Raw genomic sequence first — 57,671 nt, forward strand, 5'->3', positions numbered from 1 at the left:
AAAGCCCGTAAGGGCTTTTTTTGTTTGTGTAAATCATAAGAGATAACCGTTTGTCCGTAGAGCGTTGATAGCGATAATCACAAACCCCAGTCTTTCTTTACTTTTTGCAAAATCGGCAAATTGCTTTCCATTGCCAAGCTAATAATAATTAAGCTTTTGCTAACGATTAGGCTCAGTAGTATGCCTTGCCAAGAACTGGTCGTAAGGCATGGGTTTATCAAAGTAAAACCCCTGCATGAGTTGAATGTCAGCCTGCTCCATAAAAGGCAAGTAAGACTCTAACTCTACCCCTTCAGCCACCACATCTATCTGCAAGCTCTTTAACATGGCAATCAAACCATTAAAAAGCGCATTGGCTTTGCTGTCTTGGTGAATACCCTGAATTAAGCTTTTATCCACCTTAACCACTTCAAACTGGAAACTTCGCAAGTAGCTAAGGGATGAAAAACCACTGCCAAAATCATCCAGAGACAGTCTAAACCCATGGTCTCTTAACGTGTTTAGTGCTCTCAATGCTGATTTTTCATCTCGAATAAAGACCGACTCGGTGAGCTCTAGCTCAATAAATTCAGGGGACACATTGTTGTCCATACAGATAGACACTGCCTGATCAGGAAACTCTGGGTCAAGCATCTGATTAGCACTGATATTCACCGACAGAGGAATGGCGTCTCCCTGCTGCGACTCCATTATCGAAATATAGTCACATGCTGCCTCCAGCGCTTGTAGGCCAATTGCGCTATCTAACTTTTGCTCTTCTGCTATGGGAATAAACACCGCTGGAGAAACTACGCCGTGCAAGCCAGAAATCCAGCGACACAACACTTCACCGCCTTTCAATTCGCCGTGTAAATCATATTTTCCCTGAATATAGAAATCCAGAAGGTGGTTCTCTACCGTTCTGCGCAAGTCGTTAACCATACTGACTTGCTGCGTCATACTCTCATAAAGGCCTGGCTCATAAATAAATGCCTGCCCTTTGCCAAGCTCTTTTGCGCGATACATTGCGGCGTCGGCACACTGTACCAAGCTCTCTAAGTTGTCACTATGCTCTGGAAATTCAGCTATGCCAATACTGGCAGACAGCCTAAGCTCAGCCGCTTTTACGGCAATTACATCCTCTTCAATTTGACTGATAAGCTGCTGCGATTTATCAGCAACATGTTCAATGTTTTGGTTGGGTAATACAGCAATAAACTCATCACCACCCCACCGGCCAACTTCGCCTATAGGGCCAAACATACCGGTAAGAAGTGCGCCAATTCGCTGAAGCTCGATATCTCCTCTTTCATGGCCCGCATTGTCGTTAACCGCTTTAAAGCCATCGAGGTCAATAAAGACCAGTATAAAGTGCTGCTTTTGTTGAACTAAGTCAGAAATAGACTCGCGCAGTGAATTACGATTGGAAAGACCCGTTAGCTCATCGTGCAGTGCCAGTTGACGTAGCTTGGCTTCATTACGCTTTCTATCGCTGATATCGCGCATTGTGGCAATTAAATAAGAAGACGTTTGCTGATAAGTTTCAAACAGCGCCACAGAGATATCGACAACCTTAATTTCGCCATTTTGCGCTTTAACTTTCGATTCAAAACGAATTTGTTTATCGATGGCTAGTTGAACTTTATCTACTTTCTCGCCAATAAATATTTGATTGAAATCCAGCCCTAGACATTGCTCTTTTACCGAGGCAGAAATTAGCTGAATGAAAGCATCGTTACACTCTGTGATGACGAGGTCAGGCGATAGCACCAACATGGGCTCTCGTGAACTTGCAAAGGCAGATGCCATTAAATGGAATGATTGTTCTGCTTTACGCTGTTGAGTAATGTCTTTTGTGGTACCAACAATTTGAAGCGCTTCAGCACTCGACCGCGCAGCCTTACCCACTGAAAGTCGTTTTCGAGCTTTAAGCGAAAGGAAAATTCTATACGGTCACGATTGCCGTGTAGCGCCATGCTCCAGTGAAACTGCAGACCGTCTAAATCGTCCTCATGTACCCGCTCTAGAAGCTCAATTAAGGTGCCTGACCAGGTAGATACACTTTCAGAATGTAGTGAGAATGAGCGAAATTCCATAATGTCATTCTCTGCCTCCCAATTCCAAAAAGACTCCTGCGACGCCCATAGTGCAAGTTCCAAATCTTTCTGTGCACTTTGGCTTTTTTGAAGCGTAGCATACAAACTTTGTGTCTTTTCTCTCAGCAAAGCTTCGGCTTGCTCTCTCGCATTTCGCTCTCGCTTTAAACGCCTTTCAAGTAACGCAGCGCGGTCGCTACCAGAAGGCGTGCTATGCGTTGTTCCATCTGACATAACATGCCTCCGTTAAACGAGAGATATACTAAATTCGTAGGTATGAGGCGTATCTAGTTGATGGGTTTCCCTTTCCAGGGTGCAGTTGTAGTGAGCTGCGGCTGCGTCCATCAAGCCTTCTGCTAAAGGATATAATTCTCTTTCAGAATAATACTGTAAGCGCATGGTATTATCGGTTCTGGATATCACCGTAAATCGGGGTAGGTCGGCGTCTGGGTAGAGCTTCTTAACCTGAACATGAATGTCGCCGTCCAAGTGCTCCAGCATATCCAACATGCCTTCTGTATTGGCCAGCACGTCGCCATGCACTGCACCTAACTTACCAAATAAGTAATAGCCGAAATCGTAGAGTAGCTCGTTAGCTGACTTACCCGTTTTCTCCACCAGCACACCTAACAGGCGTTGCATTTGTTCAAACGGGTAATAGCCCACTGCGGTATAAGCGCCGTCGTTTTCTAACCCAGCTTCCATGATGACATCGTCAGCAAACTCAGGAGAAACTTTCTCCTCGAGCATATCGATTAACGATGTAAAAACTATGCCTAGCATGTAAATTCCTCATCTAATCCCTTTTTGAGTGTAGTTCACCTAAGCATAAGAACAACTTAAACTTTATGACAAATCTTCAGATGTTTCGTCCTTGCTGGGTAAGACAACTTCAACCGTATCAACCCGCTGTAGTCCTCGCGGTAATTTATTCCCTCTTCGGCCTCTTTCTCCCTGATAGTGGGTAAGGTCGTCAGCCGTCAGTGTCATGTTGCGCTTACCGGCTCCCACTTTAATTGCGGCACCATCAGGTACAACAGCAAGCACCTTCACGTACTCTTCTCGAGATTGCGATTTTGCAGAAGGAATATTGATAAGCTTGTTCCCCTTCCCTTTACCTAAACTTGGTAAGTCGCGTAGTGGGAACATGAGCATGCGACCTTCATTAGAAATACTTAGGCACCAATCGGAGTCTGGATTTGTAACCGGTGTTGGTTTCATCACTTTCGCCGCAGTAGGCAATGATAAGTAGGCTTTACCTGCCTTGTTCTTACTCACCATATCTTTAAATGTGCCGACAAAGCCGTAGCCTGCATCAGAACCTACTAAGAATTTGCTTTCGTCTTGCGCCATAATGACGTGTTGGAATGACTCGCCACCCACTATGCTGAAGCGCCCGGTTAGCGGTTCCCCCTGACTTCGTGCAGACGGCAACCCGTGAGCGTCACAAGAGAAAGTACGACCTGAACTGTCCATAAACACGGCAGGCTGATTGCTCTTGCCTTCGGCGCTGGATAAATAGGCATCACCAGCTTTGTAGCTTAAACCTTCCGCATCGATATCGTGACCTTTCGCACAGCGTGCCCAGCCCTTTTCTGACAGCACAACAGTTACAGACTCAGCAGGTACCAGCTCTTTTTCAGACAGCGCTTTAGCTTCACCACGCTCAACAATAGGTGAACGTCTGTCGTCACCGTACTTTTCAGCGTCTGCAAGGATTTCTTTCTTAATTAGGGTTTTAAGGCGGCGATCTGAGCCTAGAAGCTGCTGGAGCTTGTCGCGCTCTTCTGCAAGTTCATCTTGCTCGCCTTTAATCTTCATTTCTTCTAACTTGGCTAAGTGACGAAGCTTCAATTCCAGAATTGCTTCCGCTTGTGTGTCACTTAAACCGAATCGCGCCATTAATTCTGGTTTTGGTTTGTCGTACGTGCGAATAATTTCGATAACTTCATCGATATTCAAAAACGCAATTAATAAACCTTCTAAAATATGCAAACGCGCTAACACTTTATCTAAACGGTATTGCAAGCGGCGCGTCACGGTATCTTTTCGGTACTGCAGCCATTCAGACAAAATCGTACGTAAGTCTTTCACCTGAGGGCGACCGTCTAGGCCAATCATGTTCAAGTTGACACGGTAGTTTTTCTCTAGGTCGGTAGTTGCAAATAAATGCTGCATCAGCTGAGTTACATCAATGCGATTTGAGCGAGGCGTAATCACCAAACGGGTTGGATTTTCATGATCCGATTCGTCTCGGAGATCGCTTACCATCGGTAACTTTTTCGCCTGCATTTGCGCGGCAATTTGCTCTAGTATCTTGGCACCAGACGCTTGGTGAGGTAGAGCGGTAATAACAACATCACCGTTTTCTTCCATGTACACCGCGCGCATTTTTATAGAACCACGCCCAGTCTCGTACAGCTTTTGAATATCAGACTTTGGCGTAATAATTTCAGCTTCGGTAGGATAGTCAGGTCCATTAACGTGTTCTAGCACATCGCTAAGCTCGGCTTTGCTGTTGTCTAACAACATGGCACACGCGTTGGCCAACTCTCTCACGTTGTGAGGAGGAATATCCGTCGCCATGCCAACGGCAATCCCTGTCACGCCATTTAATAGGATATGTGGCAAGCGAGCTGGAAGCACGCTAGGCTCGTTTAGCGTACCGTCAAAATTAGGTACCCAATCTACCGTACCTTGTCCAAGTTCATTCAGCAGCACCTCAGAGAAGCGCGAGAGCTTAGCTTCCGTATAACGCATGGCAGCAAACGATTTCGGATCATCCGGCGCCCCCCAGTTACCTTGACCATCTACTAAAGGGTAGCGATAAGAGAAAGGCTGAGCCATGAGCACCATCGCCTCATAACAGGCAGAATCGCCGTGAGGGTGAAACTTACCCAGCACATCACCTACGGTTCTCGCCGATTTTTTATATTTGGCGTTTGCATTTAACCCTAGGTCTGACATCGCATAAATGATGCGTCGCTGAACAGGCTTTAAGCCATCCGAAATATGTGGAAGTGCACGGTCCATGATGACGTACATGGAATAGTTTAGATAAGCGTCTTCGGTGAAACGTCGAAGAGGAAGTTGCTCTACCCCATCGCGATTAATGATGATCTCGTCACTCATGATAGTTTTTTCGTTTTGTTATTAATACCAATGCGCTCGTGCTAGTTAGGCTGTCGATTGTGGACAATTTAGCGCACCACTTAGTGAAAGCTCCCGAGCGTTAAAGGCTATTGTGGGGTAAACCGCAATTGTGTGCAATCCTTGAAACCAATTGTCACGACTTTTGGGGTGAACTCACTATAAGCGCTAAGGGTTTGTTTTGTTATTCTTCAAAGAGAGTGGTTAAATAGCATTGGGTGAATTTTGCCGTTCAATTTTCACCCTTACTAGTAAAAATAAAAAATAAAGCCCCTAATCAAACGGTAACTAAGTACAGATAATCATGGCTATCTTTCGCGTATTCTTTTTTCTATTTTTTGTTGTAGGTAGTTACCTGCCTTCGAATGCCAACGCGCAGCATATCGAGCAACTCTTCGATGAAGAAAGTACGCTAGATTTATCGGACTCTTTATATTTTTTATTTGAAACCGACTATCAGCTTACCATTAGCGATGTATCACGAAGGCGCAATGACTTCCTTATGCATCCCCATGACAACCCTAACTTCGGGTTCCGTAATAACGGCATGTGGTTACTGACATCGGTCGCCAACGTTTCAAATGAAAAACACTGGGTATTTTCAATAAATTTCAGCCAACTCGACAGTGTTGATTTTTATTTAGTTCAAGACGGAAAAGTCCTTAAGCAAAGCCATCAAGGAAAAGCACAAAAAGAACAGCGCTTTCGCGTTCCTACCTTCCGCGTAGAGTTGCCTGATAGCGACCCTGTCGACCTTTATATACGCATTGAAAGTCGCTCATCTAGCCTTATTGCGCCACTGAGAATACAGGCAGAACCGCTACACAGCAGCTACTTCCAGATGGACAGTTTACTATGGGGCTTCTTCTATGGCGGACTCCTCATTCTTGCTATCTACAATCTAGCGCTGTTTTTTGGTGTGCGAGAAAAGAGCCTGATTGCCTATGTAGGCTATATCCTTGCAGTTATTTTATGGCAGTTTGTGTGGGGCGGGCATACACACCTGTTATTTAGTCAGGGGATCCCTTCTTGGCTAGTAGGGCATTCCGAGTTGATTTTCGTCATCATTGGTATTAGTTCAGGCTTCTTTACCATGACGTTTTTAGAAACTGAAAAGCATGCCCCCACAGCGCATCCCGTCATTAACTTGTTACTCGTCTGCCAAGCCTTAACCGGGCTGGTGTGTTTTGTCGACCTATTACCCTCAATTTGGAAAAACAACCTGGTATACGGCGTAGGACTTGTGGCGATACTAAGTTATATCTATGCCGGGTTCGAAGCATTTTTCAATAAGTTTAAGCCCGCGCGTTACTTCATATTTGCATGGAGTATGCTCGCCACCGGCGCAGTTATAGGTATGTTAAGCCTTATCGGAATTTTACCTTCCAACGACTTCACCACCTATTGTTTTCAAGTGGGTGTTTTCTTAGAAGCAGGCCTCTTTTCATTTGCGTTAATGGAGAAAAGCAGAGGGCAACTAGAAAGCGAAGTTGAGCAGGCAACTAACGATTTACGCAATAATATGGAGCTGATTGAAGAGCAGAATGCGCGTTTAGATATTGCCCGTAAAGACGCGATAAAGGCAAGTAACGTTAAATCTCAATTCCTGGCCAATATGAGCCATGAAATTCGCACGCCGCTTAATGCTATCTTGGGATTTAGCAGAGAGTTAAACAATGCGTCGCTGCCCACGGATCAGCAAGAGCAGGTAAGAATTGTTAACACAGCCGCCGACAACCTGCTAACAATCGTAAATGACATTCTCGACTTCTCTAAGATTGAGGCAGGTAAACTGCAAATTAATAATCAGCCTTTCTCGCCCAATAAGCTGCTCGAAGAAATGGTCACTATCATGGCTAAATCTTCCCACAGCAAGCGCATCGAATTTGTATTTGATTTGCACCCGCTCCCTGAAAAGCTCATTGGCGATGTGTTTCGTATTAAGCAAGTGCTCAATAACTTGTTAAGTAATGCACTTAAATTCACGTCCAGCGGCACCATTACGTTTTCGGTGAGCGGACGCTCGCTTCCTCATGGTATTCACGAAGTAAATATTACCGTTGAAGACACAGGTATCGGAATAAGCCGACAAGACAGAAAAAAGCTATTTAACGCCTTCTCGCAAGTAGACGACGCCCTTAACCGTAATTACCAAGGCACTGGATTAGGTCTCGTGATAAGTCGAGAGCTGGTTCGCTTAATGAACGGTGATCTAACGCTAAAAAGTGTATTAGGCCAAGGCTCTACGTTTAACGTATCACTACGTATGAACCAGTTAAGCCAGAAATATGCGTTAACTAGTAGTGAAGACTGGAAAGGTAAGAACGTGGTTATTTTCGACCCGGTACCTGCAACACGTCGCTCAAGTGCAAGCATGTTATCGATTTTGGGTGCGCAGGTTACCTCTGTTGAATCACTAGATTATTTGATGTCACTTAAAGGCCAGTACGACTTTTTCATGGCAACTGTGCCGGTAAGTAAGATGGGATTGCGGGATACCTATTTAAGTCGTTTTGTACAATTCCCTGCGCAAAAGCGCATACTTTGGTATTCCGGCCCTGAACCTTTTGCGCAATACCCAAGCCTGTCGCAACATTTCCATTCACAAGCGCGTATGCCGATGACGCTTACCAAGTTAGATAGCCTGGTGCACCACCATACAACGCCAGCTAAAAATGCGATGCAAGAGAAAATAGGCACGCTACCAAAAGCTAAAATTCTTGCCGTTGATGACATGGAAATGAATCTTAAACTGCTGCATACGTGGCTCGATCATTCTCCTGTCGAGCTAACCACAACGATCAGTGGACAAGACGCCGTCAATCAGTGCCAGACTCAAGAGTTTGACTTAATTCTCATGGACGTGCAGATGCCAGGCATGGACGGACTGCAGGCCACCCGAGAAATTCGTAAATCACCGTTGAATATGGGTACCCCAATAGTGGCAGTGACAGCCCACGCGTTTAAAGAAGAGCAAGAAAGATTGCTTGCCTCTGGCATGGACGATTACTTACCTAAGCCTATTGAGGTTGAGCTACTTATTACGCTTATCAATTCGTGGTGCCACAATGTTGAGCCCGGTGAAATCGTCTTTCCCTCTATCGACTGGCAGCTAGCACTTAAACGAGCGAATCAAAATCAAGATACAGCAAAAGAAATGTTAGACAGTTTTATTGCGTTACTGCCCGAAACTATCGAGACACTTTCGGCGCTTTGGGACGAGCAAGATTACAATGGGCTTAAGACCGAAGTTCACAAACTACACGGTGCGTGTTGCTATACAGGTCTGCCGCGCATGCAGCATTTAGCCAACGAAACAGAGAGCTCACTTAAACTTGGTCAGCACAAGTTAGTCGAGGAAAACTTACCAGCCCTTATTGCCGAAGCCAAGAAAGTGCTTAACGAGAGTAAATTGAAGGACAGCCGCAGCTAGGCGAATAAAGTCTAATTGCTACGATGAGCTTAGCTGGCTTCAGAAGACTGCCTAGCTTTCTGGCACTGAGCAATAAGTCCTGCAAACTCGCTGGCATCCCTATCTAGCTCTGAGCTCGCGATAAAAATATCATACCCAAGGCGCTTTCTTAGCTCTACCATACGATGTGCCAGCATAGCTTTAATGCCTTTAATGATGGTCCCGTCTTCCATAACGTACTGCTTATCGTCAAACATAGATTGCTCATAACAGCTTCCAGAGGCGCAATTCTCATCTGTGTTCTGCATTAGCAATGGCCGCTGCTCCATTAACAAGTGCGTTGCAAGCCGTGGTGAAATCGTATTGAGGAAATCCGTGTAACTTTTGATTTTGAAACCGATGGTTTCAAGGGGAATATGCTCCAGCCCATGGCGAACACGGGGGCAATCTGCGCGCAGCAGGTTGTCCCAGTGAATACGCCAACTGCCCAGACGGTGGCGATAAGTAATATAGTCTTTGGCTATTTCCAAACTATAGTCGGGCTCACGAATTTTGAAGTACCCTACGAGCAAGCACACTAACGCGGCACTGGTGATGAAAATCCCCGCTAAGAACAGCCAATCGGGAAGAAAGGCTAACCACAGTGCCGCAACACACAAACCGATACAGCCCAGCACCAGGCTGGTAATACCGTTACTTTTCGAGGCTGCTCGGATATAGATTGGTTCGACACTAGTACCAGACATAAAAATACACCACCAACATGATTACGGCCCAAACGATATAAAGTCTCATGCGTTTACACTTAACGCAGTCGGTTTGCCACCAACGCAAAAGAGGATTTGATTTTCGCATACGCTAAGTAAGCCAAATTTATACGTGGGTTAAAAAGGGATAGTTTAACCGTAAAATTATGCCAATGTGTGATTTCTATAACGGTATCGTTGAAAAGCCGCCACTATAGTTGGCGTAAAGACTAACGACAAGATTACCGAGAACCCTACTCCACCAGCCAGCACCACGGCCAACGGCGGCCAAAAGCTACCTTCACTGAACAATAGCAAAGGAATCAATCCACCTACCGTTGTGAAAGTAGTCGATAAAATATGGCGGCTACAGCTCATGGTTTCTTCAACAATAGCTTTCGTGTCTCCCTGCTTTGCTTTGGGGTTCGCGTTGATAGCGGCAATGACCACTATCGATCCGTTGATTGCTACGCCAATAAGGCCAGCACAACCTAGCAGCGGATTAAACCCAACCGGCAATCCAGATATCCAAAGACTGAACATACCCAGCCCTACAGAAAGTATTGCCACTAATCCGATTACACCCGCCATGCGCAAGCTGGTAAAAGTCAGAATGAGCGTAGTTACCATAAGAACCAACAGCACTGGCGCATAGGTCGCTAATTTACCTAATGCTTGCTGCTGTTCATCAGCGTCTCCCGCTAAATGAATACGATATCCTTCGGGAAGAATTAATCGACTTTCGAGCAGATCTCGCAAATGGTTACTTGCATCAATGGCCGGAACACCAGGAAGCAAAAACGCCTGAATACGGTTGAGTCTTTCACCATCGAGACGCGTGATACTGCTGGTTGCAGGCTGAAGCGTTAAGTTTGTTACAGCAGCAAGTGGCGACCAAGAAATAGCATTGTCTCCTGCAACCGGAATTGGCATGGCGTCTACGCCCGTTACATTTTGTCTATACGCCTCGTCTAGCCTTACGCGTACAGGAATTTCTTCTGTGCTTTCCAAAACAGAACCACCAGTAATACCTGAAAAGTTTATCTGCATTTGATTGGCAAGCTCGGAAAGCGTAAGCCCCAAGTAAGACAGGTTATCGCTGTCCGCGTTTATTTTAAGCTCGGGTTCTCCCATTGAAACGCTGGTTATAGACTGAGAAATGCCGTCGACTTCAGACATTAACATGCGTACTTTGTCGCCTAGGTCGTTCAACACATTCAGATCAGGGCCGAAAATCTCTACCTCAACAGGCGCCGCAATAGGCGGACCCTGCCCAAAGGCTCGCACTACAATTTGTACTTCTGGATACGCGCTATCAAGCTCTTGTTGTAGTTTGCCCACTAGCGCAACAGCGTCATCCACTGTATCTGTCGACACCACAGCATTTGCGAAATAAGGCATGTTGTCACGCGTCATCATCTGGTTGTAGTACACCGACGGCGCAGAGCCCCCGACTAACCAACTAACTTGTTTCACGCCTTGCTCACTGCGAATAGCACTATCTATTTTTTTAACATAGCTCGTTGTGTTGTCGATACTGCTCCCTTCTTTGGTCCACAGGTACACTTCGAACTGGTCTCTATCTGCACTTGGGAAAAACACATTGGCCAAGGTGCCCGACAATACAAAACCCGATAAACAAAGGATGGCAATAACCGGTAATACCAAAATTGGCTGTTTAACCCATCTACCCAATTGCTTTTTAAAAGCGAGACTGAGCTCTGGCGTTTGTAATCCCACTTTCCACCACGCCTTCGATGCTGTTTCATGTTGCGAACTATTGTCGTGCTTTGGCAAAAATCGGGCAGCGAGGGCTGCAATGATAGTAAGAGAAATAAACAGCGAGCCAATAAGCGCCATCACCACGCTAATGGCAATCGGGCCAACAAAGTCTCCAATGTTTCCGTCTAAAAGAAAGATGGGCATAAAGCCTAAAATGGTCGTCAGCGTTGAAGCCAGCAGCGGTACAAATAGATGTGAAACGCTTTTGGCCATAGCACCTACTCGCGTTAAATTGGGATCTTGTAAATTAATGCGAATTTCATCGGTAATAACAATGGCATTATCGATAAGTAAACCAATGGCGATGATCATGCCAAAGATAGACATTTGGTGAATTTGCTCGTCGTAAAAACTTAAAGAGAACAAGGCAAAAGCGGCGCATAAGGGAAGTGCCAGGCCCACAATCCACGCAGCACGAAACCCCATGAAAAGTAGAATAACCATCATGACCACGGCGCACCCCATAAGCAGGTTCATCGATAAGTCAGCAAGGCGAGTAGCGGTATATTCGTTTTGCTCAAATGCAACGGTCGCGGTTAAGGTTCCGCTGAAGTCTTTATTGAACTGTTCCACTACTGCTAATGCATTTTCTGTCCATACATCAGAACGCAGTGAGGGCTGCATACGCGCTGCCACAAAGATAGACTCTTCACCATTTAGAAATGCCACTTCGTTGCGAGGGGTAGTGAAACTGCGCTCCACTGTAGCGACGTCTTCTACCCGTAAGTAGCGGCCTTGCTCGTTAACTAAGGGAATTGAAGCAATCATGTTCACGCCATTTAAGCCCTCTCCCACTGTAAAGCGCAAATTACTTTGCTGGGAGTTAAGCATACCGGCAGGTAATTTGGGGTCGGCGCGGCTTATTAAATTGCTTACTTGCTGTAAGGTAAGACCCGTTGCGGCAAGCTTAATAGGGTCGATATTGACGCTAATTTCTTCCTGCGGTGCGCCGTATACACGCACTAGCTCAGTGCCGTTAACGTTTCGCAGCCTGTCTGTAAGTTCTTGAGCCAAACGCGCGGTGAGTGTAATAGGGGTATTGTCAAAGTGGTCTGCTCGCACAGATAGCAATAAAGTGAACGCTGTCGCGCCGCGCTTTTCATCGAAAACTGGCGCCATTGCACCTTCAGGGAATGACTCTGCGGCAGCGCCAATGGCATCGCGAATTTCGCTGAATAATTGTTCGTTACTTGAATTGTTTATCCAGTCTTGCGTTTCTATAAGGATAATGGAGATACCAGCACGCGACGTGGACTTCACTTCCTTTATTTCAAATATTTCTCTAAGCCTGTCTTCAAGCACATCACTAACCAAAGCCTCTACCCGTTCCGCCGATGCGCCTGGGTATTGAGTAATGATTAATGCGTTTCGCGTATCTATTCGCGGGTCCTCAATACGCGGCAGAGAGCCTAATGCTGACAACCCTGCTGTGACTAGCACCAGAAGACTCAGTATGAGTAAATGCCCTCGTCGGTAAAATAAGGTATACCATGGATAAGATTTATCTGAGCCGAAGTTAAATGACTTCATTAGCGTGCCCCAGCTTGATGTTGACTGGGGATTGATACCATTTGGCCAGGTGCGAGTTTGTGTGTACCTTCGCTTACGTAAACCTCTCCATCTTTAAGCGCTCCGCGCACAAACGCGTTGTTTCCGTCGGTATATACAACTTCCACTACACGGGCTTCAAGGGTGGCGTTTTGCTCGTTTGATAAAACAAATACGCGCCACAAACCGCGCAAGCCGTTGCTTAGCGCGTTAACCGGCAGCCAACTTCCGGTCTCAGAGTGAGAACGAAATCCAGACAAAATAGCCATGTCACCGGGGCGTACCCGCTCATTACTATTTAATGTCACTAAAATATCAATGGTTCGCGTTTGCACATTGCGAACAGGTAAGCGCTGTGTAACAGTACCCGCCACATCAATATCCCCGACGCTAACCAGCACCGGCTCATTAAGGTCAAACTGATCCACAACATCGGCAGGTACCGCGAAACGAGCCTGATAATTCTCTATGCCCGTAATTCCAAACACGGGGGTTCCAGCGCTAACTACACTACCTTCATCAAAAAAGCGTCGATTGACTACGCCATCGAAGGGAGAAATAAGGGTCGTTTTTTCTATTTCTACATTCAGTGATTCAAGGGCGGCCTGCATTTCACTAACTTGTGCCTTAGCGACATTGAGACTTGCCTTGGTTTCGTCTAGTCGCTGTGCTGATTCTAGCTTTTTCTCAACCAACGACGTGGTTCTTTCGCTGTTTACTCTAGCAAGCTCAAGGTCGGCGTTTGCACGCTCAAGTGAGGCTTGAAGCTCTCGTTTTCTGGCATTGAGACGCTGAATATCTTGGCGGGCTAGAACATCTCCCTTGCTTACTACATCGCCCTCTTCAACAAGTAATGTATTGACTTGCCCTGCCATATCGAATGAAAGCGAAGTGGCCCGCGGGGATTCGATTAGCCCAAAAACATTGATTGGAGTTTCAAAGCCCGATTGAATTTTAACTGTTCCAGTGGACACTGCAACGGGAACTCTTGCCTCTGGCGTTTGTGTCGCATTGCCAAGACCTGCTGTCATCAAAAGAATGACCAACGCTGCAGTAAAAACGGCAATAGCGATAATAAGTGAGAGTTTGCCACTTTTAGAAGGCGTCGTTGCAGCAGTCATAACATTTCCTTTAACCAGTTTAGCGTTTGCTCTGGGCTATATTTGCATACTTATTGTGCTATGCTAGTATATAAATACTAGACCGTCCAGTTTGATATTTAAATATTCGTCAATAAAGTGAGAACAAACGTGGCTACCACTCGAAAGCAAGGCCGACCTAAGAGCGAAGAGAAATACCATCTTATATTGCATGCAGCGTCTTGCCTGTTCTTAAAAGAGGGCTTTGCCAACACATCTATGGACACTGTGGCTAAAGCCTCTGGTGTGTCTAAACAAACGGTCTATTCTCATTTCGAAGGAAAAGATGCTCTTTTTAAAGCGGCAATCTCTTCGAAATGCAGATCTTACCAACTCGACACCCAGCAACTTATCGACGCCACTTCAGGTTCACTCTCACTATTAGAATGTTTACGAAAAGTTGGCTGTCAGTTTGTGCGACTATTACAAGATCCTGAAGCCATTGCTATCTTTCGAGTAATTATAGCTGAAGCGGTAAATAGCCCCCATGTGGCAACACTTTTTTATCAGGCTGGGCCCGAAGCTTCCCTATCTACATTGAGTGATGTCATAGAGAAGTTCGGAGAAGGTAGCTTAAGCCGTGATATCGCCCAACAGCTGGCAGTAGATTATTGCGCCCTGCTTAAGGGGGAATATCACACCATGATGCTGTGCGGCATACAGTCTCCGCTTCAAGACGAAGCGATCACAGCCCACGTAAATAGCGCAGCTGAAAAGATCCTTTTACTCTTTACCCACTATACTCAGCAACACAATTAGCCGACATCTGCGCACATGCACACTTGCATTTTGATTTGTGGAAAGCCCTTTTCAATAAAACGCCAAACTGAGAAAAACGTAAGGCAAGATTAACGTTGCGCTAATGACTTAACCCCAGCGGTATTATAAACTAGCGCCGTTTTCGTTGATGATTGAGAAGCGCATGTCTGACTTTACCGGTAACCACATTCTTTCGGTTAATCAATTCGATCGCGAGGCCATTGAGAAAGTGTTCTCAGTTGCCAATTCCATGCAACCCTATGCCAAACGACAAAAGCGCACAACCGTGTTAGATGGCGCCATTCTCGGTAACCTCTTCTTTGAGCCAAGTACCCGTACGCGAGTTAGCTTTGGTACCGCATTCAACCTTTTAGGTGGTGAAGTTAGAGAAACCACCGGCATGTCGAGCTCTGCGCTGGCTAAAGGTGAGTCATTGTACGACACAGCCCGTGTGCTGAGCGGCTATTCCGACATTATTGCAATGCGACATCCTGCGGCGGGTTCAGTGGCAGAATTTGCCGAAGGTAGTCGTGTACCTGTTATCAACGGTGGTGATGGTGCAAACGAACACCCAACCCAAGCACTGTTGGACTTGTTCACGATTAAACGTGAACTGGAATACAATGGTCACGGCATTGACGGCTTACACATCGCCATGATTGGTGATTTGCGTTACGGCCGAACAGTACACTCTTTATCTCGCTTGTTATGTTTGTTTAAAAACATTCGCTTTACGCTCATTTCGCCAAAAGAACTGGCCATGCCTCAGCCCATCATAGACGCCATCGAAAATGCGGGGCACCAGCTTACGATTACCGATACCCTTGAAGGGAATATGGATGCGGACATATGCTATCAAACACGCATTCAGGAAGAGCGCTTTCCTTCTCAAGAAGAAGCCAACAAATACCGAGGTAAGTTCCGCCTTAATCAGTCGATTTACACGAAACACTTTCAGTCGAAGACCGTTATCATGCATCCACTTCCACGAGATTCACGTATGGAAGCCAACGAATTAGATAACGATCTAAACCTTAATCCAAACCTCGCCATTTTTAGACAAACCGACAATGGTGTACTTGTAAGAATGGCATTGTTTGCGCTTACTCTGGGTGTAGAAAACCTTCTCACTAAGTACGAGCGTGACGTTGTTTGGTACAGCAATAAGAGTAAGTAATTACATGCAAAAATCTGAAGCCCTATTTACCCGCGCCCAAAAAACCATTCCTGGTGGCGTAAATTCACCCGTTCGCGCTTTTAAAGCGGTAGGCGGTACACCTCGCTTCATCACGAAAGCTGATGGCGCTTACATGTGGGATGCGGATGGTAAGCAATATATTGACTATATTCAGTCTTGGGGCCCTATGGTTCTAGGTCACAATAACGCCCAAATTCGCGAAGCGGTTATTGAAGCGTCATATAACGGCCTGTCTTTCGGTGCACCTACCGAAGCTGAAGTGATCATGGCTGAGTTGGTTAGCGAACTGGTTCCATCTATGGAAATGGTACGCATGGTGAACTCTGGTACAGAGGCCACCATGTCAGCTATTCGCCTGGCTCGCGGCTACACGAGCAGAAACAAAATTGTTAAGTTTGAAGGCTGCTACCACGGGCACGCCGACTCACTGCTAGTGAAAGCGGGCTCAGGGGCGCTCACCCTTGGTGTACCAAGTTCACCAGGTGTTCCAGCAAATGTTGCTGAGCATACGCTTACCGTTGAATACAATAACCTAGACAGCGTAAAAGAAATCTTCGAAGCCCATGGCGATGATATTGCGTGCATTATCGTTGAACCTGTCGCAGGTAACATGAACTGTATCCCTCCTGTGGAAGGCTTCCTTGAAGGACTTCGCGCTATTTGTGACCAATATGGCAGCGTATTGATTTTTGATGAAGTAATGACAGGCTTCCGCGTATCTCGCGGCGGGGCGCAAGAGCGTTACAACATCAAACCAGACCTGACTTGCTTGGGTAAAGTCATTGGCGGCGGCATGCCAGTGGGCTGTTTTGGTGGCCGTCGTGACATTATTACTCACATAGCACCGACAGGGCCAATTTACCAAGCGGGTACGCTTTCTGGTAACCCAGTAGCAATGGCTGCAGGTCTTGCTGCTTTAACGCAAATAAAGCAGCCTGGACTTTACGATTCAATTTTCGAAAATACGCAAACGCTAGTGGATGGTTTCCAAGCCCTTGCTGACAAACACAATATTAGTCTAACTACTAATATTGCCGGCAGTATGTTTGGGATATTCTTTACTGACGTAGAGAAAGTCACGAACTACAAGCAAGCAATTAACTGTAATACCGAGCAATTCAACAAGTTCTATCACGGTATGCTAGAGCAAGGCGTTTACTTAGCACCTGCATCTTATGAAGCGGGCTTTGTTTCCAAAGCGCATGACGCTGCAGTCATTGAGCAAACCCTTGCTGCAGCAGATAAAGTGTTCTCAACGCTTTAAGTTAATTCCTTTCTGGTAATTTTTGCACTAATACGCCCACCGTGGCGTGTTAGTGCCTCTTCTTCATTGCTTCTCTCATACGTAACGCTTGAATTCCTCGCGGGCTAGATTATTAGCCTTCATTTAAAAGCAGTTTATAGGTGTGGTGTTATCAATGGATTGGCAGTTTGGCGCTATTTGCGCGCTTTTTCTCTACAGTGTCGCTATCACAATTTTGCACGTAAGGCGCAGCCGTCGGTTTGCATACAGAGCTAGCCAATTTAAACGTCGGCGTCATGTCTCCACCACTGTCGCAAAAAACGACGATGAAACGCACTTTCACACAGCTGCCGATGAGGCCCAAAGGCTTACACAAACCTTTCAAAAATTCATTCCAAAGCAGTTTGTGGAGCACATGTCGAATTCTGACGTAGACGCGCTGGGTCTTGGCTATGCGGCTGAAAACGACGTTGCGATTATGTTTTGCGATATCAGAGGCTTTACCGGTTTTTCTGAACGTATTACGCCACAAGAGTTGATGAACTTTCTTAATTCTTATTTCACCAGAATGAACGATCCTATTCATCAAAACCACGGTTTTATTGATAAGTTCATGGGCGACGCCATTATGGCGCTGTTCGATCATCGCGAAGGATCTTCACAACAAAAAGCTATGGATGCGGTTAATGCTGCGCTCGACTTACGCAAAGCGCTGACAATATATAACGGCCATAGAAAGAACAGTAACTACGAACCAATTAATATGGGAATAGGTATCCACTTTGGCCCTGTTATTATGGGTACGGTGGGTTCAGAAGATAGGATGGATACCACCGTCATTGGCGATAGTGTAAACATTGCTTCTCGCTTAGAAGCTTTAACACCCAAATACGAGGCGGATATTATCGTCAGTGCCCAAGTTCTTCAGACCATAGGGTCTGGCTTCCCAATTAAAACCCGCTTGCTTGACTGGGTAAGAGTGAAAGGACGAAAAGCGCCAATTGAAATATACGAGGTGTTAAGCCACCTTTCAGAGAGTGAGCAGGAAAAGAAGTTAGCGGTTCAGACCAAGATTGCCGCAGGTATCGCATGCCGTATAAATCAGCAATGGGACGAGGCCATTTCTTTTTTTGAGACCGCTGTCGCTATGAGCCCAAACGATTCGCTAGCGCATCATCACATAGATGTTTGTCGAATTTACAGAAGCGTCGATTTTAAGGAGGATTGGGATGGTGCGCTAGTCTACTAATCCCAATGGCCATAAGCGACGGTTAAATTTAGGACTCAGATAACTTAGCCTGCTGGCGAATAAAATTAATGGATGGCGCGAAAAACGCAGCACCTGTTTCAGCACTGGTAAAGTCCAGCCATCTGTCATAATCGCCTTCACCGTTGCCGTATATTTGGCTGTGGAGCATCTGTTTAAATGGCCGCGCACTGGCACTACAGCTTACAAAGAATAAACCTTGGGAGGCCATATCACCGTATGGCATGCCTTGCTTAATTAGCCTTGGTTCGTCGCCATCGGGCGCAACAGTGCTTGCCCTAACACAATGCGAAGATTCAGACTGTTCGCTACTTTCCAAATTGTGTTCTTGCGTGGTGCCCATCACTTGTTCTTGCTGACGGCTTGAAAGACTATTCCAGCGCCTTAAATCGTGGCGATAGCGTTGTATGTGAACATAGCTGCCACCGCTAAAATCAGGGTCATCTTCGCCAATAATGCCGACTTGTCTCCGCTTCATGCCACGTGGATTATCTGCGCCATAGAGAAAACCATTGAGGTCACGGCCATCTAAGTACCTAAACCCTCTTATTTGCTCTACCAGTTCTACATGAATACGCAACAAATCCATCACTTCAATGCCAACCGCATGGCAAATATCCAGCCTATCAGCGCGAATTTGAATGAAGAGATCGCAAGGCATGGTGGGGGCACTTCTATCATCACACTGCATATCAGGAAAAGGGGCAAGCTCAACAGGTATCAAACCGGGGTATACCTCAGCCCAGTAACCGGTGCCAATAGCGACAACGCCGGTTACCATGGCTTCATAGTGCTCATTCTCAAAATGCTCGAATATATCCAGCACGCGAGATAGTTTGGCGCGTACGGCTTGGCTATCGTCATCAATGACGTTCAGTAATAAATACTGTGCATGTAAATTTGGCTCAGCGCAGAGGCCTTTTTGTGGTTGTGTCATTGCCGCTCTTGTTGTTATTAACGCCTTGTTCTGACGTTTCGCTGCTGGCGATCATTCGCCGCGCTTTGTTGTGCGAACCTTATCGTAAAGTGTAGCGGCTGCTTCAAACTTTGAAACCCTTTAAAGCGAAGCAGCAAACGGGGAACAAATTAACTCCGCCGCCTATTATTTACACTAGTGTGCTTAATAGCCCGCGGCTTGTCCATCTTTTCGCGTTTCTGAAGCGCCAAAATAGACACCTTTCTGCTCGTCCCAAGCGATGGCCTGATAGCCACCGAACGCGCCTACCACGCGTTGAAGCTTATGCCCCCGCTCCATGAGCTCTCGCTGAACGGTTTCACTGAACCCTGATTCTAAGCTCACATAACCACCATCAGTCATCAACGCGCCCGTTGGGCTACTTGACCCACTGTGCAGTATGCGTGGAGCATCCCCCGCTTCCTGCAAATTCATTCCAAAGTCGAGAATGTTTACAATAATTTGTGCATGCATTTGAGGCTGAGTTCCACCGCCCATCACGCCAAAGCTCATCACTGGCTTACCGTTTCTGGTTACAAAAGCCGGGATAATGGTGTGAAATGGACGCTTTCCCGGGTGATATTCATTAAAGTGCCCTTCTTCAAGGGTAAACATCTCACCTCTATTTTGAAGAATAAAACCTAGCCCTGGAGGTGTCATGCCTGAGCCCATTCCGCGGTAGTTACTTTGAATTAAGGACACCATATTGCCCTCTTTATCAGCAACGGTCAGATAAATGGTATCCCCTTCATAAATACCCGCATCAACGCGATTCGCTGCGCGTTCATTATTTATGAGCTTCTGGCGCTTAGCGGCATACTCTTTCGAAATTAACCAGTCGACAGGAATATCATTGAAGTCTGGATCTGCATAGAACTTAGCGCGATCTTCGAAGGCGAGCTTCTTGGCTTCAACAAAGGTATGGATGTAGTCTGCTGAGTTAAACCCCATTCCTTCGATATCATAGTGCTCAAGCACATTGAGAATCTGTAGTGCCGCTATGCCTTGTCCGTTGGGCGGAAGTTCCCACACATCATACCCGCGATAGTTAGCAGAAACGGGCTCTACCCACTCCGAGGTATGTGACGACAAATCCTGGTATGACAAAAAGCCGCCTTGAGACTTCATGTAAGCATCGATAGTGCGTGCGATATCGCCCTTATAAAAAGCATCTCGCCCGCCTGTTGCAATCTTTTCATAGGTCACGGCTAAGCCAGGGTTTTTAAAAACATCGCCTTTTTGCGGTACTTTCCCGTCGATAAGAAAAGTCTCTGCGAAGCCGTCATAATGACCTATTCGCTCTTGATTCATCTGCCAGTAATAGGCAATGACTTCTGAAACAGGAAACCCCTCACGGGCATATTTGATAGATGGGGTAAGCAGCGCAGACATGGGCAGCTTGCCAAATTTTTCGTGTAGTGCAAACCAGCCATCTACAGCGCCAGGGACAGAAACGGGTAGCGGACCAAATTTTGGAATTTGATGCAAGCCACGCTCGGCAAACACCGCTTTGGTTAACTGTCTGGGTGAACGGCCAGAAGCATTTAAGCCGACTAGCTTCTCTTTTTTTGCATCCCACACAATGGCAAATAGGTCGCCGCCAATACCGCTGCCTGTAGGCTCAACTAAACCTAACATGGCATTGGCTGCAATAGCTGCATCAACTGCACTGCCGCCTTGTTTTAAAATATCCAATGCCACTTGCGTAGCTAATGGTTGGCTTGTTGCTGCCATGCCGTTCTTTGCAATAACTTCTGAGCGACTTGCAAAGGGTTGCCCCGTTATTCTGTCATAGCCCAAACAGCTGATACTAAAGAAAGCCAGTATCAAAGGTAGAAGTCGCACACTTGCAGTCATAACCGTCCTTTTACTAAAACGTTGCCGATAATAAATCTAGCGTTAGTTTATCGATTCATAGTGTAGCGTTATTGTCACATTACGCCTAGGCTCTTTTCCTAAGCTCAATAATGGTCTTAAAACACATTGCATGAAACGAAAAAAGCCCCGCATTAGCGGGGCTTAAACGAAGTAATAAGGCATTATTGTTATTGTTGTTTCGTTGCCTAATCGAGACTCTCTTACGAACGGCTGCTTGTGAAGTCTGGGTATGCTTCCAGACCACATTCGCTCATGTCTACGCCGTCGAATTCTTCTTCTTCGCTCACACGTACACCCATAACCGCTTTAATCACTAGCCATACCACTAGGCTCACTACGAATACCCATACAAAGATAGTCGCTGCACCAATTAGCTGACCAGAGATGCTTGAACCATCGTTAGTGAAAGGTACAAGGATAAGACCTAGAAGACCTACCACGCCGTGAACTGAAATTGCGCCCACTGGATCGTCAATCTTAAGCTTGTCTAGTGCAACAATGCTAAGCACTACTAAAATACCACCAAGGCCGCCGAACAAAGTAGCTTGTAATGGTGTAGGTGTTGAAGGCTCTGCTGTAATAGCCACAAGACCGGCTAGTGCGCCGTTAAGTACCATAGTTAGGTCAGCTTTACCGAATAGAATGCGTGCTACGATAAGTGCAGCAATTGCACCACCAGCAGCTGCAGCATTTGTGTTCATAAATACAATCGCTACTGAGTTTGCACTTTCAACAGTTGCAGTAGCCAGTACTGAACCGCCGTTGAAGCCAAACCAACCCATCCACAGGATAAATGTACCTAAAGTTGCAAGCGGTAAGTTTGCACCTGGAATCGCGTTTACTTTACCGTCAGCGGTGTATTTACCCTTACGAGCACCAAGCACAAGAACACCAGCAAGAGCAGCAGCTGCACCAGCCATGTGAACAATACCTGAACCTGCAAAGTCAGAGAAACCAAGGTCGCCAAGCGTATACATACCGAATACTGCTTCGCCGCCCCATGTCCAAGCACCTTCCATTGGGTAGATGAAGCCCGTCATAACAACTGCGAACGCTAGGAATGCCCAAAGCTTCATACGCTCAGCTACCGCACCAGATACGATAGACATTGCTGTTGCAACAAATACTACTTGGAAGAAGAAGTCAGCAGAAGGTGCATATGTTGCTGGCTCTTCAGCGACACCTGTTGCGCCATCAGCCATGATACCGCTTAGGAATGGACCCCAGTCGCCGCCACCGTACATAATGCCGTAACCGCAAATCATGTACATAGTGCAAGCGATAGCGAATAGCGCCACGTTTTTAGTTAGAATTTCTGTGGTGTTTTTCGCTCGAACAAGACCTGCTTCAAGCATCGCAAAACCTGCAGCCATCCACATAACCAGTGCACCGCAGATTAGAAAATAAAAGGTATCTAGCGCATACCCAAGTTCAAAAGTGATTTCCATTATGGTTTTCTCCGCAAATATATCGTTGTGGCTTACAGCGCGTCGCTATCCGACTCACCAGTTCGAATACGAACGGCGTGTTCAAGGTCGTAAACAAACACCTTGCCGTCTCCAATTTTGCCTGTTTTGGCAGCGCCAACGATGGCTTCTACCAGGCGCTCTACTTGATCATCCTGAACAGCAATTTCCAGTTTGACTTTAGGTAGAAAATCCACCTGATATTCCGCTCCGCGGTAAAGTTCAGTGTGTCCTTTTTGACGTCCAAAGCCCTTCACTTCGGTCACGGTCAAACCGTCGATACCGATTTCTGAAATGGCTTCACGAACATCATCTAGCTTGAACGGCTTGATGATCGCTGTGACTAGTTTCATGAGTTGCTCCCAGTTTGTTTTGGTTATTCTGTGATTTATGGTCGTGTTTCCAACTATGGGAAGATAAACCAAGAGCCATGCCACAAATGATTAGCCAAATAAATCAAATACATACAAGCAAACGCTTCATGAACGCACAAAAATAATGCACACTAATGGTGCACTGTTAAAAATTTGCCCAATTTTGAAGCGGTATGAGGTTGCGGTAAGGTGAGAGGACTAAAAAGTGCGATGAAATTAGGATGGAACTATTCGATAGGGCCCATGGTCTGTTGTTTACTATGACGACTATCACCCCATCTTTCTTTGCGCCTGAGCGCAGCATTGAACACCATTCCGTTGCAAAGAAAACGGCGTGGCGCCCACTATTAATTTCGGGCTGTGCACATGTGTTTGGGATCATCGTAGTGGTCATACTTTCTCAAATGGGCATCAACAACCAAAAAGCACGAGTAAATGTTTTGGAGCGAACGCAGGAGATAAGCGCCAGACTGTACTATCCCCCCGTTCCACGCCCTTCTGCCCAAGCTAAACCACAAGAAACTAAACCAATCGATGTTTCCCCTAAAAGGCAAGAAATTGAGTTGAAGCCTGACGCAACCAAAGCGACTGAAGCACTTGATAGTAAGAATGAAATTGTAGAAAGCCCCGCGCCCAAGCAGCAGAAAAATGCTGAGCCCGATACACAGCAGGTACCCATTGAAAGTAAGCCGACTAGTACACTGCCGTCGCCCACTTTATCAAAAGACGCAAATCGGCGCGCAGGCTCGTTGAATCTGTCGGTAAAAGATGGCGCCGCCCTCTATTTTGAAAAGTATCACAGTGACAAAGTCGCTGAAGACGCAGAACAAGCAGCAAAAGCATTTCAAGAGCGTAAAAATAGTCCTGTTCTTAGCGGGCCAAGCACACAGCAAATACAAGCTAATGAAAATCGACGCCCTTCAAAACGCGTAAACTGTAGCAGTACGACCAATAAAACTTTGGCGTTATTGAGTGGAATTGCTGGTGGAACCTTAGAATGCACCAAAATGGACGACCACAAACGTTTTATAGAAGCCAGAGTCAATAAACTTCCTAAAGACGAAGAGATTAACTAGCCCTCTCTATCAACGATTTACCGTCATGTGAGGTAAGCCCTTATCACAGTCACTTTCTTTTGAAAAACTTAGGGGGTCGCCCGAAATACGCTTTGAACCGGCGACTGAATGCTGCAACATCTTCATACCCTGTTAGCTGAGCTATACCCAACATTGGTGTATCGGTATTTCTAAGTAGTGCTTTGGCCTTTTCCATCCTCACTTTTACAAGGTAATCTCGTAAACTATGCCCGGTGGCTTCTTTAAAGCGTGTTTTGAATTGCGTTGTTCCCATGCAGGCTATCCGTGCTAACTCCACCTGTGTAAAGCCTCGGGCAAGGTCGCGATGAATATGGCTTAATACAGGAGTCATTCGCTTATCCATGCTGCATCCTTTCAAGGATGTTTCTAGCAAGGTTAAAAATAGCGCCAGTATTTCTTCATGGCCTTGGTCAGCAAACTGGCTAATTTGAATCTCTACAAACGATAAAAACGCCTGTAATGCGGACGTTACCTGAAATATTGGGTGCAACCTGTCATTTAAATTAACTGGCACATACTCCAAGTCCGCCACAATAAATTTTGACAGTTCGTTAGCGCTAAAATAATGGATCTCATTCGGCGCTATGCATACGCCTTCGCCTACGCCTACTCGCCCGCTAAAATTATCGATTTCTATCAAGATATGTCCGTTGATGGGCAGCACTAACTGAAAGTAGTTGTGTTTATGGCGGCACGTTTGCTTCGTATATGAGCGTACGGATAGCGATGGAATTGGGCTGTCAGTCACTTTATTGCTCCCAACAGTCCATAATAGGTAGTACTGATCTTTTGCCTAACTCACCGTTTATTTGCATCTATTTCCTTGCCGTTAACTCAGTACTCTCTGCCGTTAGATTAAGCACTTTTATTCATTTTGTCACAAATACGTGCAATATTTGATACGTCTAGGAAGGCGTCGAACACTACGTTTAAGGAATAAATATACATTTAAAATAAAGACAATAACGGAAAATAAATGAATATAAACTTACGTCAAATAGTCGGCTTGGCAGGTGCGTTGTTACCCGCTATCGCCATGGGTCAGGTCTCCAATGGAGACTTTGAAACATGGACGTCTGGCGCACCTAATTCATGGTCAACTATCGACTCCGGCATTAGTGTAGCTGAAAACTCGGTCTACTCATTCTCGGGAAGCAAGTCTGCTGCAGTTACCGTCAATACGACAACGCAAGGTTCAACTGACTTCCGTCAGACAATCAATGTAACCGCCGGTCAAAATTATGAATTTTCAGTGAGGCTATATCACACTGAAGGTGCTGTAAAAGCACGCCTATATGTAGACGGTTATCAAGGTTATTCTGACAACTCATTAACTGGAAACTGGCAACAGCTTACTTTCTCTTATTCCGCTACAGCGTCAAAAGAGATTGAGGTGGGGTTACGCTTTTATGATCAGGCGGGCTTTGATGGGTCAGAAACCGTCTATGTAGACGCATTCGAGCCGACTACGCTTGGGTCAGGTGGCAATAACGGCGGTGGAAGCACGTGTGCTAGCCATTCAGGCGTTTTGAACTTAACTACCGACAATTACGGCAGCGAAACCAGTTGGCAAATAACTAACGCAAACAACCAAGTTGAAGCCTCTGGCAGCAGCTACGCTAGCAACCAAAGTTATACTGAAGCGGTTTGCCTTACTGATGGAGAATATACCTTTACCATTAGTGATGCCTATGGCGATGGAATTTGCTGCTCCTATGGCTCTGGCAGCTATAACTTGCTAATAGAGGGCGTGTCTGTTGCTAATGGCGGCTCTTTCGGCGCGAGTGAAAGCACCAGCTTTAGCGTTGGTACAACGAGTGGCGGCGGCAGTGGTGGTGGTTCATCAGAACTCACTGGTTACTATGCAAGTGCCAACGGTCTGTCAGGCTATGCGTTAAAAACCGAGCTTTACAACATTATCAAAAATCATAATACACAAAGCTATGGCGACCTTTGGACATTCTATATTTCATACACAAGCGACAGCTACTATGAAAATGACGGCTCCATTTTGGACATGTATTCAGAAAACCCAAATGGTAGTGACGCTTACAGCTACACGGCTGGTTCTGACCAGTGTGGCAGCTATAGTGGAGAAGGCAGTTGCTATAACCGCGAACACGCCTTCCCGCGCAGCTGGTTTGGCGGTGCAGTCTCGCCGATGAATACTGATGTTCATCACGTTTTTGCAACCGACGGCTACGTTAACGGTCGCCGAAGTAGCTATCCGTACGGTGATGTCGCAAGTGCTACTTATACGTCATCGAATGGTTCCAAACTGGGCGCGGGCTCTTCTGCTTCTGGTTATACAGGCACCGTTTTTGAGCCCATCGACGAGTTCAAAGGTGACTTCGCTAGAGCGTATTTCTACATGGCGACACGTTATGAAAACGTCATTGCAAATTGGGAAACGGATAGCACCTATGGCGACGCAGTGTTGAATGGTACGAGTGATCAAGTATTCGAAAGCTGGTTCTTAACTCTGCTTTTAAGCTGGCATTCTCAAGACCCTGTAAGCCAAAAGGAAATCGATAGGAATGACGCTGCCTTCAATTTCCAGAACAATCGAAACCCTTTTGTTGATCATCCAGAACTGGTAAACAGCATTTGGGGTAATTAACTTCAACATGAGAAGAGCACGAGCGTGCTCTTCTCAACTCACACTTCCTCTGAGTTCGCCTTTTCTGTTGGTGATAGCCCTGAAAATTGCCTAAAACGAATTGTGATTTATCGGCATTATTCCTGATTGTATATCACCCATGTTTTAAGTACGCTAAGCTGCTATTTACTGGGGATTACTCTAACTGTAATACATAACAAAGGATATTCGACGTGGCCGCAGCTAACTTACTTGCCCTACTTGATGATATAGCAACGTTAATGGACGACATCGCAACCATGTCGAAAGTCGCTGCGCAAAAAACAGCGGGCGTTTTGGGCGACGATTTAGCGGTAAACGCCGACCAGGTCCAAGGCGTTAAAGCAGACCGAGAGCTACCTGTTGTATGGGCAGTAGCAAAAGGCTCACTTATTAATAAAGCAATATTGGTTCCTGCGGCATTAGCCATCAGTGCTTTTGTGCCCTCACTTATAACCGTCCTTTTGGTACTGGGCGGGTTATATTTATGTTTTGAAGGTGCAGAAAAACTACTGCACAAATATCTTCCCCACGAAGATGAAGAAAAAACACGAGAAGCCAGAATAGAAGCGCTTACCCACGAAGATGTGGATATGGTAGCTTTTGAGAAAGATAAAATAAAAGGCGCTATACGCACAGACTTTATACTGTCTGCTGAAATTATTGTAATTGCATTAGGCACAGTGACCGATGCAACACTTACTACGCAAATTGGTGTACTAGTAGCACTAAGCTTAGCGATTACCCTTGGCGTTTATGGGCTGGTAGCGGCACTAGTTAAAATGGACGATGTTGGGCTTTACATGCTTCGCAAGTCGTTAACAGGTTCAATGAACACCCTTCAACGATTTATTGGCAGAGCGTTATTAGTTGCCGCCCCCGCATTAATGAAAACCCTTGCGGTTGTAGGCACTGTTGCTATGTTTTTAGTCGGTGGTGGCATCCTCACACACAGCATTGGCTTTTTGCACGTTATTACCGACTGGTTTACCGCACTTATCCCAGACGCATCGCTGGTTATGTCTATACTTGCTGATGGTGTTGTTGGTATTGCTGCTGGTGTGATCATTGCGCTAGTAATGACAATGGTTTCACAATTTAGAAGTAAAGCGTCCTAGACCTATTCACTCTTTTATACATTGGCGGCGCTGCTCTTCTTTATAGACTAGCGCCCCTATTTCTGACCTTTCTCATGGTCACCAGTGTCGCTGCGCAAGTGTTAAAAAATTTGCGTTAGTCATTTTGACCACCTCTACATTAAATTCGCTAAATTTTAGTATTTCTTTAATTCCTCAATTCCACCTTTATTTTTTACTAAAAGTTAAAATTCATTAAATTCATATACTTACCTTATTTTTACGAGTTGGCACATCCCTCGCTATAAACTAATTGTTAATTGATAACGACTTATTATCGAAACCTTTAGCAACATGATAGCTGCCACGCAGTATGTTCAAGTGCAGTGTCTAACTTAATTTTTGGAGATTACTATGTTTATCGGTCGCAAAACTTTCACTGCACTAACTTTAGCAACTAGCGTATTGGGCGCATCAGCGTTCGCTGACGACACTCAGAACAACATTGTTTCGCATACAGATTTTATCGTTGAAAGCGCCATGCATGACGTAAAGCAGAACTTGGACCTAGGCGTGACTTATGACGTGTTAACTGCAAGCCATACGTTTGAGCCAGAAGTAGAAGAAGCAAATGCATTGGTTGCTGACATCACTATTACGCCGATTGAGCCTATCAGCTCAGACGATAACGACGCATAAGGAGAATGCACATGTTAACCGCCGCAACCCTATTTATGGTGGTACTCGGACCGGTTATTGCGTTTGTAGTCAGTGCGCTGGTGTTTTCAACAGCGCGCCTATTCCTTCAGAAAGGTCACTGAAAACGCAATAAAAACAAATAGGAACCTAACCGACTACCGCTAAAAGATTTGCCTTCCCTGGGCCTTTTACTCCAGAGGGAGATAGAAAGCACGGACTGTATCCCAGCCAAGTGATTGTGTTTTCTATCTTCTTACTGGAGTTTTTTTATCCGAATATCCGTTCCCACCAGCTTTTATCATCCTTGTCGCTGTCTTTGTCTACAGGACGGCCTGAACAATCTTGTTGAGGTGGAGGAAGCACATCCAAAATAGCCGGTACGCTTAAACTCCCAGCACATCCTGCAACCACAACCGCGCCGGTCTTGGCGTCAAAATGTGCAATGCCTAAGCCTTTTGGGAAACGCCTTGATAATGACTTGGGTGACTGAGATTTCATGTAGTTTATGAAGACGGGTAAGGCTCCACCTGCCCCGGTTAAATTAACCGGCTGGTTATCGTCGTTACCCACCCACACTGTAACAACGTTATTTCTATCAAAGCCACTAAACCAGCTGTCGCGATAATCATCTGTGGTGCCCGTTTTGCCGGCCATATTCACATTGCCAAAATTCCAGCCAATGCGCTTTGCAGTACCTTCTGTGGTTACCTTGTATAAGGCGTAGTTAAGCAGATAGGTTGCCGCTTCATCGGTGCGCTGAGCGAAAAATTCAGCCTTTTTCCAAAGCAGTGCATTATCAGCCGTAACTACAGACGTCACCGTATGAAGAGGTATATAACGTCCATCATTTGATAGGGTTTGATACATTTGATTGGTACTAAAAGGGGTCAATTCAAAAGCGCCAAGGGTCAACGACGGTACTTTATCTACGGGGGTGGTTATCCCTAATCGCTCTATCGTATCGGCTAGCGCATCAAGCCCTATCTGCATGCCTAAATTAACCGTAGGTATATTTAAAGACTCGACTAGCCCTTGAAGTAATGGCACCTGCCCTCTGAACTCTTTATCGTAGTTTTGCGGCGACCACGTTTTTCCATTTCGACTTTCAAGGGTAATGGGTTCGTCTTTAAGCGGCGTTGCCAAGTTAAACTGTGTTGGATCTTCTAGTGCGGTTAAGTAAACCGCAGGTTTAATCAACGAGCCTATAGGGCGTTTTGCGTCTAGTGCTCGGTTAAAGCCTTTGAACGCAAAGTCTTTTCCGCCAACGATAGCGCGTACTTCACCACTTGCACTATCTGTGACTACCATTGCACCCTGTAATGGCACTTTCCTGTCTTTTTGCAAACCGTCTAGCGTACCCGACAATGCACTTTCAGCGCGGCGCTGGGCTACGATATCAAGTGTTGTAAACACTTTTACGCCCGAATCTCTTAAGCTAGGCTCAGCCAGAATTTCATTGAGTTCCCGACGAACCTGCTCCATGAAAGCAGGGTGTTTACCGCTTGCTAAGCTAGCCCCACTGGCGAGCCCTAACGGCATATTCACAAAACGTTCGTAGTCTTGACGACTAATTTCATTTTCATCAAACAGCATGCGCAACACTAAATCACGACGCTCTTTCGTGCGCTCAGCATATTTGCGTGGGTTGTAATAAGATGGGCCTTTAATAATAGCAACCAACGTGGCTATTTCGGGCGTACTTAGCTCGTTAGCTGGTCGGTCAAAATAGAAATAGCTGGCAAGTCCAAAACCATGTACGGCCATATCGCCATTTTGCCCCAAAAACACTTCGTTTAAGTACGCTTCAATAATTTCTGATTTGCTGTAACGGGCATCAATGATCACCGCCATAATGGCTTCTTTTGCCTTACGCACAATGGAGCGCTCACGGGTTAAAAACATGTTTTTAACCAGCTGCTGCGTTAGCGTACTGCCGCCTTGAACCGTTCGTCCGGCTGCAATGTTTGCCATTAGAGCCCGCAATATTGAAAGCGGCGCAACGCCATGGTGATTATAAAAATTGCGGTCTTCCACCAGGGTTAGCGCTTTTGGCAACATTTCAGGAATGGTGTCTAACGTTACCAGCATACGGTCTTCTTGAGACCCGCTTGTCATGCGCGTTACTAACCAGGGTTCTAGCTTTGCAGAACCATACGGGCGGCCTTGCGACTTGTCATAAATTTCCCCAATACGTGCACCTTCCCACGTGATCACTAAATGACGCAGAGGCTCTGCGCCTTCTGGAAACTGAAACGCACGGCGCTGCACAGTCAGCACCTTATTTTGATAGCTATATTCACCGCTACTGTCGGCAAAGGTTACCTTGCGGTAGCCCAGCAAATTGAGCTCATCAATGACTTCTTGGGGCGTTATCTCTTCACCTTTGCTGATTTCCAACGGACGGGCGAAGATCTGCGCGGGAACTTCCCATTTATTTCCAGAGAACGCATGCTTAATTTGGGCGTCAAGGTAGAAGGCATAGGCCCCAAGCACAACCAAACCAATAAGAGTGACTCGCCAAAACAGTTTGAAAAACCACGAGCGCTTGGCCGAGCCTTTGCCATTGCTTGATGCTTTACTTTTTGAAGATGGATTGTCTTTTGTCTGTCTTTTTGCCACGTGAAAACGCCATGAAGATCATTGAGGATGACATCGCACATATTGCGATATGGATTTAACGAACGCCTTTAAAACGTTAGTTTTATTAGTATCAACATTACCATTCGGGCCGCCTCTCAACAACTGTTTCCAAATATGCACACTCCGAATTTGTATACTTCTGAAACGTCCCATGGCGCTAATATGTTGAAGGACAAAAATGAATTTTACTCGCGTTTCACGGTCACAATGCGATAGCATGCTGGCAAGTAACACAGGAACCGTACTATGCGCTTAGCTTCATTTAAGTCTTCTTTTTTCTCTACTCGTTCGCCTAAAGGGGCCAAGTCTTACGCCTCATTTCTTCGACCGTCACTTCGCACGTCTATGGCGCTGCTTCTCGCGGGTGCGACAATGAATTCAGCGCTAGCCAATGAACAATTCGCTAGCTGCACCGCAGCGCTTGCTGATAAAGCCAAGCAGGAAGGGGTTAGCCAGCGGACTATCGATGATGTGTTTCCTCGTCTTGTTCACCAAGACCGTGTGATTGAGCTAGACCGAAGCCAACCAGAATTTGTACAAACGTTTCCGGGGTATTTCAGCAAGCGCGTTACCGACTGGCGTACCGAAAAAGGTAAAGAGATGTATGCAAAGCACGACAAGCTTTTGCATAAGCTAAGTGAAAAATACGGCGTGCCTCCTCATTATCTGCTCGCTTTTTGGGGGCTAGAAACAAACTTTGGCTCTTACAAAGGCAAAATGCCGGTACTCGATTCGCTTGCCACTTTAGCGTGTGATAAGCGACGAAGCACCTACTTCACCCAAGAGTTTCTTGTTGCTGTGAAATTGATGGAGCGAGAGAAGCTGCAAAAAGAAGACATGATTGGCTCGTGGGCCGGTGCAATGGGGCACACCCAATTTATGCCTTCGGCCTATACCCACTACGCTATTGATGGCGATGGCGACGGACAGATAAACTTGTGGGCAAGTGAAGAAGATGCGTTGTCTTCTGCGGCAAACTTTCTTGCCAACTTGGGTTGGGAGCGTAGCTTCCGCTGGGGTCGTGAAGTGCAACTGCCTGAGAACTTTGACTATCAAGAGTCAGGCTATAAAAATAGAAAATCTCTCAGTGAATGGCACGCCCAAGGCGTGAAAAAAGCTGATGGTTCTGAGCTGGGCGAAGGCGACACTACCGCCTATGTTATTGTGCCTGCTGGTCATAACGGCCCCGCCTTTATCGCCTACAAAAACTTCCGCGTTATTATGCGCTGGAACAACTCAGAGTTTTATGCCATTGCCGTGGGTGTATTGGCCGACCGTATTGCTGGCGCTTCTGGCATTAAAGCCACGTTACCTGATTTACCTGCGTACAATCGCAAAGATATTATTGCCCTTCAAAGCAAGCTGAATGATTTGGGCTTTGATGTGGGTAAGCCTGACGGCATTATTGGCCCCGCTACCCGTGAAGGCATTCGCAATTACCAAATTAGTAACAACATGATTGCGGATGGGTTCCCAGGACTTGAAGTGATGGCTTCACTTAATATCGACCTTGAAACGACGACTTCTTAAATTTCATATATGCTGCGCCATTTCTGGCGCGCATTCACTGTTTGGTATTTTCAGTGGCCTACAAGGTGTATACCACTCACTTTGTTGGTGACTGAAAGTACTCAAACGTTAGGCTTGAAAAATAGGTTTCGAAATCTGCAGCCGAGCTATTTGTAAGTGGGACTCCCCAAACTGTATTCAGAATTACAGGTCCTTCGACGTCAAATTTAAATGTCGCCTTGCCCTCACTATCCGTTTTAACCGCTTGCTCTTTAGCGCTGTGATCAACCAAGGAATACGCATCGATAAGCGCGTTACTCAAAGGCTTACCTTTAAATAATACCTGAACAGATAGCGTGTTTCCTGCAAGCTTGTAAGGATGTTCAAGAGGCACTATTTCCAATGTGTGGCCAATGGGTTTTAATACGTTGTTCGTTACCGCATCGCCAACTTGCACAATGGTTTTCGCCTTTCTAGAGTACAGCTCTTTGCCGGCGATATCGTTTTGTCCCCTTGCCTCGCGGTGCGCCAATACCTCAGTTAAGCCTTCTTCTTTTGCATACTGATTAAACTTCTTCGCTTTTAATGTGCTTGTGGCGTGATAGCTTTCAAACCCTATGACGTGAGTACCGGGTGAGAGCTTTGTTGTTTTTGCCATGCCGGGAAGCATTGAGGTTTTAGGTATAACACTGGCAGCCATATCAGTCACACCGTCAGAAGAGTAGGTGCGCAACGCGACTATTCTATCCCATGCAAGGTTCCAATGAGAGGTATCTTCCTTATGACCCACTTTAAACTGCAATGCCAGCGAATTCGGTTCTTGAGAACGATATGCTGTGGGTTCTAGCCAAAAATCGTGAGCTTGAACGTTAATTGAAGTAGCAAATAAAAAAGCAGCAGTGGCAATACAAGATAGTTTCATTGCGTAGTTTAACCTGTAAATAAGAGTGAGGTTTCATACTCCAACTTAGCGCAAGTTTCAGCGCACGACCACTGTCGTAAAAAACATACTGTGTACGAAACTGGCATATAGGAAAATGGCGTATAGATACTACTTTTGTTTAAAATAAACAAAAATCACCTGAAAACGAGGGTTCGTGTAGCCGTATCAGCGCGCTACATATGCTTTTTTGTTTTGCTGGTCGGCGATGCATTTGCGGGGTCATCTGGCCAAAAGTGCTTTGGATAGCGCCCCTTCATTTCTTTTTGTATTTCCTTATAACTGCCATGCCAAAAGGCGGCTAAATCACTGGTGGTTTGTAATGGCCTACCTGCTGGCGACAGCAGCTCACATACAACGGTAATTCGCCCACCCGCTATCGTTAATGGCGTGCCTTGAGAATATAACTCTGGCATTTTGACCGACAGCACCACATCTCCATTATCGCGATAATCCAGGCTAGCCTCTCTGCCGGTTGGAATAGTCACGTGAGTTGGCAAGAGTGTGGCTAAGGCATCTTGTTGAGGCCAAGAAAGACCATTATTCAAGGCTGTTTTCCACGGTAACTGCTTAAGGTTTTTGATGTTTTTACAGTTTTTTAAGACGGGTGCTAAACTGTCTTTGGCCTCGTGCACGAGAGCGTTCAATGACGACGGCCACGGCTCGGGTTCATCGAAGGCTTTGTCTTGTGGCAAATTGAGCTTCCCAGCCATTGCCACTCTTCGCCACCATTGCCAGTCTGCGTCAGAAAGCGGCCAGCTTGATAGAGGAAGTGCATCAAGGTAGGCGAACCATGCGTTGCATAACGCATCATCCCAGAATGCTTTTTCACGACTTTTTTCCTGTCCAGAAACCGGTGTGCTATTTAACGTTATCTCATAAAAGCCCGTACTTACTCTGGCTTCCATTACCCCAGTATCGCTGTTAAGAATAACGCTGCGCTTTTCTTTGAACGCGTCAGGAAAGGCTAAACGTAACCAGCTTTCAGGCACTGACTGTGCCAAGCGTATTGCCACCGTGCTTTTTATCAGCTGCCCATCAAGCACTGCCAGCCATGGTCCATCGCCATTTTCGCTCTCATTAAAAATGGACGCACTACCAGCAGCAGTGAGCTCTGCACCTTTGCCACTTGCCAGTTTGTATTCGACTATACCGGTCTTAGGCTTACCATTTGTTGTATTCGAGCTCTCTGCCGATTTATCTGACGCACTGCGCCTATAGCCCACCTGCAAAGGAAATGCGATAGCGATACAAAGCCCAAGTGCTTGCTCGTCTAGTTCGTTAATATCAGGCTTAAAGCGTTGTGCTTTTCCATCATTATTTTGCACGTAGCGCGCATAACGGGAAGCTTGCTGTGTAAGCTGACTGCGCGTGATGCTATTAGCGTTTAGCAGCGCATCCATGACATTTGTTGCGCCGCCCACACTGACATTACTTTCGCTAAGGGCCACAACAAAAGGTGCGGCGTGGCGAAGCGCTTCGTTGTCATCAGCACTAAGTCCATCAATCCCTTGTTTAACGGTCAGCAATAAGTGGGCTAAATGGGGCTGACAGGGTAACTGGGCCAGCGCTCTTCCATAGGGAGTAATGCTGGATTGTGAGATAGCATTAACCCGCTGAAGCTTTTGTTGTGCGACCTGCTGCTGCGCTTGTGTAGGCTTCGTCAACAATGCCAAGGTATCTGGGCTACTGCCCCAGGCTAAGGTATCAAGCAAAAAGCTACTTAAGTCTTCCTTTTCAATTTGCGCCGCATTGTATTTGGCCAAACGCTCGAAGCTGCTTTTGCTACACAAACGATAGCAGGTTCCGGCCATTACACGCCCCGCGCGCCCCGCTCTTTGAATGGCGGATGCTTGCGAAATGCGCTGCTGGGTAAGCGCAGTTATGTCACTGGACGGATGATACTGAGCACTGTTTTCCCATAGGCTATCAATAACCACCGTCACGCCTTCAATGGTAAGACTCGTTTCAGCAATATTGGTAGATAATATGACTTTTCGTCTGCCTTGCGGGTCTGGCGTAATAGCGGCTTGTTGCACAGATTTACTTAACGCTCCATAGAGCATGTGAACGGCCATGTCCGCACTCTCAGCTAACCCTTTTATTTCTTTGGCAACAGCATTGATGCTTCCTCGCCCAGGAAGGAAAACCAAAATATCACCGTCGTGTTCGCCTACGGCCTGCTTTATGATATTGCAGGTTTTGGGTACTAACTCATGCGCCTGCACATCTTGTGTGTAGCGGATGTCAACGGGAAACATGCGCCCTTGCGTATTCAAGTTTACCACTGGCGGCACGCTATGCGCATTGAGCAACATTTGAAGGGGTGCTACATCCAAGGTAGCCGACATTACAACTAATCGTAAGTCATCGCGAAGCCCAGACTGTACTTCAAGCGCTAGTGCCAAACCGAAGTCACTGTGAATACTGCGTTCATGAAATTCATCGAAGACGATAGCGGCTACTCCATCAAGCTCAGGGTCTTGCTGAATCATGCGAGTCAGCACCCCTTCGGTTATGATCTCAAGCCGAGTGGCAGACGATGTTTTCGACTCCCCTTTAATGCGATAGCCAACCGTTTCGCCCACATTTTCATTTAATTGCTTAGCTAAATAGTCCGCAAGGTTTCTCACCACCACGCGCCGTGGCTGCATAAGTAATATTTTTCCTTTAAGCGATGATTTCAGCAGTGACAAAGGAAGTACGGTGGACTTTCCCGCGCCCGGAGGAGCCCCTATGATGACGTTGCTAGCGGCTACAGCTTCTTCAAGCGGCGTAACGAGTTCATAAGCGGGTAAGTGAGAAAACGGCTGTAACATAAAGGGCATAAAGGTGTTATAAGTTGATGTGTATAGTGTACCTGATTTGAGCAATGCACCCGAACCTCACTGCTATTTTTTTAGATTTGGCAAATAGCTCAATACTTGCGTCTTGTTTTGGAAATCGCAGGTAGCGCCATGATAAACTTAGGTTTATATGGGCATTAACGTGATGTACAAGCTAAAGGGCAAATTGGAAGGAGGAAAGCTATGCGAAGCTTTATTGGTTTAGATCTTAGCGCCACAGAAAAACTTGCTCTAGATAGCTGGCGCCAACAGGCATTGCCTGAAGTTATGCCCCGTCAATGGGTAAAAAGCGAGTATACCCGCTCTCGAAAGTCTACCAATGCGCGCTACGACAACACCAATAGCCAAGGGCCCGCGCAACCGTACGCAGTGCCGGCGGCGAACTTCCACATAACGCTTAGCTTTTTAGGTGAGATAAATCACCGGCAGCACGAAGCGTTGGTGTATGAACTCGATCAGCTTGTGAGCGAACCCTTTTCTCTAACCCTCGATGCGACGGGATTATGGAACGGCCCTAAGATACTCTTCGCTTCGCCGACAGATGCGCCAAAGGCGCTAGGTGAACTCGCCAAATTGTCGCGAAAAGCAGCCCGCAAGGCGGCAATAGAGGTAGAAAGTAGAGAATATAAGCCTCACGTTACGCTTGTTAGAAAGGCTACGTCGAGCTTGCCTCTTCCCCTTTACAGCCCCAATGTAGACGTTCACGTTTCGGCATTTCACCTTTTTGAGTCTGTCTCTACACCGCAAGGGGTAGTCTACCCTATCCGCCAGTCTTGGCCGTTAAAACACAATATGTCGGTAAGAGAAAAGCTGCGCCGAGGGATAACCGACGAGTAAAGGCAAACGCAATACCGTGCTGACTTGGGTAAATTGATGTCCATTTGACTCGCACCTTTTGAGCTTAAGACCTCATGTGATTATGAGTTATAGCAATTTAAGCTGGTTTAAAGTAGCGCGTCGCCTTTACAACACATGGCGGCACAGGTAAAAAGAAAGCCTGTTTTTTTATTCAAACTGCCCAAATGCAACAAACATTTAGATTAGTAATAGACTGCCCAGACCAAATTGGGCTCGTTGCCAGCGTGTCGCAATTTTTGGCCGACCATAACGCTACCATCGTTGAAGCAAGCCATCACACTGACTTACAAACCGGCCGCTTTTTCATGCGCCATGAAATTAGCACCGACTCGCTAAAGTTAGATCATCAAAGCTTTGTTAAAGAATTCACCCCGCTTGCTAACGAATATCAGATGAACTGGAAGCTGAGCGACTCCAGCAAAAAACAGCGCGTCGCTCTGCTTGCCAGCCTTGAGTCTCACTGTTTAGTTGACCTGCTTCACCGCTGGCACACAGGCGAACTACACTGTGATATTCCGGTTATTATTGGCAACCACCCGCAAATGAAACAGTTTGCAGACTGGTACAAAGTCCCTTTCCATTGGGTAGACTTTAAAGCGTTAGGGAAAGAAGCCGCTTTTGCGCAAATCACGACTTTACTTCAAGAATACAAAATTGATTTGACCGTGCTTGCCCGCTTTATGCAGATTTTACCTGATACGCTTTGCCAAGAATTGCAAGGTAAAGCCATTAACATTCACCACAGCTTCTTGCCGAGCTTTGCAGGTGCTAAGCCTTACCAGCAAGCCTATGATCGCGGCGTAAAGTTAATCGGCGCAACCTGTCACTACGTAACTAAAGATTTAGATGAAGGCCCTATTATTGAGCAAAGCGTTAAGCGTATTAGTCACAGCGACAGTGCAGCTGATATGGTGCGTAAGGGTAAAGATTGTGAAGTAACGGCATTAGCTCATGGCGTGCGCTACCACTTAGAAGACCGCGTGATTATTCACAGAAATAAGACCGTGGTGTTTGCGTAAGTTTTTACACTGATAAAATAAAAAAAGCCCGCGAGTAAACATTACTTTCGGGCTTCTCTTTACACTTTTTTCGCTTTATTTAGACATTCTTTTTTACGTTGTTAAATCCATCATCACCTAGCACCACTTGAAGTCTCGCTTTTATTACGGCTTCCTTATGAGGATAGTGAAAGTCGAACCCTTTACCGTTGCCGCTTTCCAAAATGACTCCAAGGTAATGGTGAGAAAAATTAAGCGCATAGATAGTATTGGCGTTCACCCTGAGGGGCTGGCGTTCAAGTCCCTGTAAAAAATGAAACACCACAAAATCACCATCTTTTTCTATCAATTTTTCAACGGGATATCTATTACCGAAGCGCCTGCTTCTTAAATAAGAGAAAAAGCCTATACATAGCCCAACACTACCTAGGGTAGCCGCGAGTTTAACTTCACCTTCTGCAGTGATATTTAAAATAAAAAGAGCCAGTAGAAATGCTGGAACACCAAGAAATAGTGCCTTGTCGATGGGTTTGCGTTGCATCGTCTTCCCTGTGAAAGTTTGATTCCCTTTAAAGACGCAATAAATCACAAAGCGGCTATGGTTTCAATACATCCACATTCTTGTCATTAGGTTAGTGCAGTTATCGGTCTGACATGAACTATTTTATGCTTCAAACAGGGCTGGTACGCATGGCACGTCTTAGCTTCATGTAATACCACAGGTTCGAGGCTGCAAACAGGGCTTCAGTAATGGCTAATCCCCACGTTTGCGTAATTATTCCGTACGCAGTGAAGTTGATGGAGCCAATGATCATGCATACCCTTAAACCCGCTTCCTTGCAGTGAAGTTCACCAAACCGGTACGCCATAAAAGTTAACACCGGCATAGCTTCAACTAACGATGTTTTACCGGTTAGGTTATTCACCGTCAGCACAATAACCATCATAGAGATTAATGTAATGTAGGTTGCCACAGGAGACAGAAGTTTTTGTTTTATTAAACGATAACTGGTACTCAGCCCCGCCACCGTAATTACTACAGCTCCTCCCCACGCTTGCTCGAAAACCAAAAGTGAGCCAATAGCAATACATAACCCTAAATTCAGTAGCAGTAATTTACGTTCAGTGTTCGACCAAAAGGAGGCCAAAGCGAATGCAACGGGAAACGCGTGAAGAAGTAATTCAAACATGATGATCACAGTAAAAAAGTCAGTGGTTTACGAGCTGCGGAAGACAGCTATTCAGAACGCGCGCAGTGTAATTTCCAACCAGCATAAAGCCAATCAAAATTTGACCAATTTCGACGAATTGCATATCAGCGCGATTTCTCTTCAAACCGCTGTACTGCAAGGAATTACGTTAAAGAGCATTTAACTTATTTTTACATTATCTTAAGATGGTTTTTGTCATAAAACGTATAGATAAAAACAGACAGGAAAACTCATGGGTAAATTTAAATCATCACTCACCGCTATGGCGGTTGTGGTTGCACTCGGTGCATGTTCAGAACAAAAAGCACCTGAGACCACCAGCACAGATGTACAAAATACAGCGACATCTCAACAAGCACAGTTTGATAACGTGCTGCTTCAAGAGTTTAAAGGCCCGTACGGTGGCGTGCCTGCTTTCGATAAAATGAATTTGGAAGATTTGAAGCCTGCGCTAGAAAAAGCCATGGAACTGAATCTTAAAGAGATCGAAGCCATCGCAAATAACGAAGCGCCACCAACGTTTGAAAACGTCATTGTTGAAATGGAGCGCGCAGGTGCAGAGCTTGGACGCGTATTCACGTATTACGGCATTTGGAGCTCAAACAAGTCTAGCCCTGAATTCCGCGAAATTCAGGCCGAGATGTCACCAAAACTGTCAGCTTTCTTCACTCAAATTACGCAAAATGAAAAACTCTTTGAAAGAGTGAAAGCGGTGTACGAGTCTGATGAACTGAAATCGCTCACGCCAGAAGAACAGCGTATTACGTGGATGACTTACAACAGCTTCGCGCGCAACGGTGCAACGTTAGATGGCGAAGCGAAAAAGCGCTATGCTGAAATTAACCAAGAACTTGCTACTCTGCACACCAAGTTTTCTAACAACGTGCTAGCAGACGAAGAAAACTACGTTACTTATATTACTGAAGACCAGCTTGACGGCCTACCCGCTTCGTTTGTAAAGGCAGCTAAAGCGGCAGCAGAGTCTCGCGGCGAAGAAGGTAAGTATGCGATTACCAATACGCGTTCGTCTATGGACCCGTTCTTGACCTACTCAACCAATCGTGAGCTTCGCGAAAAAGTATGGCGTACTTACTACAACCGCGGTGACAATGCCGACGAGTTTGATAACAATGACATTATCAAGCGCATCCTAACCCTTCGAGATGAGCGCGTTGAGCTGTTAGGTTACGAAAATTACGCACAGTGGCGTTTAGAAGATCGTATGGCGAAGAATCCAGAAAACGCCATGGATCTGATGATGAAAGTATGGCCTGCCGCTATTGCTCGCGTTGAAGAAGAAGTGGCCGACATGCAGGCCATTGCCGATGAAGAAGGTGCAGACATTACTATTGCGCCATGGGACTACCGCTTCTATGCAGAAAAAGTGCGCCAAGCGAAGTACGACCTAGATTCAAACGAAGTAAAGCAGTACTTACAGCTTGATAAGCTGCGCGAAGCGATGTTTTACGTTGCAGGTCGCTTGTTCAACTTCAACTTCACACCTGTTGAAGAAGGCAAAGTACCCGTTTTCCACGAAGACGTGAAAGTATGGGAAGTAACTGACAAAGACAGCGGTGAGCATATCGGTCTTTGGTACCTTGACCCATTCTCACGCCAAGGTAAACGCTCTGGTGCTTGGGCAACGACGTATCGCTCTTACACCACGTTCGATGGTAAGAAGACCGTATTGTCTTCAAACAACTCGAACTTCGTGAAAGGTGCTGATGGCGAAGCTACACTTATTTCGTGGGATGATGCTGAAACCTACTTCCATGAATTTGGTCATGCCCTTCACTTCTTAGCGTCTGACGTAGAATACCCGTCTTCGCATTCTGGCGTACGCGATTACACTGAGTTCCAGTCTCAGTTATTAGAGCGCTGGTTGACCACCGATGAGGTAATCAACACCTATCTGGTTCACCATGAAACAGGCGAGCCAATTCCAGCAGAACTAGTTGAAAAGATTAAGAAGGCCTCAACCTTTAATGAAGGCTTCAAAACCACTGAGTACATGGCTTCTGCCATTATGGACCTGAAGTATCATACTACCGATCCTAGCAAGATTGACCCTGATACTTTTGAGCGTGAAGAGCTTAAGAAGCTTGGTATGCCAGAAGAAATCGTTATGCGTCACCGTTCACCTCACTTCGGTCACGTGTTCTCGGGTGAAGGTTATGCTGCGGCCTATTACGGCTACATGTGGGCAGAAGTTCTTACAGCTGACGCAGCAGAAGCCTTTATGGAAGCACCGGGTGGTTTCTACGATAAAGAAGTAGGCGATCGCTTAGTGAAATATCTATTCGCCGTACGTAACGCAATGGATCCAGCTGAAGCATATCGCAAGTTTCGTGGTCGTGACGCCAAGGTAGACGCATTGATGCGTGACCGTGGTTTCCCTATTCCTAAGGAAAGCAAAGAGTAAGTTAACGCACTTACCCTTCCTAGGTCCTGTTGTTATTCGCTGTACATCAAAGAGCAACAGGCCCTAGCTGTGGCTAATTAAATATTTAGCTTCAGTACGCCATTGGCCCTCTTGCTTTCTTCGTAAAGCAGAGGGCTTTTTTATAACTGACGTTTTTGTAAAGCCTCATCTTTCTATTGACCTATTGGTCAATTATGCTTCACAATCTCTTTGCCCTAGCAAAAAGTATAAACCTTGCAGGGAAAAGGTCGATAACTTGTCTGCGCTTTAAAAATAACAATAGCACTAGCGTAAGAATCAGAGAGTAGTACTGACCCGCCTAGGACTCATTATCAGACGTTGCTGTGCCTGCAATGCCACGTCACCCTTGATCATAAATTTCAGCATTAACTTACGTGGTCGAAAGTCATGACTTTCAGTATAAAACAAAAACTCATTATTTCTCTTATTGTGGCGGTGCTCGCTGCTGCTATTCTTGTAGGTTCTATTAGCCAATGGATTGCCCGTGACCTCGTTAAAGAGAACATGGAAGAACTTCAGCTTCCTTCATTACTTAAACAGGTTGGTAACCGAGTGGACAGGGAAGCAAGTGTAATGCTTACCGTTGCTCACGGCATTGCTTCTAACCCCGACATTCTTGCCTGGTCGTCGGCAGGCGCAGATAGCGCTGGCGAACGCCGTCTCCTTAGCTATTTAAGTAATATCGTTGAATTTAACGATTTAACGGTAGCCTCATTTGTAGACAGAACCACCTACAAATATTGGAACCAAGATGGTTTCTTGCGGGTGCTACAAAATGATGAATTTGATGGGTGGTTTTTCGCTTACAAAAATAGCGGCGAACCAATTTCACTAAGCCTATACAACGAACCGGGCCAAGGTTACCGACTTTTTGCGAATTACCAGCAAGTAAACGGCAGAGGTATGTCGGGTGTCGCTAAATCGGTCGATGAGCTGCTAGATATCATCAATGCGGTGAAAATTGCGCAAACCGGCTTTGTCTTTCTTGTTGACGGAAACGGCACCATTATCGCTCATCCCAATACCGAGTTATTAGGAAAGGCTAAGTTAGCGTCCATAAGCGATTCAAGCACATCAGGGCAACTACTCAATCGTCAGGGCTTTGCTATGGCCACCAGCGACGCGGCAGGCGACACGCAACTGTTTGCCAGTACCTATGTGGAAAAAGCCGGTTGGTACGTGGTTGCACAAGTACCCGAGCATGAGCTTTACGCATCGCTAAATGCAGGCAGCCGCCAGATTATTATTTGGGCTTTGGTGATAGCAGGCGCTTTCGCACTTATTGGTATTTGGCTAGCAGGCACGCTTACTAAGCCACTTGAATCACTGGCCGATGTTTTCCAGCAGCTTGGCAGAGGACAAGGCGACTTACGCTCTCGTATTCCTATGCCAGAACAAAAGGAAATTGCCCGATTAGTGGAAGGGTTCAATAACTTTATTGATCACCTTCACGGCACCATTTCGCAAGTGGCGAAAACAAGTCACGCACTAAAGGCGTCAGCACAAGATGTTGCGAAGCAGTCTCATCAAACAGAAAACTCTACCAAGAGCCAGCGCGATCAAACCTTACAGGCGGCAGCCGCGCTAACAGAGATGGGCAGTACGGTAAATGAAGTAGCCCAGTCAGCTACCCATGCTGCGCAAAATGCGAATATGGCTACAACTAATTCCGCTCACGGTCGAGAAATTACCCAACGTGCAGTACACGCGATAAACGGTCTTTCGGGTCAAATTCAAGATGTGTCTCGGGTTATTCAATCACTAGATGAACACACCGCAGCCATTGGCGGTATCCTCGATACAATTCGAGGTATTTCAGAGCAAACCAATTTACTTGCGCTAAATGCTGCTATAGAAGCAGCTCGGGCTGGCGATCACGGCCGAGGCTTCTCAGTCGTTGCTGATGAGGTGCGAACACTTGCACAACGTGCCGCTCAAGCGACTGATGAAATACAGGTGAAGATCGATAAGTTCCAGCAAGACTCTAAATCTGCCGTTTCGCAAATGGAGTCAAGTCGAGCACGCACAACCGATGTGGTAACCGCAACCAATGAAATAGACAAATTGCTTCAAGATATCGCCGAAGAGATTGCTCACATTAATGATGTGAACACGCAAGTGGCGACGGCTACGGAAGAGCAAGCCACGGTGGTTGAAGATATCAGTCGAAACATTAATGACATTAGTGCATCAAGTGAAGAAACCCTGAATGCGACTAAGATATTGGTTAGCGTGAGTGACAAGCTCGATGAACTGGCGCAAGAACTCTCGTCTGAAGTGAGCAGATTTAAGCTATAAGTTTACTTATGCCTTATGAATGGCAAAGCGGTGAGATAACACAACCTTATGCGCCACCATTTAGAAAGTGATGGCGTATTCTACTTTTACTTGATTGTCACGGCTGGAACGCCATGGCAATTGCATTGATGCTCCTTCACTTTCCCACGACTCTCTCATAGCTCCAACAGTAAGAAGGTGCTTGTCTTCCTTGAATGGAATTTCTACGTAAAGGCCTGCTGATGTACTGGTAGGCAGACGAATTGTATCGGCAACCGGAATGCTCATCTCATGACGGGGGCGTACTTTATGGCTTAACCCCAACCGATAATCACCTCTATCCCACCAGCTAACCACTTCAAATTCGTGGCTTCTGACACGCTGAGACATAACACCGTAGTCAAGCAACCCTTTGTTGTAATGGACAATGGCTTCAACGTTAAACATTGGCGCCAGTTTTTGGCTAAATGCAAGTTGATACTGCTTTTGTTTGCAGCCTTTGAACTTAATTTTATTCTTAGTGAGAGTTAGGGAAAACGTATCGTCACTGTCTGAATATTTGTTGAGCCATTCTTGTGCCTTTTCGACCACAGAGGCATTAGCTGCACCCGCCAATAAAAAACATGGACAAAAGCACATTGCTAAAAAGGACTGGTTTAAACGTCTCATTTTTCGCTGCCTCTCAAATTGTGGTTGGCTACAACTTATTCGATCACAATTTCAGTATAGACAGGAAAGTAGGCAGTTGGGTATTAGCCATTTTACTAACATCGACTAAAAGATAACTTTAAAAGAACAGCTGCTGACAATGAAAGAGCGCTTATTCACAACCGTGAATAAGCTTGGGGGGATTGGCTGCCAGACTTCAATCAGCTCGCTTTTTTATAGCGTTGCTCGTTACGGCGTTACCTGTTTTGGCGCTACTTGTTATGGCATCACTCTGGCGCTAGACAACGATGCTTTGCGCCCTTCCGTAGCTTCTTCGCTGAACCAATATGTGCCGCTATTATCCACGCATATGCCTTCAACTTGTTTATATTGCTCAAGCGGCCATACATCAAGAAGGGCAAAGTCGCTTGATACTTGAGCCATGAAAGTAGCAAAGTTTCCAAATGGATCTGATTTGTAGCCGGTGATAACAAACCTATTTTGGTGCTGATCGAAGTCTACCCCAGTTACCACGCCCGGCAGTCCATCAATGGACGCAAACGTACTAATGGTTTGCTCAGCTTCGTCTTCGTTCACTTTATAGATATGGGTTATACCAGTTTTCCAACTTTTAGAAAAAAGAAGCAGGTCATCGCCATGCTTAACCATCGCCTCTGAGTCAAAATCATGTGCATAAGGAATGTTATTCGAAGCGTCATTACCCTCGTATTTCAATGTAATAGAGGTGATGTCATTCACATTTGAGCGGTTTACTTTATGTATTTCGACCTGCTCTCTTTTGCCTTTATTGTTTCCCACATCCGCAATGTAAAACGATGAAGCGTCAGCGGTTATTGCTTCCCAGTCTTTATTGGTGAGCGGTAAGCGCGTTCGTTCAATAATTTCACCCTGGTAATTTATACGATAAATGATGGGAGCATTACCTGAGTCATTTAATGAGTACATGCCGTCCGTTTCGCAAAATAGACCCGATGTTTCTGAAAGTTCTTCCGGCAACTCAACGATATTTTTTATTTGTAACTGTGCAGAAGGGATGGGATATTGAACTGCGCATGCCGATGCTAGTACAAGCGATGCTGATAAAGCCGCGAATTTAAAGTGAGTGTTCAATGAAAGGCTCCGAAAAGAACGATAAGTGACGAATAATATCAAACCTACCCACTCTCTAACATGCATTTTAGTGCGCTAAATAAGGTCTATTGGTCTAAACTTTTAGCCCAAGCGTATATCGCTATAAACTTAGGTTGGCCTAAAGTCTCTGTATGACAAATGTTTAGGCTGATATACCATGGAATAATATCAACACGTTAAGGACTCACTTTGTCAGACCCGCTTCTTTCACTCGTTGCAGTTGGATTGCTGTCAATTACCTGCCAATACTTAGCCTATAAGGTTAGGCTCCCTGCTATTTTACCGTTGTTAATTGTCGGTATTGTGGTTGGCCCTGTTTTTGGCGTGCTCAACGCGGACGACTTATTCGGTGATTTGCTGTTTCCTGTCGTTTCTCTCTCTGTTGCCATTATTCTTTTTGAAGGGTCACTGACGCTGAAGTTCAGCGACATCGCGGGTCATGGGAACATGGTTCGAAACCTTTGCTCTGTGGGCGTGGTTGTAACCTGGCTTGTCGCAGCCACTGCAGCGCACTACAGTCTTGATCTTACTTGGCAGCTATCCTTCCTATTCGGAGCCATTGTTACCGTAACAGGCCCCACGGTTATAGTGCCCATGCTCAGAACCGTGCGACCGAAAACGAATTTGGCCAATATCTTACGCTGGGAAGGGATTGTCATAGACCCTATCGGCGCTCTGCTCGCCGTACTGGTTTTCGAGTTTATCGTTGCATCGCAAGAAACCGCCATTACCCATACGCTAATAGCGTTTGGCAAAACCATTGGAATTGGCTCCGTACTTGGTCTCGCTTCTGGCTATCTGCTTGGTCTGTCTATTCGCAAAGACTGGATACCGCACTATTTGCTTAACACCGCAGTGTTAACCGTTATTCTGGGTGTATTTGCAGCGTCTAATTATGTTGCGCACGAGTCTGGCCTTTTGGCCGTTACCATATCTGGTATGGTACTGGCCAATATGAAGGACGTAGACGTAGAAGACATTCTTGAATTTAAAGAAACCCTCAGTGTTTTACTTATTTCAGGCTTATTTATTCTGCTTGCCACGCGTTTGAACTTACAATCGGTAGTGGATGTAGGTTGGGGCTCCGTTGTAGTGCTTGCCGCCATTATGTTTGTGGCTCGGCCTTTGTCCGTATTGGCGTCCTCCGTTGGTACCGGACTCAAGTTAAACGAATTAGCCTTGCTAAGCTGGATTGCACCTCGAGGTATTGTTGCAGCGGCGGTATCAGCCCTTTTCTCTTTAAAGCTTGAAGAAATTGGCTATGAAGGCGCGGGTATTATCGTTCCTATTGTCTTTATGGTGATTATTGCAACAGTGGTGGTACAGAGCCTTACTTCACGCACTGTTGCGTCACTACTTAAGGTGAGAGCGCCTGCGCCAACTGGCTATCTGATTTTCGGTGGCAGCAAATTCAACCGCGCCTTAGCGACAGAAATGATAAACCAAAAGCTAGACGTTACCATTGCAGATACTAACTGGGACGCAATAAGAGAAGCGCGTATGAAGGATATCCCAGTATATTTTGGCAACCCAATGTCTGACCATGCAGCGCGACATCTTGATCTGAATACATTCGGTACCGTGCTGATTATGTCGCCTTATAAGCAGCTTAACCCACTTATTGCTTATCACTTTGAATACACGATGGGCAAAGACAAAGTATGGGCGCTGACAAATAACGAACAATCTACGCGACCAAGTCACCAAGTTAGCGAACAATACGCGAAAAAACTTACTCTGTTCGATGAAGGCGTTACTTATGGGTATTTAGCATCGGCCATTGCCCGTGACTCAATGGTGAAGACCACCCGTTTATCTGAAGAGTTTACTTACGAGCAGTACATTAAACAGTATGGTGAGCGCGCTACACCTCTCATTGCGATCAACGCTGAAGGTAAGAGCTATACTTTTATCAACGGTAACAGTATTCAGCCTAAAGCAGGATGGCGTGTGATTAGCTTGATTGAACCAGAACGAAAAGAAGAAAAAGTAGAAGTGTAAAAGTAAGAAAACCTCCTGCCCACAGGCAGGAGGTCTCTCCCTGGAAAACGCGCAACGCAGTGCCCTTTTTAAAAGGTGCATATTTATTTGGATTTTACTGTTGTTACGCTGTCGCACACTTTATAGCAAGCAGCGAACCAACTTTGACAATCCTTGTATAATCAAATAGATAGCTAAAAACCAAGTCCCTATTCATTATCTTTTAGCTGTCACAGCGCCTAATTTGGTGCATCAGACGCACAAATGCGGGGTTCCTTTTTTGTTCAATAACAACGAGTTGCTGTTTTTGACTGACGGCATTTAACGAATACTGCGATGTATACACGCTAAAGTAGAATCTAACGCGCCGCTGTTATCCTGTAGTACCTTTTTACCGGCCATTCCCGCTTTTTCAGCTTTACTGGGTGATTCAAGCCATTCTTGTACCGTTGAAGAAACGCGAGAAGCATCTTCTACAATGCTTAATGCGCCACATTCTTTTAAATAGTCGCAGATAACAGGGTTATTATAGGTGTGTGGCCCCATCATTATTGGCAACGAGAATGCTGCCGGCTCAAGGGCATTATGGCCGCCTCTATCGGCAATAGAGCCGCCAACAAAGGCAAATGTTGCTACCGCATAAGCATGATTTAACTTACCCATTTCATCCAACAGGATAACGTTCACATCGTCTGGAACGTTATCCACCTCTGAACTTTTGACGAAGTTCAGATTATGCCTTTCAAGTAATTTTGCTACGGCTTCAAAACGCTCTGGATGGCGAGGGACAATAATCACCCGTAGTTGAGGGCTCTCTTTCCATAAAACCTTTGCAGATTCAACGATAACGCTCTCTTCAGGTTCGTGCGTGCTGCCTGCAACTAGTATTGGCCTTGCACCCTTAGCTAACCCAAGAAAATGTGCAGAAGAGCTCGCTGTATTTGCGGCTTGATCAAACTTAATATTATTCGTGAGGGTTAGCTTATCTTGCGCAACACCAAGCCATGCATAATTATCATAGTCTCTCTGCCCTTGAGCACATACGTGAGATAGCTTAGCCAACATAGGGTTAAATAGCTGTCCGATTTTTTTATAACGTTTAGCCGAGCGCTCAGTCATGCGAGCATTTATTACCATAACGGGAATATTTCGCTTCCAGCACACGTGAATTAGGTTTGGCCATAGTTCAACTTCTGTAATCATTACTGCTTTGGGCTTAATGCGTTTCAGCATTGAAGACATAGTCAGCGACAAATCATAAGGCAGATAGAAATGGTGAACGGTGTCTTTGAATATATCTCGAACGCGAGCAGAGCCTGTAGATGTGGTTGTAGTAACGGTTATTTGCGCGTCTGGCTCGTGTTGCATTATTCGCTTTATTACGCATGAAGCAGCCACGACTTCCCCCACTGAAACACAGTGAAACAAATAGCCATTCTGCTTGAGCGGCTTTGGGACTATACCAAAACGCTCAAATCTCCCTCGATGCGAGTCATCGCTTGCTTTCGTGGCTTTTATCAATAAATGAATAAATGCGAAGGGAATCGCAATCGCCAATACAAGCGAATATCCCCACCGGCAGAGCGTTTCAAGTAGAGTAGGTTTATAGCCACGTGTATTGGCAACAACCATAAATACATCCTTTTTGATACAGATACTTCGACGGCACGACTACAAGTGATCGACTATCGATGTTGAATTATGCTTTTCAAATACGGTGTGCTGGGCACTGCGGAAACACCCACTTCCAGCGTTAAGCAGGTAATTCTAGCTATCTAGTGCCGCAGTTCCCGATAGATTCTTTCGACATTGTAGTGGCTAAATAGCCCGCGTCTAGGGCAAAGCGACCTATACGTAAGTAAATAGTGTATTTGAGAAAGGCAATAATATATTGATCACTCGCTTTATGCGTATAGTGGTGTTTAAACAGCAGGGTGTTACCACAACCATATAAGAAAAGCCGCAAAAAACGGTCTTAAATACAAAAGCAGCGTATACAGAATATTAAATAAATTTTAAGGAAGGCATTTGAGTATACGCGTTCTTCACATTGAACTTGGCATACATCTTCACGGTGGCGCAGAACAAGTTGCATACCTCATCAATGCGTTAGAGCACCATGATGATATATCACTTCACTTGGTTTGCGCTGAAGACAGTGAGATTCGTCATACGGCTTTTGGGCATTGTGAAACGCATACCATTAAGTATGCCGGTGAGTCAGACTTCCTATGTGTAAAGCGTTTACTGGAAGTCGTAAATGGGGTTAACCCAGATATTATTCATGTACACAGCGAACGGGGTTCGGATGTATGGGGTGCCATGCTCGCCAAAATTTCAGGTGTGCCTACGGTTTGCACAAGGCGAATAGATAACCCCGAAACTCACTTTTCATTTTATAAGTACAAACAATTCGATGCAGTTATCAGCGTATCTGAAGGTGTGAGGAAAGTGGTTTCACTACATTGTGAAGGCGTAGAACATCAGCGCGTTATATATCCAGCAGTAGACTTAACAGAGTATTCCCAACGCAAAGATAGCGGTTGGCTGCGACGTACATTCTCTATTCCTGAAGACCATATCGTCATTGCAAACTTCGCTCAGTACACATCTCAAAAAGGGCAAGCGGATATCATTTTGGCTATGCACGATGTATTGAACAAGCATGAAAATGTAACCTGTTTATTGTTTGGCGAGGGAAATCTAAAAGAGAGCTATCAATCACTTATAGAACGCCATAAGCTAGACGAGCATGTGAAGCTTTGCGGTTTTACAAAAGAGGTAGCCAAAATACTCCCTAATGTAGATATTCTGGTTCATCCTTCCTATTCAGAGGGTTTAGGCGATATTTTACTTCAGGCAGGTGCTAATAAATGTGCAGTGTTATCTAGTCCTGTGGGGGGAATACCCGAAGTTATCAAGCATAAGGAGACAGGTGTAATGGTAGCGCCGGGAGATATTGACGGAATTGGGGAGAGCTTAATTAGTCTAATTGAATCCCCTGATGAAAGAGCACAATATGGAGAGGCTTTGTATAAGCTTGTCACAAGTAAATTTGGTATAGAAAGGATGTCCAAAGCCTACGCTGATTTATACAAGACGCTAGTCTTCACCGGCGCTGATAATGAACACGCTTAAGCCTATGGAAGCACGTTAAAGAAACTGCAGATACAAAAAAGCCGCTCGAGAGCGGCTTTTTTAAGACTTGAAAAAAGTTAGCGATTAAACGCCAGCTTTCTCAACAACGTCAACTAGCATCCAAGATTTGCTCTTAGATAGTGGGCGACATTCACGTACTGTTACTACGTCACCTTTATTGCATACGTTGTTTTCGTCGTGGGCGTGAAGCTTAGTAGAGCGCTTGATGAACTTCCCGTAGATTGGGTGCTTAACAAAACGTTCAACTACAACAGTGATAGACTTATCCATCTTGTTGCTAACCACACGACCTTGTACTGTACGAATTTTTTGCTCAGTCATTACGCATCAGCCTTTTGAGTCAGAATGGTTTTAACACGCGCGATGTTACGACGTACTTTTCTCAACTGATCAGTTTTTTCAAGCTGACCTGTTGTGTGCTGCATGCGTAGGTTGAACTGTTCGCGTAGCAGGTTAATCAACTCTGCGTTCAGCTCTTCTACGCTCTTTTCTTTCAGTTCAGTCGCTTTCATTACATCACCGTCCGAGTTACAAAGGTTGTTTTAAATGGCAGTTTAGCCGCTGCCAATTCAAACGCTTCGCGTGCAAGATTTTCAGGAACACCTTCCATCTCGTATAGCACACGACCAGGCTGAATTTGGCATACCCAGTACTCAACGTTACCTTTACCTTTACCTTGACGCACTTCTAGAGGCTTCTCAGTAATTGGCTTGTCAGGGAAAACTCGAATCCAAATTTTACCTTGACGCTTAACGTGACGAGTCATAGCACGACGCGCTGCTTCGATTTGGCGCGCAGTCATTCGACCACGACCAACTGCTTTAAGGCCGTAAGTACCAAAGGCAACAGTATTACCCGCTGCTAAGCCGCGGTTGCGACCTTTGTGCATCTTACGGAACTTCATGCGTTTTGGTTGTAACATGATTAGCCCTCTCGCTTAGCGTTGCGGCCTTTCTTCTTAGGTTGAGCAGCTGGTGCTTGCTCTTGAGTTGTAGGTAGACCACCTAGAACTTCACCTTTGAAGATCCATACTTTAACGCCGATGATACCGTAAGTAGTTGACGCTTCAGAGGTTGCGTAATCGATATCCGCACGGAAAGTGTGCAGAGGAACGCGACCTTCACGGTACCATTCAGAACGTGCAATCTCTGCTCCGCCCAAACGGCCGCTAACTTCAACTTTGATACCTTTCGCGCCTAGACGCATTGCGTTTTGTACTGCGCGCTTCATAGCACGACGGAACATAACACGACGCTCTAGCTGGCTAGAGATGCTGTCAGCTACTAGCTGGCCATCTAGCTCTGGCTTACGTACTTCAGCGATGTTGATCTGAGCTGGCACGCCGGCTAGCTTAGATACGTAGTTACGCAACTTCTCTACGTCTTCACCTTTCTTACCGATTACAACGCCTGGACGAGCAGTGTGAATAGTCACACGGATGCTCTTAGCAGGACGCTCGATCACGATTTTAGAAAGTGAAGCGTTCTTTAGTTGCTTAGTCAGATACTGACGTACCTGATGATCGTTATACAGGTTGTCTGCATAGTCTGCAGTATTAGCGTACCAGGTAGAAGTCCATGGTTTGCTGATACCCAGGCGTATACCTGTAGGATGTACCTTCTGTCCCATTATCTACTCCTAGTTATCCGCTACAACCACAGTGATGTGACTGCTGCGCTTGAAGATACGATCAGCACGGCCTTTAGCACGTGGCTTGATACGTTTCATAGTTGGACCTTCGTCAACGAAAACTTTAGACACGCGTAACTCGTCGATGTCTGCGCCTTCGTTGTGCTCTGCGTTAGCAATCGCAGATTCCAATACTTTCTTTACTAGCGCTGCGCTTTTCTTCGGGCTGTACGCAAGAAGCTCTAGAGCTTTCTCAACGTGCATTCCGCGAATTTGATCCGCAACCAAGCGTGCCTTTTGAGCCGACGTGCGGGCAAAACGGTGTTTAGCTAATGCTTCCATCTTCCTACCCCTTAACGTTTAGCTTTCTTATCCGCGACATGGCCGCGGTAAGTACGCGTTGGCGCAAATTCGCCCAACTTGTGGCCGACCATTTCGTCACTAATAATGACAGGTACATGTTGGCGACCGTTATGGACCGCAATGGTCAACCCAATCATATCTGGGATGATCATAGAACGACGAGACCAAGTTTTGATTGGTTTACGTTCGTTCTTTTCCACTGCAGCCTCTACCTTCTTCAGCAAGTGAAGGTCAATAAAAGGACCTTTCTTGAGAGAACGTGGCATGGTGAATCCTCGCTATTACTTGTTTCGACGACGTACGATAAGCTTATCAGTACGCTTGTTGCTTCGGGTTTTCTTACCTTTGGTAGGAACACCCCAAGGAGTTACTGGGTGACGACCGCCTGATGTACGACCTTCACCACCACCGTGTGGGTGATCAACCGGGTTCATGGCAACACCACGAACGGTAGGACGAACACCACGCCAGCGTGTAGCACCAGCTTTACCTAGTGAACGAAGCATGTGCTCTGCATTGCCAACTTCACCGATAGTGGCGCGGCAATCAGATAGAACTTTACGCATTTCGCCAGAGCGTAGACGTAGGGTAACGTAGTTTCCGTCACGTGCTAGGATCTGAGCATAAGCACCAGCAGAACGTGCGATTTGCGCACCTTTGCCAGGCTTCATTTCAATTGCGTGTACAACAGTACCTACAGGGATGTTACGCATAGGTAGAGTGTTACCAGACTTGATCGGAGCGTCCGAACCAGACTGGATTGCATCACCTGCTTGCATACCCTTAGGAGCCAGAATGTAACGACGTTCACCGTCTGCGTACAATACTAGTGCAATGTTTGCAGAACGGTTTGGATCGTATTCTAAACGCTCAACTTTAGCTGGAATGCCGTCTTTGTTGCGTTTAAAGTCGATTACACGGTAGTGTTGCTTATGACCACCACCAATGTGACGAGTGGTAATACGACCATTGTTGTTACGACCGCCAGATTTGCTGTTCTTTTCAAGCAAAGGTGCGTACGGTGCACCTTTGTGCAGGTCAGGATTTACGACCTGAACAACGTGACGACGACCGGCAGAAGTTGGCTTAGCTTTCAATAATGGCATTTCTAATCCCCTTCTTACTCAGCACCACCGACAAAGTCGATGTCCTGACCTTCTTTAAGAACCACGTAGGCCTTTTTCCAGTCGCTGCGCTTACCGAAAGACATGCCGTGACGCTTGGTTTTACCCTTAACGTTCACAGTACGAACACCTTCAACTTCAACTTCAAACAGTTTTTCAACTGCAGCTTTGATTTCGGCTTTGTTCGCGTCTTTAGCTACTTTAAATACAACTGTGTTGTTCGCTTCAGCAGCCATTGTAGACTTTTCTGAAACGTGAGGTGCTACTAGCACCTTCAGTAGACGTTCTTCTTTCATGCTAACGCCTCCTCAAGTTGTTTAACCGCATCAGCAGTCATTAGCACTTTTTCAAATGCAATCAAGCTCACTGGGTCGATGCCTGCTACGTCACGTACGTCAACTTTGTACAAGTTGCGCGCCGCTAGGAACAAGTTCTCATCAACTTCAGGAGTAACGATTAGAACGTCATTTAGTTCATATTCGTTAAGTGCAGAAATAAGAGCTTTAGTCTTAGGTGCGTCAACACCGAACTTCTCTACAACAACCAAACGGTCTTGACGGATTAGTTCAGACAGGATGCTCTTGATCGCACCGCGATACATTTTCTTGTTAACTTTTTGGTCAAAGTCACGAGGCTTTGCTGCGAAAGCACGGCCACCGCCAACCCAAATTGGGCTACGGATTGTACCAGCACGAGCACGGCCAGTACCTTTTTGACGCCATGGCTTCTTACCGCCACCACGAACTTCAGCGCGAGTTTTCTGCGCTTTTGTACCCTGACGAGCACCTGCACCGTAAGCTACAACTACCTGGTGTACCAGGGCTTCGTTGAATTCACGTCCAAAGGTCGCTTCGGATACTTCAAGAGCGCTTTGCGCGTCTTTCAATGTTAATTCCATCAGTTCACTCCCCAGACGTTACGCTTTAACAGCTGGCTTTACGATTACATCGTTGCCAGTTGCGCCAGGTACGGCACCTTTAACTAGGATAAGGCCGTTCTCTACGTCAACACGTACAACTTCCAAAGACTGAGTAGTCACTTGCTTGTTACCAAGCTGACCAGCCATTTTCTTGCCTTTGAATACTTTACCTGGTGATTGGTTTTGACCAATTGAACCAGGAGCACGGTGTGACAAAGAGTTACCGTGTGTCATACGCTGAGAACTGAAGTTCCAGCGCTTGATAGCACCTTGGAAACCTTTACCTTTTGATGTACCAGTTACATCAATTTTCTTAGTGTCGTTAAAGATTTCAACAGTGATTTCACTGCCTACTTCAATATCGGCACCTTCGTTTTCTTCTAGGCGGAATTCTACTAGAGTGCGTCCAGCTTCAACACCAGCTTTAGCAAAGTGACCTGCTTCAGCTTTGTTGATGCGGTTAGCTTTCTTAGTTCCAGCAGTAACCTGAAGAGCGCGATAACCGTCAGTTTCCTCAGTACGAAGCTGAGTAACGCGGTTTGGGGTCGCTTCAATAACAGTCACAGGGATAGACGTACCATCTTCAGTGAAGATGCGAGTCATACCCACTTTACGACCGACTAGACCAATCGCCATTGTTATAACCCTCTCTTATTAGCCCAGGCTGATTTGAACATCAACGCCAGCAGCCAAGTCCAAACGCATCAACGCGTCAACTGTTTTATCAGTTGGCTCGATGATGTCTACCAAACGCTTGTGAGTACGGATTTCATATTGATCACGCGCGTCTTTGTTAACGTGCGGAGAAATCAGAACTGTATAGCGTTCTTTGCGAGTAGGTAGAGGAATAGGACCACTTACCTGAGCACCAGTGCGTTTCGCAGTTTCAACGATTTCAGCCGTAGACTGATCGATCAACTTGTGATCAAACGCTTTCAAACGAATGCGAATTCTTTGATTTGGCATCGATTAAGCTCCAATCGAAAGAACAAAAAAATTCACCCTTTCTCTTCCATTTATTCCGGAAAGAAAGGATGTGCGTAAACCGATGGTTCCCAATCGGAACCCTGTTCTTTTTTCTAGCACGCCAGCAACAGGCTAATCAGTGATGATGAATCCGTTACTTCGGCGACCACCCTAAAAGCAGTGAGGTCGCGGCTAAAAATTACGTGCCCTAATTGGGCAGTGGGCGCGAATTATACAGAAAGGCAGAAGCAATGCAAGAGGCAGTTTGCTTTTTATACACATATTTTTACGCTATACCAGTGTATGTAACTGTCTATAAGTAGTATTGTTGCTTTCGTGGTATAGGTATATCTTGTTACCCTAGCTTAACAGGCACTTGTAACGCCAAATGCATAAAGGACTAGGCGCCAACATTATTAGTAGTGAGAATATGGAAGTAGTGAATAACCAGCAAACTTTTGCACAAATAAAACGCATTCTAAATAACCACTCCACGTTACTGGATGCATATGGTTTATTAGAGCCAATTATCCTCGGTTTGTTTGATGCCCAGCGTATGAGTATTTTTCAACGTCGACGTCAGCATCAAGATTTGGTCGCGAGATTTAAAACGGGTAAAGAGACGCTGGAAATAAAAGTGCCAATTAGCCCAATGTCGATTGCTGGTTATGTTGCCCTATCACAAAAGGCTGTGGTTATTGACGACCCGTATAATCCTGCACTACTTCAAAGCATTCACCCTCGCCTGCGCTTCGCCGACAAGTTCGACAAAGACAATGACTTTAAAACCCAGAACATTTTATGCGTACCTATAATGAATGCGGGCGTGTTGATGGGTGTTATCCAAATCATCAACAAAGTCAGTGGTGGTTTTACTGAAGAAGATTTAAAGCTAGGCAATGCCCTTGCACTTATTCTTGGCGACAAGTTCAGATTTGAATTAGGTGGCACAAACAACCCTTTCGATCTACTAGTCCACAAAAGCTTATTAGACGAAGCTACATTAAACGATATTCAAAGTTCTACTCCAGACATTCGCGCTCTTATACAGCGTCTTGTATCGGAACACCGCATCTCTGAAGAAGAAATTGGCAACTCGCTTTCTATTCACTATCAGGTGCCTTTTATTCCTTATTTACCTGATAAGTATCACAGGTTCGAAAATGAAAGCCGTCTGAATGTTTCTTATTTAAAAAGAAACTATGTGGCTGTCATTGCCGATGCCCATGACAAGCCCATAGTATTGATGGCTGAACCTAATAATGCGGCGCTACTTATGGAAATAGAGAGCGCCATGGGTATTGATAGCTACGAGATAGCTGTCAGCCTACCAAGCTTAATTCTTCAATACCTGGGTGAAAATAGCGGTGGCGGTGGCCCCGGCGAGATGAGTGATATTCTCGACGAGATTGGTACATCAACTGAAGATAACGACGACCAGGTCGATGAACTTTCTGACGACGCCCCTGCTGTGGTGCGCTTAGTAAGCCGTATTCTGCACGATGCA

At 45.8% G+C, this 57,671-nt stretch carries 49 protein-coding genes (1 of these 49 running past the window's edge); 18 read left to right on the forward strand and 31 right to left on the reverse strand.

What is annotated here, in order from left to right; translation table 11 throughout:
* Positions 1-159: 159 nt before the first annotated feature.
* The 4 genes from ACFI6J_RS14035 to parC all read right to left on the reverse strand — a co-directional run bounded on the left by ACFI6J_RS14035 (position 160) and on the right by parC (position 5,207).
* A complete protein-coding gene (locus ACFI6J_RS14035) occupies positions 160-1,887 on the reverse strand; it encodes a putative bifunctional diguanylate cyclase/phosphodiesterase (protein ID WP_462586230.1) in 1,728 nt (575 codons plus the stop codon).
* Positions 1,788-2,309 carry a hypothetical protein gene (locus tag ACFI6J_RS14040; RefSeq protein WP_462586231.1) on the reverse strand — a complete coding sequence of 174 codons (522 nt, stop codon included), beginning with the start codon at positions 2,307-2,309 and terminating at the stop codon, positions 1,788-1,790. Before ACFI6J_RS14040 ends, ACFI6J_RS14035 begins: the two co-directional genes overlap by 100 nt.
* A gap of 12 nt (positions 2,310-2,321) precedes the next feature.
* Positions 2,322-2,858 carry a heme NO-binding domain-containing protein gene (locus ACFI6J_RS14045; RefSeq protein WP_014948016.1) on the reverse strand — a complete coding sequence of 179 codons (537 nt, stop codon included), beginning with the start codon at positions 2,856-2,858 and terminating at the stop codon, positions 2,322-2,324.
* Between the two features lie 63 nt (positions 2,859-2,921).
* Positions 2,922-5,207 (reverse strand): DNA topoisomerase IV subunit A, encoded by a 2,286-nt coding sequence (parC, locus tag ACFI6J_RS14050; RefSeq protein ID WP_014975471.1) that lies wholly within the window; start codon positions 5,205-5,207, stop codon positions 2,922-2,924.
* A 322-nt stretch (positions 5,208-5,529) separates the two neighbouring features.
* Between parC and ACFI6J_RS14055 the strand changes: the two genes are divergently transcribed.
* The gene (locus ACFI6J_RS14055) at positions 5,530-8,658 is read left to right on the forward strand and encodes a hybrid sensor histidine kinase/response regulator (protein WP_278344192.1); all 3,129 of its coding nucleotides are present in this window, start codon (positions 5,530-5,532) and stop codon (positions 8,656-8,658) included.
* A 29-nt stretch (positions 8,659-8,687) separates the two neighbouring features.
* On the opposite strand, the gene ACFI6J_RS14060 is transcribed toward ACFI6J_RS14055, so the two are convergent.
* From ACFI6J_RS14060 to ACFI6J_RS14070, 3 genes are all read right to left on the reverse strand, one after another.
* Complete coding sequence (locus ACFI6J_RS14060; protein WP_014948013.1) at positions 8,688-9,383, reverse strand: DUF2982 domain-containing protein; 696 nt, start codon at positions 9,381-9,383, stop codon at positions 8,688-8,690.
* Between the two features lie 165 nt (positions 9,384-9,548).
* Positions 9,549-12,695 (reverse strand): efflux RND transporter permease subunit, encoded by a 3,147-nt coding sequence (locus ACFI6J_RS14065; RefSeq protein ID WP_321825089.1) that lies wholly within the window; start codon positions 12,693-12,695, stop codon positions 9,549-9,551.
* Positions 12,695-13,834, reverse strand: a complete 1,140-nt coding sequence (locus ACFI6J_RS14070; protein WP_014975468.1) for an efflux RND transporter periplasmic adaptor subunit — start codon at positions 13,832-13,834, stop codon at positions 12,695-12,697. The genes ACFI6J_RS14065 and ACFI6J_RS14070 overlap by 1 nt, the downstream gene beginning before the upstream one ends.
* A gap of 129 nt (positions 13,835-13,963) precedes the next feature.
* On the opposite strand from ACFI6J_RS14070, the gene ACFI6J_RS14075 reads away from it, so the two are divergent.
* The 4 genes from ACFI6J_RS14075 (at position 13,964) to ACFI6J_RS14090 (ending at position 18,301) form a co-directional block, all read left to right on the forward strand.
* Positions 13,964-14,611: a TetR/AcrR family transcriptional regulator gene (locus ACFI6J_RS14075; RefSeq protein WP_014975467.1), complete on the forward strand. Its 648-nt coding sequence runs from the start codon at positions 13,964-13,966 to the stop codon at positions 14,609-14,611.
* 163 nt (positions 14,612-14,774) lie between these two features.
* Positions 14,775-15,788 (forward strand): aspartate carbamoyltransferase, encoded by a 1,014-nt coding sequence (locus ACFI6J_RS14080; protein WP_014948009.1) that lies wholly within the window; start codon positions 14,775-14,777, stop codon positions 15,786-15,788.
* A gap of 4 nt (positions 15,789-15,792) precedes the next feature.
* A complete protein-coding gene (gene hemL / locus ACFI6J_RS14085) occupies positions 15,793-17,073 on the forward strand; it encodes a glutamate-1-semialdehyde 2,1-aminomutase (RefSeq protein ID WP_014948008.1) in 1,281 nt (426 codons plus the stop codon).
* 154 nt (positions 17,074-17,227) lie between these two features.
* A complete protein-coding gene (locus tag ACFI6J_RS14090; protein ID WP_131137941.1) occupies positions 17,228-18,301 on the forward strand; it encodes an adenylate/guanylate cyclase domain-containing protein in 1,074 nt (357 codons plus the stop codon).
* Positions 18,302-18,329: 28 nt separating this feature from the next.
* Here ACFI6J_RS14090 and ACFI6J_RS14095 read toward each other — a convergent pair whose 3' ends face one another.
* The 4 genes from ACFI6J_RS14095 to glnK all read right to left on the reverse strand — a co-directional run bounded on the left by ACFI6J_RS14095 (position 18,330) and on the right by glnK (position 22,971).
* The gene (locus ACFI6J_RS14095) at positions 18,330-19,256 is read right to left on the reverse strand and encodes a Dyp-type peroxidase (protein ID WP_423082909.1); all 927 of its coding nucleotides are present in this window, start codon (positions 19,254-19,256) and stop codon (positions 18,330-18,332) included.
* 183 nt (positions 19,257-19,439) lie between these two features.
* A complete protein-coding gene (gene ggt / locus ACFI6J_RS14100; protein WP_458733446.1) occupies positions 19,440-21,131 on the reverse strand; it encodes a gamma-glutamyltransferase in 1,692 nt (563 codons plus the stop codon).
* Between the two features lie 221 nt (positions 21,132-21,352).
* Positions 21,353-22,600 (reverse strand): ammonium transporter, encoded by a 1,248-nt coding sequence (locus ACFI6J_RS14105; protein WP_014948004.1) that lies wholly within the window; start codon positions 22,598-22,600, stop codon positions 21,353-21,355.
* A 32-nt stretch (positions 22,601-22,632) separates the two neighbouring features.
* Positions 22,633-22,971 carry a P-II family nitrogen regulator gene (gene glnK, locus ACFI6J_RS14110; protein WP_012516988.1) on the reverse strand — a complete coding sequence of 113 codons (339 nt, stop codon included), beginning with the start codon at positions 22,969-22,971 and terminating at the stop codon, positions 22,633-22,635.
* Positions 22,972-23,213: 242 nt separating this feature from the next.
* On the opposite strand from glnK, the gene ACFI6J_RS14115 reads away from it, so the two are divergent.
* Positions 23,214-24,068, forward strand: coding sequence for a hypothetical protein (locus tag ACFI6J_RS14115; RefSeq protein WP_462586232.1), 855 nt, complete (start codon positions 23,214-23,216; stop codon positions 24,066-24,068).
* Positions 24,069-24,117: 49 nt separating this feature from the next.
* Here ACFI6J_RS14115 and ACFI6J_RS14120 read toward each other — a convergent pair whose 3' ends face one another.
* Complete coding sequence (locus tag ACFI6J_RS14120) at positions 24,118-24,837, reverse strand: AraC family transcriptional regulator (protein ID WP_168532941.1); 720 nt, start codon at positions 24,835-24,837, stop codon at positions 24,118-24,120.
* 228 nt (positions 24,838-25,065) lie between these two features.
* On the opposite strand from ACFI6J_RS14120, the gene ACFI6J_RS14125 reads away from it, so the two are divergent.
* The 3 genes from ACFI6J_RS14125 (at position 25,066) to ACFI6J_RS14135 (ending at position 28,502) form a co-directional block, all read left to right on the forward strand.
* The gene (locus ACFI6J_RS14125; RefSeq protein WP_462586233.1) at positions 25,066-26,709 is read left to right on the forward strand and encodes an endonuclease; all 1,644 of its coding nucleotides are present in this window, start codon (positions 25,066-25,068) and stop codon (positions 26,707-26,709) included.
* A 212-nt stretch (positions 26,710-26,921) separates the two neighbouring features.
* A complete protein-coding gene (locus ACFI6J_RS14130; RefSeq protein WP_039225115.1) occupies positions 26,922-27,845 on the forward strand; it encodes a DUF808 domain-containing protein in 924 nt (307 codons plus the stop codon).
* 372 nt (positions 27,846-28,217) lie between these two features.
* Positions 28,218-28,502, forward strand: a complete 285-nt coding sequence (locus ACFI6J_RS14135; protein WP_014975460.1) for a hypothetical protein — start codon at positions 28,218-28,220, stop codon at positions 28,500-28,502.
* Positions 28,503-28,769: 267 nt separating this feature from the next.
* Here the strand turns inward: ACFI6J_RS14135 and mrcB are convergent, their stop codons facing one another.
* Positions 28,770-31,121: a penicillin-binding protein 1B gene (gene mrcB / locus ACFI6J_RS14140; RefSeq protein ID WP_239220011.1), complete on the reverse strand. Its 2,352-nt coding sequence runs from the start codon at positions 31,119-31,121 to the stop codon at positions 28,770-28,772.
* Between the two features lie 267 nt (positions 31,122-31,388).
* On the opposite strand from mrcB, the gene ACFI6J_RS14145 reads away from it, so the two are divergent.
* Positions 31,389-32,672, forward strand: a complete 1,284-nt coding sequence (locus ACFI6J_RS14145; protein WP_462586234.1) for a lytic murein transglycosylase — start codon at positions 31,389-31,391, stop codon at positions 32,670-32,672.
* A gap of 76 nt (positions 32,673-32,748) precedes the next feature.
* Here the strand turns inward: ACFI6J_RS14145 and ACFI6J_RS14150 are convergent, their stop codons facing one another.
* Both ACFI6J_RS14150 and hrpB read right to left on the reverse strand, forming a co-directional pair.
* The gene (locus ACFI6J_RS14150; protein WP_458733443.1) at positions 32,749-33,573 is read right to left on the reverse strand and encodes a DUF4198 domain-containing protein; all 825 of its coding nucleotides are present in this window, start codon (positions 33,571-33,573) and stop codon (positions 32,749-32,751) included.
* Positions 33,574-33,767: 194 nt separating this feature from the next.
* A complete protein-coding gene (gene hrpB / locus ACFI6J_RS14155; RefSeq protein WP_462586235.1) occupies positions 33,768-36,464 on the reverse strand; it encodes an ATP-dependent helicase HrpB in 2,697 nt (898 codons plus the stop codon).
* A 156-nt stretch (positions 36,465-36,620) separates the two neighbouring features.
* On the opposite strand from hrpB, the gene thpR reads away from it, so the two are divergent.
* On the forward strand, positions 36,621-37,274 hold the full coding sequence (gene thpR / locus ACFI6J_RS14160; RefSeq protein WP_101563344.1) for an RNA 2',3'-cyclic phosphodiesterase: 654 nt from the start codon (positions 36,621-36,623) through the stop codon (positions 37,272-37,274).
* A 185-nt stretch (positions 37,275-37,459) separates the two neighbouring features.
* Positions 37,460-38,314, forward strand: a complete 855-nt coding sequence (gene purU / locus ACFI6J_RS14165) for a formyltetrahydrofolate deformylase (protein WP_014947992.1) — start codon at positions 37,460-37,462, stop codon at positions 38,312-38,314.
* 79 nt (positions 38,315-38,393) lie between these two features.
* Here the strand turns inward: purU and ACFI6J_RS14170 are convergent, their stop codons facing one another.
* Together ACFI6J_RS14170 and ACFI6J_RS14175 are read right to left on the reverse strand one after the other, a co-directional pair.
* Positions 38,394-38,834, reverse strand: coding sequence for a hypothetical protein (locus tag ACFI6J_RS14170; RefSeq protein ID WP_462586236.1), 441 nt, complete (start codon positions 38,832-38,834; stop codon positions 38,394-38,396).
* A gap of 130 nt (positions 38,835-38,964) precedes the next feature.
* Positions 38,965-39,483 carry a YgjV family protein gene (locus ACFI6J_RS14175; RefSeq protein WP_014947990.1) on the reverse strand — a complete coding sequence of 173 codons (519 nt, stop codon included), beginning with the start codon at positions 39,481-39,483 and terminating at the stop codon, positions 38,965-38,967.
* On the opposite strand from ACFI6J_RS14175, the gene ACFI6J_RS14180 reads away from it, so the two are divergent.
* The 3 genes from ACFI6J_RS14180 (at position 39,482) to ACFI6J_RS14190 (ending at position 44,245) form a co-directional block, all read left to right on the forward strand.
* Positions 39,482-39,667, forward strand: a complete 186-nt coding sequence (locus ACFI6J_RS14180; protein ID WP_014975451.1) for a hypothetical protein — start codon at positions 39,482-39,484, stop codon at positions 39,665-39,667. The genes ACFI6J_RS14175 and ACFI6J_RS14180 overlap by 2 nt on opposite strands.
* A gap of 69 nt (positions 39,668-39,736) precedes the next feature.
* Positions 39,737-41,926, forward strand: a complete 2,190-nt coding sequence (locus tag ACFI6J_RS14185) for a M3 family metallopeptidase (RefSeq protein WP_168532956.1) — start codon at positions 39,737-39,739, stop codon at positions 41,924-41,926.
* Positions 41,927-42,334: 408 nt separating this feature from the next.
* Positions 42,335-44,245, forward strand: coding sequence for a methyl-accepting chemotaxis protein (locus ACFI6J_RS14190; RefSeq protein WP_049588564.1), 1,911 nt, complete (start codon positions 42,335-42,337; stop codon positions 44,243-44,245).
* A gap of 60 nt (positions 44,246-44,305) precedes the next feature.
* Here the strand turns inward: ACFI6J_RS14190 and ACFI6J_RS14195 are convergent, their stop codons facing one another.
* Complete coding sequence (locus ACFI6J_RS14195; protein WP_014947986.1) at positions 44,306-44,893, reverse strand: hypothetical protein; 588 nt, start codon at positions 44,891-44,893, stop codon at positions 44,306-44,308.
* A 258-nt stretch (positions 44,894-45,151) separates the two neighbouring features.
* On the reverse strand, positions 45,152-46,003 hold the full coding sequence (locus ACFI6J_RS14200; protein WP_014975448.1) for an SdiA-regulated/phytase-like domain-containing protein: 852 nt from the start codon (positions 46,001-46,003) through the stop codon (positions 45,152-45,154).
* Between the two features lie 210 nt (positions 46,004-46,213).
* Between ACFI6J_RS14200 and ACFI6J_RS14205 the strand changes: the two genes are divergently transcribed.
* Positions 46,214-48,025 (forward strand): cation:proton antiporter, encoded by a 1,812-nt coding sequence (locus ACFI6J_RS14205; RefSeq protein ID WP_061439208.1) that lies wholly within the window; start codon positions 46,214-46,216, stop codon positions 48,023-48,025.
* Positions 48,026-48,325: 300 nt separating this feature from the next.
* On the opposite strand, the gene ACFI6J_RS14210 is transcribed toward ACFI6J_RS14205, so the two are convergent.
* Positions 48,326-49,636, reverse strand: coding sequence for a 3-deoxy-D-manno-octulosonic acid transferase (locus ACFI6J_RS14210; protein ID WP_014975446.1), 1,311 nt, complete (start codon positions 49,634-49,636; stop codon positions 48,326-48,328).
* Between the two features lie 396 nt (positions 49,637-50,032).
* On the opposite strand from ACFI6J_RS14210, the gene ACFI6J_RS14215 reads away from it, so the two are divergent.
* On the forward strand, positions 50,033-51,142 hold the full coding sequence (locus ACFI6J_RS14215; protein ID WP_014975445.1) for a glycosyltransferase family 4 protein: 1,110 nt from the start codon (positions 50,033-50,035) through the stop codon (positions 51,140-51,142).
* An 84-nt stretch (positions 51,143-51,226) separates the two neighbouring features.
* On the opposite strand, the gene rpsQ is transcribed toward ACFI6J_RS14215, so the two are convergent.
* From rpsQ to rpsJ, 11 genes are read right to left on the reverse strand one after another with little or no spacing between them, the layout of a single operon-like run.
* The gene (gene rpsQ, locus ACFI6J_RS14220; RefSeq protein ID WP_014975444.1) at positions 51,227-51,484 is read right to left on the reverse strand and encodes a 30S ribosomal protein S17; all 258 of its coding nucleotides are present in this window, start codon (positions 51,482-51,484) and stop codon (positions 51,227-51,229) included.
* Positions 51,484-51,675: a 50S ribosomal protein L29 gene (gene rpmC / locus ACFI6J_RS14225; RefSeq protein ID WP_014947980.1), complete on the reverse strand. Its 192-nt coding sequence runs from the start codon at positions 51,673-51,675 to the stop codon at positions 51,484-51,486. Before rpmC ends, rpsQ begins: the two co-directional genes overlap by 1 nt.
* A complete protein-coding gene (gene rplP, locus ACFI6J_RS14230) occupies positions 51,675-52,085 on the reverse strand; it encodes a 50S ribosomal protein L16 (RefSeq protein ID WP_014947979.1) in 411 nt (136 codons plus the stop codon). Before rplP ends, rpmC begins: the two co-directional genes overlap by 1 nt.
* A gap of 2 nt (positions 52,086-52,087) precedes the next feature.
* A complete protein-coding gene (gene rpsC / locus ACFI6J_RS14235; RefSeq protein WP_014947978.1) occupies positions 52,088-52,792 on the reverse strand; it encodes a 30S ribosomal protein S3 in 705 nt (234 codons plus the stop codon).
* A 9-nt stretch (positions 52,793-52,801) separates the two neighbouring features.
* A complete protein-coding gene (gene rplV / locus ACFI6J_RS14240; RefSeq protein ID WP_014947977.1) occupies positions 52,802-53,134 on the reverse strand; it encodes a 50S ribosomal protein L22 in 333 nt (110 codons plus the stop codon).
* Positions 53,135-53,145: 11 nt separating this feature from the next.
* On the reverse strand, positions 53,146-53,421 hold the full coding sequence (gene rpsS, locus ACFI6J_RS14245) for a 30S ribosomal protein S19 (protein WP_012516961.1): 276 nt from the start codon (positions 53,419-53,421) through the stop codon (positions 53,146-53,148).
* A gap of 15 nt (positions 53,422-53,436) precedes the next feature.
* Complete coding sequence (gene rplB, locus ACFI6J_RS14250) at positions 53,437-54,261, reverse strand: 50S ribosomal protein L2 (RefSeq protein WP_014947976.1); 825 nt, start codon at positions 54,259-54,261, stop codon at positions 53,437-53,439.
* 14 nt (positions 54,262-54,275) lie between these two features.
* A complete protein-coding gene (gene rplW / locus ACFI6J_RS14255; protein ID WP_012516959.1) occupies positions 54,276-54,575 on the reverse strand; it encodes a 50S ribosomal protein L23 in 300 nt (99 codons plus the stop codon).
* Positions 54,572-55,177 (reverse strand): 50S ribosomal protein L4, encoded by a 606-nt coding sequence (rplD, locus tag ACFI6J_RS14260; protein ID WP_012516958.1) that lies wholly within the window; start codon positions 55,175-55,177, stop codon positions 54,572-54,574. The genes rplW and rplD overlap by 4 nt, the downstream gene beginning before the upstream one ends.
* A gap of 18 nt (positions 55,178-55,195) precedes the next feature.
* On the reverse strand, positions 55,196-55,834 hold the full coding sequence (gene rplC, locus ACFI6J_RS14265) for a 50S ribosomal protein L3 (RefSeq protein WP_014947975.1): 639 nt from the start codon (positions 55,832-55,834) through the stop codon (positions 55,196-55,198).
* Positions 55,835-55,852: 18 nt separating this feature from the next.
* The gene (rpsJ, locus tag ACFI6J_RS14270) at positions 55,853-56,164 is read right to left on the reverse strand and encodes a 30S ribosomal protein S10 (protein WP_010179497.1); all 312 of its coding nucleotides are present in this window, start codon (positions 56,162-56,164) and stop codon (positions 55,853-55,855) included.
* 388 nt (positions 56,165-56,552) lie between these two features.
* Here rpsJ and ACFI6J_RS14275 point away from each other — a divergent pair, with 388 nt between their 5' ends.
* Positions 56,553-57,671, forward strand: partial view of a GspE/PulE family protein gene (locus ACFI6J_RS14275; RefSeq protein WP_014947974.1) — the beginning only. Its footprint extends 1,140 nt past the window's final position; 1,119 of the gene's 2,259 nt are visible here — the first part of the coding sequence; its start codon is at positions 56,553-56,555; its stop codon lies off the right edge, out of view.

This window comes from Alteromonas sp. G4i13, assembly GCF_054960505.1.

Excerpts from the sequence above, each read along its gene's own strand:
- glnK (WP_012516988.1), bottom strand. The coding sequence starts at position 22,971 with ATGAAACTAGTCACAGCGATCATCAAGCCGTTCAAGCTAGATGATGTT.
- ACFI6J_RS14175 (WP_014947990.1), bottom strand. The coding sequence starts at position 39,483 with ATGTTTGAATTACTTCTTCACGCGTTTCCCGTTGCATTCGCTTTGGCC.
- ACFI6J_RS14150 (WP_458733443.1), bottom strand. The coding sequence starts at position 33,573 with ATGAAACTATCTTGTATTGCCACTGCTGCTTTTTTATTTGCTACTTCA.
- rplC (WP_014947975.1), bottom strand. The coding sequence starts at position 55,834 with ATGGCGATTGGTCTAGTCGGTCGTAAAGTGGGTATGACTCGCATCTTC.
- ACFI6J_RS14195 (WP_014947986.1), bottom strand. The coding sequence starts at position 44,893 with ATGAGACGTTTAAACCAGTCCTTTTTAGCAATGTGCTTTTGTCCATGT.
- ACFI6J_RS14045 (WP_014948016.1), bottom strand. The coding sequence starts at position 2,858 with ATGCTAGGCATAGTTTTTACATCGTTAATCGATATGCTCGAGGAGAAA.
- ACFI6J_RS14105 (WP_014948004.1), bottom strand. The coding sequence starts at position 22,600 with ATGGAAATCACTTTTGAACTTGGGTATGCGCTAGATACCTTTTATTTT.
- rpsC (WP_014947978.1), bottom strand. The coding sequence starts at position 52,792 with ATGGGACAGAAGGTACATCCTACAGGTATACGCCTGGGTATCAGCAAA.
- ACFI6J_RS14065 (WP_321825089.1), bottom strand. The coding sequence starts at position 12,695 with ATGAAGTCATTTAACTTCGGCTCAGATAAATCTTATCCATGGTATACC.
- thpR (WP_101563344.1), top strand. The coding sequence starts at position 36,621 with ATGCGAAGCTTTATTGGTTTAGATCTTAGCGCCACAGAAAAACTTGCT.
- parC (WP_014975471.1), bottom strand. The coding sequence starts at position 5,207 with ATGAGTGACGAGATCATCATTAATCGCGATGGGGTAGAGCAACTTCCT.
- ggt (WP_458733446.1), bottom strand. The coding sequence starts at position 21,131 with ATGACTGCAAGTGTGCGACTTCTACCTTTGATACTGGCTTTCTTTAGT.
- ACFI6J_RS14125 (WP_462586233.1), top strand. The coding sequence starts at position 25,066 with ATGAATATAAACTTACGTCAAATAGTCGGCTTGGCAGGTGCGTTGTTA.
- ACFI6J_RS14180 (WP_014975451.1), top strand. The coding sequence starts at position 39,482 with ATGATGATCACAGTAAAAAAGTCAGTGGTTTACGAGCTGCGGAAGACA.
- ACFI6J_RS14170 (WP_462586236.1), bottom strand. The coding sequence starts at position 38,834 with ATGCAACGCAAACCCATCGACAAGGCACTATTTCTTGGTGTTCCAGCA.
- ACFI6J_RS14090 (WP_131137941.1), top strand. The coding sequence starts at position 17,228 with ATGGATTGGCAGTTTGGCGCTATTTGCGCGCTTTTTCTCTACAGTGTC.
- ACFI6J_RS14190 (WP_049588564.1), top strand. The coding sequence starts at position 42,335 with ATGACTTTCAGTATAAAACAAAAACTCATTATTTCTCTTATTGTGGCG.
- rpmC (WP_014947980.1), bottom strand. The coding sequence starts at position 51,675 with ATGAAAGCGACTGAACTGAAAGAAAAGAGCGTAGAAGAGCTGAACGCA.
- rpsS (WP_012516961.1), bottom strand. The coding sequence starts at position 53,421 with ATGCCACGTTCTCTCAAGAAAGGTCCTTTTATTGACCTTCACTTGCTG.
- ACFI6J_RS14095 (WP_423082909.1), bottom strand. The coding sequence starts at position 19,256 with ATGACACAACCACAAAAAGGCCTCTGCGCTGAGCCAAATTTACATGCA.
- ACFI6J_RS14115 (WP_462586232.1), top strand. The coding sequence starts at position 23,214 with ATGGAACTATTCGATAGGGCCCATGGTCTGTTGTTTACTATGACGACT.
- rpsJ (WP_010179497.1), bottom strand. The coding sequence starts at position 56,164 with ATGCCAAATCAAAGAATTCGCATTCGTTTGAAAGCGTTTGATCACAAG.
- hemL (WP_014948008.1), top strand. The coding sequence starts at position 15,793 with ATGCAAAAATCTGAAGCCCTATTTACCCGCGCCCAAAAAACCATTCCT.
- rpsQ (WP_014975444.1), bottom strand. The coding sequence starts at position 51,484 with ATGACTGAGCAAAAAATTCGTACAGTACAAGGTCGTGTGGTTAGCAAC.
- ACFI6J_RS14040 (WP_462586231.1), bottom strand. The coding sequence starts at position 2,309 with ATGTCAGATGGAACAACGCATAGCACGCCTTCTGGTAGCGACCGCGCT.
- ACFI6J_RS14080 (WP_014948009.1), top strand. The coding sequence starts at position 14,775 with ATGTCTGACTTTACCGGTAACCACATTCTTTCGGTTAATCAATTCGAT.
- rplW (WP_012516959.1), bottom strand. The coding sequence starts at position 54,575 with ATGAAAGAAGAACGTCTACTGAAGGTGCTAGTAGCACCTCACGTTTCA.
- purU (WP_014947992.1), top strand. The coding sequence starts at position 37,460 with ATGCAACAAACATTTAGATTAGTAATAGACTGCCCAGACCAAATTGGG.
- ACFI6J_RS14070 (WP_014975468.1), bottom strand. The coding sequence starts at position 13,834 with ATGACTGCTGCAACGACGCCTTCTAAAAGTGGCAAACTCTCACTTATT.
- ACFI6J_RS14210 (WP_014975446.1), bottom strand. The coding sequence starts at position 49,636 with ATGGTTGTTGCCAATACACGTGGCTATAAACCTACTCTACTTGAAACG.
- ACFI6J_RS14185 (WP_168532956.1), top strand. The coding sequence starts at position 39,737 with ATGGGTAAATTTAAATCATCACTCACCGCTATGGCGGTTGTGGTTGCA.
- ACFI6J_RS14060 (WP_014948013.1), bottom strand. The coding sequence starts at position 9,383 with ATGTCTGGTACTAGTGTCGAACCAATCTATATCCGAGCAGCCTCGAAA.
- rplP (WP_014947979.1), bottom strand. The coding sequence starts at position 52,085 with ATGTTACAACCAAAACGCATGAAGTTCCGTAAGATGCACAAAGGTCGC.
- rplD (WP_012516958.1), bottom strand. The coding sequence starts at position 55,177 with ATGGAATTAACATTGAAAGACGCGCAAAGCGCTCTTGAAGTATCCGAA.
- rplB (WP_014947976.1), bottom strand. The coding sequence starts at position 54,261 with ATGCCATTATTGAAAGCTAAGCCAACTTCTGCCGGTCGTCGTCACGTT.
- ACFI6J_RS14055 (WP_278344192.1), top strand. The coding sequence starts at position 5,530 with ATGGCTATCTTTCGCGTATTCTTTTTTCTATTTTTTGTTGTAGGTAGT.
- ACFI6J_RS14145 (WP_462586234.1), top strand. The coding sequence starts at position 31,389 with ATGCGCTTAGCTTCATTTAAGTCTTCTTTTTTCTCTACTCGTTCGCCT.
- rplV (WP_014947977.1), bottom strand. The coding sequence starts at position 53,134 with ATGGAAGCATTAGCTAAACACCGTTTTGCCCGCACGTCGGCTCAAAAG.
- ACFI6J_RS14135 (WP_014975460.1), top strand. The coding sequence starts at position 28,218 with ATGTTTATCGGTCGCAAAACTTTCACTGCACTAACTTTAGCAACTAGC.